This is a genomic window from Nostoc sp. (assembly GCF_036917555.1).
Lineage (GTDB): Bacteria > Cyanobacteriota > Cyanobacteriia > Cyanobacteriales > Nostocaceae > Nostoc.
Genome location: NZ_JBALDD010000012.1, coordinates 1 through 57,540, shown reverse-complemented (window position 1 = coordinate 57,540; position 57,540 = coordinate 1). Strand labels below are relative to the sequence as shown.

Annotated in this window: 57 protein-coding genes and 9 pseudogenes (1 of these 66 only partly in view); 44 read left to right on the top strand and 22 right to left on the bottom strand. The window is 40.2% G+C overall.

Annotated features, from left to right (window positions below; translation table 11 throughout):
- From V7K60_RS35100 to V7K60_RS04720, 3 genes and pseudogenes are all read right to left on the bottom strand, one after another.
- On the bottom strand, positions 1-84 hold the start of the coding sequence (locus V7K60_RS35100) for a hypothetical protein (RefSeq protein WP_442944337.1). It extends 96 nt beyond the left edge of the window; 84 of the gene's 180 nt are visible here — the first part of the coding sequence; its start codon is at positions 82-84; the stop codon falls past the left edge of the window.
- Between the two features lie 16 nt (positions 85-100).
- Positions 101-790, bottom strand: a complete 690-nt coding sequence (locus V7K60_RS04725) for a Uma2 family endonuclease (protein WP_334923356.1) — start codon at positions 788-790, stop codon at positions 101-103.
- A gap of 171 nt (positions 791-961) precedes the next feature.
- Positions 962-1,680 (bottom strand): annotated as a pseudogene (locus tag V7K60_RS04720) (Uma2 family endonuclease).
- A gap of 336 nt (positions 1,681-2,016) precedes the next feature.
- Between V7K60_RS04720 and V7K60_RS04715 the strand changes: the two are divergent.
- Positions 2,017-2,466 (top strand): orange carotenoid protein N-terminal domain-containing protein, encoded by a 450-nt coding sequence (locus V7K60_RS04715; protein WP_334923354.1) that lies wholly within the window; start codon positions 2,017-2,019, stop codon positions 2,464-2,466.
- Between the two features lie 185 nt (positions 2,467-2,651).
- On the opposite strand, the gene V7K60_RS04710 is transcribed toward V7K60_RS04715, so the two are convergent.
- The 5 genes and pseudogenes from V7K60_RS04710 to V7K60_RS04690 all read right to left on the bottom strand — a co-directional run bounded on the left by V7K60_RS04710 (position 2,652) and on the right by V7K60_RS04690 (position 9,434).
- Entirely contained in the window at positions 2,652-4,874 is a 2,223-nt protein-coding gene (locus tag V7K60_RS04710; protein WP_334923352.1) for an FdhF/YdeP family oxidoreductase, read from the bottom strand.
- Between the two features lie 316 nt (positions 4,875-5,190).
- Positions 5,191-6,049, bottom strand: a pseudogene (locus tag V7K60_RS04705) (IS5 family transposase).
- 567 nt (positions 6,050-6,616) lie between these two features.
- Entirely contained in the window at positions 6,617-6,922 is a 306-nt protein-coding gene (locus V7K60_RS04700; protein WP_334817280.1) for a hypothetical protein, read from the bottom strand.
- Between the two features lie 277 nt (positions 6,923-7,199).
- A pseudogene (locus V7K60_RS04695) lies at positions 7,200-8,093 on the bottom strand (adenylate/guanylate cyclase domain-containing protein); the annotation flags it as partial.
- 663 nt (positions 8,094-8,756) lie between these two features.
- Positions 8,757-9,434: a Mo-dependent nitrogenase C-terminal domain-containing protein gene (locus V7K60_RS04690; RefSeq protein WP_334923350.1), complete on the bottom strand. Its 678-nt coding sequence runs from the start codon at positions 9,432-9,434 to the stop codon at positions 8,757-8,759.
- Between the two features lie 233 nt (positions 9,435-9,667).
- Here V7K60_RS04690 and V7K60_RS04685 point away from each other — a divergent pair, with 233 nt between their 5' ends.
- From V7K60_RS04685 to V7K60_RS04655, 7 genes and pseudogenes are all read left to right on the top strand, one after another.
- On the top strand, positions 9,668-9,796 hold the full coding sequence (locus V7K60_RS04685; protein ID WP_334923348.1) for a hypothetical protein: 129 nt from the start codon (positions 9,668-9,670) through the stop codon (positions 9,794-9,796).
- Between the two features lie 24 nt (positions 9,797-9,820).
- Positions 9,821-10,921 carry a glutamate-cysteine ligase family protein gene (locus tag V7K60_RS04680; protein ID WP_334923346.1) on the top strand — a complete coding sequence of 367 codons (1,101 nt, stop codon included), beginning with the start codon at positions 9,821-9,823 and terminating at the stop codon, positions 10,919-10,921.
- 553 nt (positions 10,922-11,474) lie between these two features.
- Complete coding sequence (locus V7K60_RS04675; protein WP_334923344.1) at positions 11,475-11,831, top strand: hypothetical protein; 357 nt, start codon at positions 11,475-11,477, stop codon at positions 11,829-11,831.
- Between the two features lie 293 nt (positions 11,832-12,124).
- Positions 12,125-12,664 carry a Dps family protein gene (locus V7K60_RS04670; RefSeq protein ID WP_334923343.1) on the top strand — a complete coding sequence of 180 codons (540 nt, stop codon included), beginning with the start codon at positions 12,125-12,127 and terminating at the stop codon, positions 12,662-12,664.
- 329 nt (positions 12,665-12,993) lie between these two features.
- Positions 12,994-13,772, top strand: a pseudogene (locus V7K60_RS04665) (ChaB family protein).
- Positions 13,773-14,150: 378 nt separating this feature from the next.
- Positions 14,151-14,384: a hypothetical protein gene (locus V7K60_RS04660; RefSeq protein WP_334817293.1), complete on the top strand. Its 234-nt coding sequence runs from the start codon at positions 14,151-14,153 to the stop codon at positions 14,382-14,384.
- Positions 14,377-14,658 (top strand): hypothetical protein, encoded by a 282-nt coding sequence (locus tag V7K60_RS04655; protein ID WP_334923341.1) that lies wholly within the window; start codon positions 14,377-14,379, stop codon positions 14,656-14,658. Before V7K60_RS04660 ends, V7K60_RS04655 begins: the two co-directional genes overlap by 8 nt.
- A 204-nt stretch (positions 14,659-14,862) precedes the next feature.
- Here V7K60_RS04655 and V7K60_RS04650 read toward each other — a convergent pair whose 3' ends face one another.
- From V7K60_RS04650 to V7K60_RS04635, 4 genes are all read right to left on the bottom strand, one after another.
- A complete protein-coding gene (locus V7K60_RS04650) occupies positions 14,863-16,080 on the bottom strand; it encodes a glycosyltransferase family 4 protein (RefSeq protein WP_334923339.1) in 1,218 nt (405 codons plus the stop codon).
- Positions 16,081-16,493: 413 nt separating this feature from the next.
- The gene (locus V7K60_RS04645; RefSeq protein WP_334923337.1) at positions 16,494-16,907 is read right to left on the bottom strand and encodes a GlcG/HbpS family heme-binding protein; all 414 of its coding nucleotides are present in this window, start codon (positions 16,905-16,907) and stop codon (positions 16,494-16,496) included.
- A gap of 297 nt (positions 16,908-17,204) precedes the next feature.
- A complete protein-coding gene (locus tag V7K60_RS04640; RefSeq protein WP_334923335.1) occupies positions 17,205-17,837 on the bottom strand; it encodes a response regulator transcription factor in 633 nt (210 codons plus the stop codon).
- Positions 17,834-18,670, bottom strand: coding sequence for a S1C family serine protease (locus V7K60_RS04635; RefSeq protein ID WP_334923333.1), 837 nt, complete (start codon positions 18,668-18,670; stop codon positions 17,834-17,836). Before V7K60_RS04635 ends, V7K60_RS04640 begins: the two co-directional genes overlap by 4 nt.
- Before the next feature lie 77 nt (positions 18,671-18,747).
- Between V7K60_RS04635 and V7K60_RS04630 the strand changes: the two genes are divergently transcribed.
- On the top strand, positions 18,748-18,987 hold the full coding sequence (locus tag V7K60_RS04630; RefSeq protein ID WP_334923331.1) for a hypothetical protein: 240 nt from the start codon (positions 18,748-18,750) through the stop codon (positions 18,985-18,987).
- A gap of 55 nt (positions 18,988-19,042) precedes the next feature.
- On the opposite strand, the gene V7K60_RS04625 is transcribed toward V7K60_RS04630, so the two are convergent.
- A complete protein-coding gene (locus V7K60_RS04625; RefSeq protein ID WP_334923330.1) occupies positions 19,043-19,954 on the bottom strand; it encodes a S1C family serine protease in 912 nt (303 codons plus the stop codon).
- Positions 19,955-20,266: 312 nt separating this feature from the next.
- Here V7K60_RS04625 and V7K60_RS04620 point away from each other — a divergent pair, with 312 nt between their 5' ends.
- The 7 genes and pseudogenes from V7K60_RS04620 to V7K60_RS04590 all read left to right on the top strand — a co-directional run bounded on the left by V7K60_RS04620 (position 20,267) and on the right by V7K60_RS04590 (position 25,021).
- Positions 20,267-20,785 carry a pentapeptide repeat-containing protein gene (locus V7K60_RS04620; protein WP_334923328.1) on the top strand — a complete coding sequence of 173 codons (519 nt, stop codon included), beginning with the start codon at positions 20,267-20,269 and terminating at the stop codon, positions 20,783-20,785.
- A 195-nt stretch (positions 20,786-20,980) separates the two neighbouring features.
- The gene (locus V7K60_RS04615; protein ID WP_334923327.1) at positions 20,981-21,844 is read left to right on the top strand and encodes a uroporphyrinogen-III synthase; all 864 of its coding nucleotides are present in this window, start codon (positions 20,981-20,983) and stop codon (positions 21,842-21,844) included.
- A gap of 109 nt (positions 21,845-21,953) precedes the next feature.
- Positions 21,954-22,253: a 2Fe-2S iron-sulfur cluster-binding protein gene (locus V7K60_RS04610; RefSeq protein ID WP_334923325.1), complete on the top strand. Its 300-nt coding sequence runs from the start codon at positions 21,954-21,956 to the stop codon at positions 22,251-22,253.
- A 76-nt stretch (positions 22,254-22,329) separates the two neighbouring features.
- Positions 22,330-22,482, top strand: a complete 153-nt coding sequence (locus tag V7K60_RS04605) for a hypothetical protein (RefSeq protein ID WP_334923323.1) — start codon at positions 22,330-22,332, stop codon at positions 22,480-22,482.
- Positions 22,483-22,601: 119 nt separating this feature from the next.
- A pseudogene (locus V7K60_RS04600) lies at positions 22,602-23,117 on the top strand (endonuclease domain-containing protein).
- 357 nt (positions 23,118-23,474) lie between these two features.
- Positions 23,475-24,251, top strand: a complete 777-nt coding sequence (locus tag V7K60_RS04595) for a class I SAM-dependent methyltransferase (protein WP_334923321.1) — start codon at positions 23,475-23,477, stop codon at positions 24,249-24,251.
- 71 nt (positions 24,252-24,322) lie between these two features.
- Entirely contained in the window at positions 24,323-25,021 is a 699-nt protein-coding gene (locus tag V7K60_RS04590; protein ID WP_334923319.1) for a glutathione binding-like protein, read from the top strand.
- Positions 25,022-25,152: 131 nt separating this feature from the next.
- On the opposite strand, the gene V7K60_RS04585 is transcribed toward V7K60_RS04590, so the two are convergent.
- Positions 25,153-25,374, bottom strand: a complete 222-nt coding sequence (locus V7K60_RS04585) for a hypothetical protein (RefSeq protein ID WP_334923317.1) — start codon at positions 25,372-25,374, stop codon at positions 25,153-25,155.
- A 44-nt stretch (positions 25,375-25,418) separates the two neighbouring features.
- Between V7K60_RS04585 and V7K60_RS04580 the strand changes: the two genes are divergently transcribed.
- From V7K60_RS04580 to V7K60_RS04525, 12 genes are all read left to right on the top strand, one after another.
- Positions 25,419-26,723 carry an O-acetylhomoserine aminocarboxypropyltransferase/cysteine synthase family protein gene (locus V7K60_RS04580; RefSeq protein ID WP_334923315.1) on the top strand — a complete coding sequence of 435 codons (1,305 nt, stop codon included), beginning with the start codon at positions 25,419-25,421 and terminating at the stop codon, positions 26,721-26,723.
- Between the two features lie 214 nt (positions 26,724-26,937).
- Positions 26,938-28,017: a homoserine O-acetyltransferase MetX gene (gene metX / locus V7K60_RS04575; RefSeq protein ID WP_334923313.1), complete on the top strand. Its 1,080-nt coding sequence runs from the start codon at positions 26,938-26,940 to the stop codon at positions 28,015-28,017.
- Between the two features lie 117 nt (positions 28,018-28,134).
- Positions 28,135-28,290: a hypothetical protein gene (locus tag V7K60_RS04570; protein WP_334923311.1), complete on the top strand. Its 156-nt coding sequence runs from the start codon at positions 28,135-28,137 to the stop codon at positions 28,288-28,290.
- Between the two features lie 204 nt (positions 28,291-28,494).
- Positions 28,495-29,502 carry a hypothetical protein gene (locus tag V7K60_RS04565; protein ID WP_334923309.1) on the top strand — a complete coding sequence of 336 codons (1,008 nt, stop codon included), beginning with the start codon at positions 28,495-28,497 and terminating at the stop codon, positions 29,500-29,502.
- Between the two features lie 52 nt (positions 29,503-29,554).
- Entirely contained in the window at positions 29,555-30,676 is a 1,122-nt protein-coding gene (locus tag V7K60_RS04560; protein ID WP_334923307.1) for a tetratricopeptide repeat protein, read from the top strand.
- 404 nt (positions 30,677-31,080) lie between these two features.
- The gene (locus V7K60_RS04555; RefSeq protein ID WP_334923440.1) at positions 31,081-31,443 is read left to right on the top strand and encodes an Mpo1-like protein; all 363 of its coding nucleotides are present in this window, start codon (positions 31,081-31,083) and stop codon (positions 31,441-31,443) included.
- Positions 31,430-32,434: an aromatic ring-hydroxylating dioxygenase subunit alpha gene (locus tag V7K60_RS04550; protein ID WP_334923306.1), complete on the top strand. Its 1,005-nt coding sequence runs from the start codon at positions 31,430-31,432 to the stop codon at positions 32,432-32,434. The genes V7K60_RS04555 and V7K60_RS04550 overlap by 14 nt, the downstream gene beginning before the upstream one ends.
- Positions 32,435-32,697: 263 nt before the next feature.
- The gene (locus V7K60_RS04545) at positions 32,698-33,438 is read left to right on the top strand and encodes a hypothetical protein (RefSeq protein ID WP_334923305.1); all 741 of its coding nucleotides are present in this window, start codon (positions 32,698-32,700) and stop codon (positions 33,436-33,438) included.
- A 5-nt stretch (positions 33,439-33,443) separates the two neighbouring features.
- Positions 33,444-34,529: an aromatic ring-hydroxylating dioxygenase subunit alpha gene (locus V7K60_RS04540; protein ID WP_334923303.1), complete on the top strand. Its 1,086-nt coding sequence runs from the start codon at positions 33,444-33,446 to the stop codon at positions 34,527-34,529.
- Positions 34,513-35,418 (top strand): ferritin-like domain-containing protein, encoded by a 906-nt coding sequence (locus V7K60_RS04535; RefSeq protein WP_334923301.1) that lies wholly within the window; start codon positions 34,513-34,515, stop codon positions 35,416-35,418. The genes V7K60_RS04540 and V7K60_RS04535 overlap by 17 nt, the downstream gene beginning before the upstream one ends.
- Positions 35,419-35,457: 39 nt before the next feature.
- Complete coding sequence (locus V7K60_RS04530) at positions 35,458-36,663, top strand: P-aminobenzoate N-oxygenase AurF (RefSeq protein WP_334923299.1); 1,206 nt, start codon at positions 35,458-35,460, stop codon at positions 36,661-36,663.
- An 18-nt stretch (positions 36,664-36,681) separates the two neighbouring features.
- On the top strand, positions 36,682-36,972 hold the full coding sequence (locus tag V7K60_RS04525) for a 2Fe-2S iron-sulfur cluster binding domain-containing protein (RefSeq protein WP_334923298.1): 291 nt from the start codon (positions 36,682-36,684) through the stop codon (positions 36,970-36,972).
- A 56-nt stretch (positions 36,973-37,028) separates the two neighbouring features.
- Here the strand turns inward: V7K60_RS04525 and V7K60_RS04520 are convergent, their stop codons facing one another.
- The 3 genes from V7K60_RS04520 to V7K60_RS04510 are packed head-to-tail and all read right to left on the bottom strand — an operon-like array spanning position 37,029 to position 38,532.
- On the bottom strand, positions 37,029-37,106 hold the full coding sequence (locus V7K60_RS04520; protein ID WP_334923438.1) for a hypothetical protein: 78 nt from the start codon (positions 37,104-37,106) through the stop codon (positions 37,029-37,031).
- A gap of 50 nt (positions 37,107-37,156) precedes the next feature.
- On the bottom strand, positions 37,157-37,501 hold the full coding sequence (locus V7K60_RS04515) for a HEPN domain-containing protein (RefSeq protein ID WP_334923297.1): 345 nt from the start codon (positions 37,499-37,501) through the stop codon (positions 37,157-37,159).
- Positions 37,498-38,532 (bottom strand): DUF262 domain-containing protein, encoded by a 1,035-nt coding sequence (locus tag V7K60_RS04510; protein WP_334923295.1) that lies wholly within the window; start codon positions 38,530-38,532, stop codon positions 37,498-37,500. The genes V7K60_RS04515 and V7K60_RS04510 overlap by 4 nt, the downstream gene beginning before the upstream one ends.
- 213 nt (positions 38,533-38,745) lie before the next feature.
- On the opposite strand from V7K60_RS04510, the gene V7K60_RS04505 reads away from it, so the two are divergent.
- From V7K60_RS04505 to V7K60_RS04490, 4 genes are read left to right on the top strand one after another with little or no spacing between them, the layout of a single operon-like run.
- Entirely contained in the window at positions 38,746-39,768 is a 1,023-nt protein-coding gene (locus tag V7K60_RS04505) for an aromatic ring-hydroxylating dioxygenase subunit alpha (RefSeq protein WP_334923293.1), read from the top strand.
- 42 nt (positions 39,769-39,810) lie between these two features.
- Complete coding sequence (locus tag V7K60_RS04500; RefSeq protein ID WP_334923291.1) at positions 39,811-40,563, top strand: sterol desaturase family protein; 753 nt, start codon at positions 39,811-39,813, stop codon at positions 40,561-40,563.
- Positions 40,560-41,168 (top strand): DapH/DapD/GlmU-related protein, encoded by a 609-nt coding sequence (locus tag V7K60_RS04495; protein WP_334923289.1) that lies wholly within the window; start codon positions 40,560-40,562, stop codon positions 41,166-41,168. The genes V7K60_RS04500 and V7K60_RS04495 overlap by 4 nt, the downstream gene beginning before the upstream one ends.
- Positions 41,168-42,682 (top strand): GH3 family domain-containing protein, encoded by a 1,515-nt coding sequence (locus V7K60_RS04490; RefSeq protein ID WP_334923287.1) that lies wholly within the window; start codon positions 41,168-41,170, stop codon positions 42,680-42,682. The genes V7K60_RS04495 and V7K60_RS04490 overlap by 1 nt, the downstream gene beginning before the upstream one ends.
- Before the next feature lie 38 nt (positions 42,683-42,720).
- Here V7K60_RS04490 and V7K60_RS04485 read toward each other — a convergent pair whose 3' ends face one another.
- The 3 genes from V7K60_RS04485 to V7K60_RS04475 all read right to left on the bottom strand — a co-directional run bounded on the left by V7K60_RS04485 (position 42,721) and on the right by V7K60_RS04475 (position 45,294).
- A complete protein-coding gene (locus V7K60_RS04485) occupies positions 42,721-43,068 on the bottom strand; it encodes a hypothetical protein (RefSeq protein WP_334923285.1) in 348 nt (115 codons plus the stop codon).
- Positions 43,069-43,148: 80 nt separating this feature from the next.
- Positions 43,149-44,636: a CIA30 family protein gene (locus tag V7K60_RS04480; RefSeq protein ID WP_334923283.1), complete on the bottom strand. Its 1,488-nt coding sequence runs from the start codon at positions 44,634-44,636 to the stop codon at positions 43,149-43,151.
- Positions 44,637-44,799: 163 nt separating this feature from the next.
- Entirely contained in the window at positions 44,800-45,294 is a 495-nt protein-coding gene (locus V7K60_RS04475; RefSeq protein ID WP_334923281.1) for a GNAT family N-acetyltransferase, read from the bottom strand.
- A gap of 187 nt (positions 45,295-45,481) precedes the next feature.
- Between V7K60_RS04475 and V7K60_RS04470 the strand changes: the two genes are divergently transcribed.
- The 4 genes and pseudogenes from V7K60_RS04470 to V7K60_RS04455 all read left to right on the top strand — a co-directional run bounded on the left by V7K60_RS04470 (position 45,482) and on the right by V7K60_RS04455 (position 47,815).
- Positions 45,482-46,282, top strand: a complete 801-nt coding sequence (locus V7K60_RS04470; RefSeq protein WP_334923280.1) for an RMD1 family protein — start codon at positions 45,482-45,484, stop codon at positions 46,280-46,282.
- 16 nt (positions 46,283-46,298) lie between these two features.
- Positions 46,299-46,694, top strand: a pseudogene (locus V7K60_RS04465) (hypothetical protein); the annotation flags it as partial.
- A gap of 306 nt (positions 46,695-47,000) precedes the next feature.
- Positions 47,001-47,447, top strand: coding sequence for an aromatic amino acid lyase (locus V7K60_RS04460; protein WP_334923278.1), 447 nt, complete (start codon positions 47,001-47,003; stop codon positions 47,445-47,447).
- 98 nt (positions 47,448-47,545) lie between these two features.
- The gene (locus V7K60_RS04455) at positions 47,546-47,815 is read left to right on the top strand and encodes a hypothetical protein (RefSeq protein ID WP_334923276.1); all 270 of its coding nucleotides are present in this window, start codon (positions 47,546-47,548) and stop codon (positions 47,813-47,815) included.
- 219 nt (positions 47,816-48,034) lie between these two features.
- On the opposite strand, the gene V7K60_RS04450 is transcribed toward V7K60_RS04455, so the two are convergent.
- Entirely contained in the window at positions 48,035-49,657 is a 1,623-nt protein-coding gene (locus V7K60_RS04450; RefSeq protein WP_334923274.1) for a tetratricopeptide repeat protein, read from the bottom strand.
- Positions 49,658-49,969: 312 nt separating this feature from the next.
- Entirely contained in the window at positions 49,970-50,176 is a 207-nt protein-coding gene (locus V7K60_RS04445) for a hypothetical protein (protein WP_334923273.1), read from the bottom strand.
- Between the two features lie 2 nt (positions 50,177-50,178).
- Here V7K60_RS04445 and V7K60_RS04440 point away from each other — a divergent pair.
- From V7K60_RS04440 to V7K60_RS04410, 8 genes and pseudogenes are all read left to right on the top strand, one after another.
- Positions 50,179-50,631, top strand: a pseudogene (locus tag V7K60_RS04440) (DEAD/DEAH box helicase); the annotation flags it as partial.
- A 225-nt stretch (positions 50,632-50,856) separates the two neighbouring features.
- A complete protein-coding gene (locus V7K60_RS04435) occupies positions 50,857-52,506 on the top strand; it encodes an SDR family NAD(P)-dependent oxidoreductase (protein WP_334923271.1) in 1,650 nt (549 codons plus the stop codon).
- Positions 52,507-52,571: 65 nt separating this feature from the next.
- Positions 52,572-53,366, top strand: a pseudogene (locus V7K60_RS04430) (IS5 family transposase).
- A 367-nt stretch (positions 53,367-53,733) separates the two neighbouring features.
- Positions 53,734-54,939, top strand: coding sequence for a glutathione S-transferase family protein (locus tag V7K60_RS04425; RefSeq protein WP_334923269.1), 1,206 nt, complete (start codon positions 53,734-53,736; stop codon positions 54,937-54,939).
- A 178-nt stretch (positions 54,940-55,117) separates the two neighbouring features.
- Positions 55,118-55,738, top strand: coding sequence for a hypothetical protein (locus V7K60_RS04420; protein WP_334923267.1), 621 nt, complete (start codon positions 55,118-55,120; stop codon positions 55,736-55,738).
- 25 nt (positions 55,739-55,763) lie between these two features.
- Positions 55,764-55,955 (top strand): hypothetical protein, encoded by a 192-nt coding sequence (locus V7K60_RS04415; RefSeq protein WP_334923266.1) that lies wholly within the window; start codon positions 55,764-55,766, stop codon positions 55,953-55,955.
- Positions 55,956-56,331: 376 nt separating this feature from the next.
- Positions 56,332-56,574 (top strand): annotated as a pseudogene (locus tag V7K60_RS35095) (transposase family protein); the annotation flags it as partial.
- A gap of 411 nt (positions 56,575-56,985) precedes the next feature.
- The gene (locus V7K60_RS04410; protein ID WP_334923264.1) at positions 56,986-57,492 is read left to right on the top strand and encodes a hypothetical protein; all 507 of its coding nucleotides are present in this window, start codon (positions 56,986-56,988) and stop codon (positions 57,490-57,492) included.
- The last annotated feature ends 48 nt before the right edge of the window (positions 57,493-57,540 follow it).

Sequence of the window (57,540 nt, the reverse complement as noted above, 5' to 3'; positions counted from 1 at the left end):
TCCCAAAGAGTCAAACCACTCAAATAAAGGATTTATACCGTTATATGTTAAGTAATTCCTGATCTCTTTTGGTTGAACTTCCATGATTTTTAGAGTAAGCCTACATGGTATCTGGGTCAATGTTCAGTTCTCGCAATTTGGCTGCTAGGCGTTCAGCGCGTTGCTTTTCTTGTTCAGCACGTTGTCTTTCTTGTTCTGCGACTTCTTCCGGTGTAGGAACTAGATTCCCTTCCGCAGTGAAATAGCGCAATTTATGTTCATAAACACCTAAGTACAAATTTAACTGCTGACTCCACAGCCATCCTTGAGGATTAGGTTCTATCGGTTCATAACTACCGCCAATCAAGATAAAGCCAGCAAATTCTAAATTATTGGGATCGAACCAAAAATATTCTGGTGTGCGAAAGATATCTTGAAAAATTTGTTTTTTCAAACCCTTGTCAGTTGCGGCTGTAGAATTCGAGAGAAGCTCTACAATTATGTTGGGATATTTCCCATCTTCTTCCCAAACAACCCAACTTTTACGAACTTTGCGTTGACATCCCAGCACTACAAAAAAATCTGGCCCCCGGAATTCTTCTGACCTCTTCTGGCGTTGGCTGTAGTAAATTGTTAGATTCCCCGCAGCGTAAAAGTCATTGCGGTTTCGCCACCACAATTCCAAAGATTGCAATAGCAAAATTATTTGGCGTAGATGTAATTCGCTTTCCAAAGGTGGTTCGTCACTATCTAAATCCCCTAGAGGAAATATTACATCATTTGGGAATTCAAAATCTTTGGCGGCGGACATGGCTGCAAGTTTTAGGGTGATATGGGTGATAAAAACTTACCGTAGCAGTAGTTTGAGTTTTAACATCTAGCTTAACTTAACTGTTACTGCCAAATGCAACCCTAATACATCCAATAAAGCATTCAGGCAATAAAATTCTATTCTTCTTTCTCGGATAATATCTGTTCGACTTTAAATCGTATCTGGGTCAACACCCAATTCTCGCAGTTTTGCTGCTAGGCGTTCAGCACGTTGCTTTTCTTGTTGGGCGCGTTGTCTTTCTTGTTGGGCGTGTTCTGCTTCCCACTGGGCAATTTCTTCAGATGTGGGCATTAACTGTCCTTCCGCATTGAAATAGCGTAATTGATTTTCATGAACGCCCAAGTACAAACTTAGTTGCTGACTCCACAACAATCCTTGTGGGTTGGGTTCTATAGGTTGATACGTACCACCCACCAAAATAAACCCAGCAAATTCTAGATTCTTGGGGTTAAACCAGAAATATTCAGGAGTGCGAAAGATATCTTGATAAATTTGTTTTTTTAAGCCCTTGTCGGTCGCTGCGGTTGACTTTGAAAGCAGTTCTATAATCAAATTCGGATATTTGCCGTCTTCTTCCCAAACAACCCAACTATCATGGGGTTTGCGTTCAGTATTTAAAACGACAAAGAAATCTGGCCCCCAAAAGTCTTCGGATTTACGCTGGCGTGGACTGTAATGAATGCTAATATTCCCCGCAGCAAAGTAGTCATTAAAGCGATTGTGGTCTCGCCACCACCAATCAAGACATTTATCAATAGCAGCATTTGCTGCAAATGTAGGTATGTTTCTAATGGTGGTTCGTTACTTTCTAAATCCCCAGGTGGAAATATAACATCTTCTGGGGTTTCAAAATCTTTGGCGACAGACATGGCTGCAAGTTTTGGAGTGATGTTAACTTGAACGTCGCAGTCGGAAAGCGTTAATATTAGGTTTGCTTTTCTAAGCGTACTTTATGCATTATAATCAGGAACCCTTTCAGATCGCTTAGAGTCACAGACGTTACTTAGCTTCCATATACATCGAAGCAGGCATTTTTGTAACTAGCAACTTAAGTTATTTATATCTGTCTTATGTAGTGATCCTATCCCTACCCTAAGTAGGGTTATCCATTTCCATTTGTTCGTTAAGTTATATGAAGCTACTGAAAACAAATTTTCACAGTAACTAACAAAATCAGAATACCCTTAACTTAGTTGGAGTTTTTTATGACTTACACAGCTGAAGAAGCAACAAAACCGGCTTTAGAAAGTTTTAAACAGTTTGATGTAGATACTCAGCTAGCCCTACTTTGGTTCGGTTACTTGGATCTTAAAGAGCAGCTACAGCCTGCACCTCCTGAAAGGATAGAAGTTCCCGCCAAAGCAGTGTTTGACAAATTCCTGGACTTGTCTAAAGAAGAGCAACTGCAAGGGCAACGCGACATTATTAATGGTGCAGCTAACGAAATCAGCCAAGCCTATAATGCTCTAAGTGCCAATTCCAGATTAGACGTTTGGCTGCTGCTGGCAGAAGGAATGGAGAATGGAACCATCATTCAAGTACCGTCTGATTATCAACTGCCTGGTGAAACGGATGAATTTGTTGCATCGATCAAAAAGCTAGAGTTTGAGCAGCGGATTAATTTCCTGCTGACTGTGGTGCAAACCTTCGGTTAGTTAAGTCCCAGAACTCTCAATACTTTCTAGAATTGGGGATAACTGAAAGTAGCAAATTAAGCTAGACTTGGCTGTTTTTGCTCTACTTTAATAGTTGTTAACTTAGAACTACCGCAGAGATGCTCATCTTTGCGGTAGTCTTAATGCAAGTTAATTTTGTTAAAACTGGGAAAATGAGACTTGATTCAGATTTTTTCCAACCGCACGATCGCATTATAATCAGGTACACCTTCCAGCGATCGCTTACTTTTATCTAGTAGCACATTGCCTTCTGGCCAGTGTACTTGCAAGTTTCCTGACTGAATTGGCGCAATGTATACTTGACATAACAACTCGCCTAAATCATTCTTAAGAATGACGCGATCGCAATCTTTTAAACCCAACAATGCCGCATCAGCAGCATTCATTAGCACCGCCTCTCGCATCGCCCCAGTAATGGCATCCTTGCGTTCCTGCACCATACTATTAAATTGCTTGCCTCGGCGGGTTGCTAATAAGAAATAGCCTTCTGGTAATTCTCTTTGGCGTGGCAATAATACGCCAAAGTGTGCCTTCCCATCGGCTGTCGGGAAATTCCAACCAAAGCACAAATGTGAGCCACCATATTGAAACTGATCGCCAGCTTGCTGTAAGTGTTGAATACCAGCATATTGGGGGACAACTTGAGCAATTTCTTGACGGATAGCAGCGGTGTCAGCAAAAGCCAGCTTATCTGCCAAATCTGGTTTTACCCGCCTTGCCAATTCTAAAAACACTTCCCACTCTGGACGCGCTTCCCCAATGCGTGGCCCCGGAATTTCTGGACTGAAAATTACCCGGCGTTCGGTGTTAGTTTCTGTGACTCCTCCTGGTATTTCGTAACGAGTTGTCGCAGGTAACAGCACCACAGTATCAGCAGGTTCCACCAACATTTGACTAGAGAGAACAATATCTATATGTACCCGTAGCGGTATTTTCTTCAGCGCCGCTTCTACATAATCTGGTTCTGGCAGCACTTCTAAAAAATTCCCACCGACGGAAAACAACACTTCTATTTCCCCTTGATGTGCAGCGTGAATCATTTCTGGAGCAATTAAACCTTTACTTGCTGGCACTTCAAAGCCCCAATGTTGACTCAATTCGGCAGTATTTTCTGGGGTGATAGGTTTACCACCAGGAAATACTGTCGCGTAACATCCCATCTCTGCACCACCCTGCACCCCAGAGTGACCGCGAATTGGCATTAAACCGCAGCCTTCCCGACCGACAAAACCTTTGGTGAGAGCTAAGTTGATGATACTCCGCACATTATCTTCACCGCATTCATGCTGAGTAATGCCCATACTCCAAACAAATACGGCTTTATTAGCTTCTTTGACCATTTTGGCAAAAGCGTACATTTCCTCGCGGGATGTTCCAGAAAGCCGCTCTAATTCTTCCCAAGACTGGTTTTCTAAAGATGTTTTGAGTTCAGCAAAACCAACTGTATGTAAGTTAATAAATGACTGGTCTACCCAGTTGTTAGCAATTATATGTTTAATAATGCCATTTAAAAATGCTATATCCCCGCCCATATTGATTAAGAAGAAGTCTTCGGCAAACTTTGTACCGAAAACGGCACTTTCTACAATTGAGGGCACCCAGTAGCGCTCCATTCCTGGCTCACGGTAAGTGTTAATGACTACAATCTTAGTGCCAGCTTTCTTGGCATAATGGAGATACTTAACGGTAACAGGCTGATTATTGGCAACATTCGAGCCAATGAAGACTAATAAATCAGTGCCAATCCAGTCTTTATAAGAACAGGTGGTAGCCCCTGCACCCAAAGCAGCTTTCAATCCTGCTGTACTGGGAGAATGGCAAATGCGGGCAGCGTTATCAATATTATTGCTTCCCATTGCCCGCACAGCTTTTTGGGTAGCATAATAAGTTTCGTTGACAGTACCGCGACTGGTAACATAGAAACTGAGACGATCTGGTGTAGTTGTGCGGATGCGATCGCTAATTACCTCTAAAGCTTCATCCCAACTCACACGGCGAAAGCCTTTTTCACCTCGTTGACGAATCATCGGGTACGGGAGTCTTCCCAAGTCGCGCAATTGGGCACTTTTTTGCTTCTGCAACTGCGAAACATCCTCTAGTAGTACAGGGTCAAAAGCTGGCATTGTATTCATCCGCAACAGCCGCAACCGGACATTGCAAAGATGAATTCCATCTAAAGTCCAATCTTTCATCCCGGTTGTTCCGAGAGCGCAACCATCGCAGACACCTTTATCGAGAATATTCCACGTGTATGGTAGTTTGTCACGAGATAGCCAGATTGCCCGAAATACTTCCCAATAGTTGTTAGGGTACTGTTCGCCAATCCCGAAAGGCTTCCAACTTGCCCAATTTGAAGGTGTCCAGTGCTTTTTAGGTTTAGGTAACATGATGCAATGTATGTAAGTGGCTGGATTCTTCAAGGCTAGCGTTTTAAGTAGCATTTAAGTAGCAGGCGGTTAAAAATCTAGACATAGAAGGTAAAAACTGAGAAGATTAACTTCTTGTGTCTTAACGACAACTTAAATGTTTATAAGCACAACATCAGCCGTAGTAACAACAGCTTAAGCGTTACTTATAGCACTTGGAACGTTATTAACCACAGCTTCAGGATCGATAACAACAGCTTAAGCCTTACTTATTACACTAGGAACGTTATTAACTACAACTTCTTCTGTAGTTAAGAGCTGATTCGTAAACAAAATCTTAAGATGCCATTCGCTTAATTATCAGACGAATTAATGAGCCATAAATCATGGCTTCACTTAACTCTGTGTACAACTTATAATCCTTACTCAAACGGCGAAATCGATTGAGCCACCCAAATGTCCTTTCCACAATCCATCGTTTGGGCAATCGCTCAAATGTTTTCGATATCCGTTCAATCACCTCAACACGAACGTTTTCATTACAAACCTTCTTAACGGCTTGAGCAAAGTTTTCTCCCGAATCGCCCTGCTCTACCCAAACAACTTCCAATTTAGACAATTCCTCGGCCGCTTCATCCAGTACCACCACAGCACCTAGACGTTCTGAAGCATTTGCCTCAGTAACTAAAACACCAATCAACAACCCTTGAGAATCTACGACGATATGCCGCTTACGCCCTTTAACTTTCTTACCACCGTCAAAGCCGTAGACCTCCCACGCCAGTTGCTTCAAGTCGGCACAGCCGCCCAACACACTGGCTCCTTTTTTTCTGTTGTCTTCACCGACTGAGAATCAGCCATCGCTACAGTAGACTGTTCGGCACGCCCCAAATCCTGTCGCAATTGATGGCGCACTTGGTCGTGAATTTGTTGCCAAATACCTTTGCATTGCCATTTCTGAAAGTAGCCATACACCGTTGTGTAAGGAGGAAGATAATGAGGTAGCATTTCCCACTGACTCCAGTCCATTACACGTAGAAAATGGCATTCAAAATTTCTCGTAAATCTACTTCTACAGCATGCCCAAATCCTTTAGGTGTGGGTAGAAGGGGCTTGATAATTAACCATTCGCTATCGCTTAAATCACTTGGGTAGGGTTTGTGTTTTTGGTTCTCAATTACTGCTAGACGACTCATTGGCAACAATCTAACTGCATTCGATTTAGCCTATAACCTGAGTCAAGCTAGATTCATTTCTCTTTAGATTTTCTTTACGAATCAGCTCTCATACAGAAGAAGTTGTAGTTACTAAAGCTTTAATTTTTTAAGTTATAGCATTTTAGTGATATAGCGCTTCTTGTTTGCGTGAGGTACATCCGTAGGGGCACGGCAGTGCCCATTGGTGTCAACTTAAGCTGAAATATCCTGACTGCATGAGTTTTGCCCTCACCCCCAGCCCCTCTCCCAATCGGGAGAGGGGAGCAAATTCTCCAGTTCCCCTTCTCCTAACATGGGAGAAGGGGTTAGGGGATGAGGGCAACCCTAGAACTCTTGCTAAACCTAACTTTCACGTTAAGTTGACACCAATGGGCAGTGCCGTACCCCTACACCCCACGATATAATGTTGTAGCCCATCTGAATGGGAACTGCTATAACTGATGAGCCGTCAACAGAGAATATTTTCTAAATTTTTAAAGCAGTAGTTCCAATAAAAATCCCTGCCACAGATGACAGGGATAGTAATTTTTAGTCAAAACTTGTCTCTTAGCTAACAAAATCTTTGTGGGCCGCGACAAGCATTTGAGCCTGCCTTAAAACGTTTCCGAATAAATAAAAAGGAATCTGCCAAGCTGCAACGGTAACTTCTTTGACTATATCCTGTACACTAATTGCGATTAATTCATGCTCTGGCGGCTCTCCCTCAACAGTACCAGACCAAGTAAAAGCTAATAAGAAATCATCGTCTCCAGGCAAGGATGCAATCAAACATTCTTCTGGTGTTGGTTCGCAAATAATTCCATAATCATTTGCAAGTTCTACTAATTTCTGAAAGTTCTTTCCGTTTGTCATTTGCCTTTTGGGTGTAATTGAATCTCAGTTTTAGAAGAAATCATATTTTGAACTCCACAACTCAACTTAGTTGCTTCATACTATAAATTACGAATTACGAATTATTAAGGAGTTCTTGGAGCTAGATCGGGCTTAAGTCCAAAATATTACCGCGATCGCCTGGTTCTATCAGCAACAATTGTTACTGTTTTAAAAAAAGCTAGACTACCTACTTTTTCGGTTTACCCTATTTACAGACACCTCCCTTTGTTATCATTTCAATATTGATGCTCTAATCTCACCCAAGCTGATGCAGTGCATTAAGAATTGCGTAGATGCCTAGCGCCTTGTCGTCAGACATCGCTTTTGGGGGAACTGCTGTAAACCGAAGCAGAAAAAGATGCTCGTCAACATTAGACTGTTCGATCACCTTGGCATAGATATCTTCTTCTGTAGGCATTTCTGCTTCAATCAATAACTTGAGTTTGAGATTACTCAAGAGTTCTAAAGAATGTGGCGATTGCAGCTGCGCTCCTTTTTCTGAGAGGCTAATCAATTCCCCCATAAATACTGTTCCCACTACATGTTTTCCCTGCAAAATGATGTATTCCACAGGTACTATTGGAGTGAGAACGATTATTTTCTCATCATATTTAGGCAAGAATAAATTATATTTACTGCCAATGCCACGAATTTCACAAATTGTCACAGGGTGTTTTATACCCTTGGATTCTATTTGTAGTTCTCCAGCAATTTGTAGGTCAATATTGGCATCCTTACAGGTATTCTCGGAAATTAAAATCTGCCCTCCCACTGTATAAGATTCAATTCGAGCAGCCAAATTAACATGACTGCCAATAACTGTATATTGAGCGCGTTTTTGAGAACCAACATTTCCCGTTACAGCCTCACCTGTATTAATCGTGCCTTTATACTGGTTAATCCCATCTGTCATTATTCCCAGATAAAGATTCAAAATCTTTACTACTTCTTCAGGAGGCAATTGTTCAGAAATAGCCGAAAATCCTCTAAAATCAGATACGAGAACCGTAACTTTTCGGTGTTCTCCTCCTAGCTTTAACCCAGAAGGAGTTTCGAGGATATTGGCGACGATTTCATCAGTTAGATAGCGACCGAGAGTTTTTCGCATCCCAGTAGCACTTTGGGCAATATACTGAGTGAGTGCGATACCTTCTCTACGTTCGCGCAGCGTGTCGTAGACAGACGCTACGCGTAGCTTGCTTCCCCGTAGGGGTACGGTGAGCTTCTCTACAAGACGCTCACCGTACGCCAACACAGAACCTCCAAAAGCTAGCAATGAAGATATAACAGGAATCCACCAACCAGCCAAAAACGCCAGAAAATTGCCATGCTGTATTCCTCCTCGGTAGTTCAACAGCACTTGATAACTCCCAGCATCAGCTCGGGCGTAACCTCCATCATTAGCTTCAAAAATCGGAAAAACACCCCGCCATTGCCAGATTTGCGGTTTCAGCTTTGCCCACATAATATTTAGTGCTAAGTGCTGTTAGCAGTAACGGGGCTTTTAGCCCGTGCTGTTAAAGTAGAAAGCAAATACAAAGGTAAGGAAAAGGGTACAAAATATAGAGATGGTTTCATCCATTTCATATTGATAATGCCTGAGTTCTAGATTAGTCAGGTGAATAAATCAAGTATTCCTAAAAGCAGAGTCAGATTTTTTACTCAACTACTGAACTATTTATTGGGCATTGGGCATCCCTTCCCTGCGGGACGCTACGCGAACGCTCAGGGCAAGTAGGCATTGGGCAGAGGAGAAAGAGGTAATTTTTTATTCTCCCCCCTGCTCCCCTACTCCCCACTCCCCACTCCCTACTCAGATATATGGTGAAACATCTTCACCGCATTTATCTGCCAAATAGGAGAGTGCGCGGAAACGTAAGCCTACCAGTTGCTCATATAACGGGTTGATTTTACACATCGGTGGGATATGCACAATCTTGCGTCCAAATAGAATGACATCTCGTTCAAAAGGACACTGGGCGGGAATCATTTTACACAAAAAGCGAGCGACTCTTGGGTCTTGGATATCTAGCCCGTTGAGCCAGTCTTGCAGGGAGTGTAGGGCATTGATTTGACGCTTTGTTAGCCCAGTGCTGGCGATAGTGGGGGTAATTTGCTGTGGGTGTTCCAGAGTGTGGCGAAGGGCTTCCAGTAACTTCTCTGGCTGTTCCAAGGCTTGACAGAACTGTTGCAGAACCTCATCTTCGCTGGGAGAATAAGTACCATCTGCGATCGCTACCATCACCGCTGTCCTTAAGAAATTTTCCGCGGCTGGTGTACCTTTACCCAACGCTGCGGCTAATTCCTCTGGGGTAATTATCTCTAGTGAGTCGCATTTAATCTTAGGAGCTAATTCATTTTTGGTGATGCTGGCAATTAATTCCTGTTCTTGATCATCAAAATTACCATCAGCCCAAGCAATAGTAAGCAGTCCACGCAACCAAGCGCCAATCTGTTCGCTGCTGTAGGGGGATTGAACGGTACTTGTCATAAACTCACGTCTCAAGCTTTCCTCAGTCACTACTACGCTACTCTAACCAGTGACTATGAAGATAGTGGAAGCAGCACAGAAAAATAAATCAGAGAAGTTTTCAAATCGCAATAGTCGGTCTTAAGGTAAAATCCATTTGTACTGTTATTGAGAATTTTTCTACTTAAAGTTAATTCAATTGGAGTATCTCAAATATTCATCAGGTTCAAGACTGTAATTTACGCTACAGAGTGATGGAGTTTTCTAAGTATGCGAACCTGCCAGCTAAATATCGCCGACGCTTTTCTATAATGAATCGTTTACTGATGTTACTTCCTTCTCTATGGCATTGCGATCGCTTGGCATTGGTGAAATTAGGTTAACTCTAAAAAATTAAGGTATATATAATGTTTTTCTTTGGCATTGAACATGAAGTCGCGTTCTTAAACAATGAGGGAAAGTTTGCTGATTTTTCCCACATAAAGTTTGCTGATTTCAATCAAATTATTGAAAGGCTACCTACATACCCCAGTGACTATCCTCAACTCCGCGTCGGTGATGCGGGTATTAAGATGAAGAGATGGTACATTGAGGGATTTGAAAGATTTGCAGATTCCGATCAAGTGATAGACTGTCACGTTAAAGGTATTGAAATTAGAACAACTATCCATTCTAATATTCAAGGCGCTATTACTGAATTATCAGAAAGTTTTGACTTACTACGTGAGGTTGCCGCTGACTTTGGCTTATCACCAGTTTTGGTTAGTTTCAATCCCTACAATCCAGCTTTTGAGCCTCAACCCCCATTAAACAATTATGAAATCAAACAGTTAGAAGCTTATCCTGACGAACAAACTGCTAATATTCACATGGTATCTTATGGGCCAGATTTAAATATTTCACTGGCAGATTTCTCAACTGAAGCTGTGATTGATATTGGCAAAAAGTTAACTTATTACAGTCCCTATATCGTTCCTTTTAGTTATAGCTCTCCCTTTTATAATGGAGGTTTATGGGATGGACTATCGGTACGAACATTTATCAGAACTGGAAAAAGACCAGCTACTCTGGTTTTTGTTCAGAAAGAAGAACAACTGATTAATAGCATACCTGCCTTAACAAAAATTGCCCGCATTCCGGCTGAAGTGGGACGCATTGAATTTAAGGCTTGTGATAGTTGTGATGATTTTTTAATCTATGCGGCTTTGCTGATATTATTGAAAGGTTTGGTGTTAGATGAAACCTTATCGGGTAGAGCAACTGTACCCGATGCAGCATTACACCAACTTTCTGCAAAAGAAGCGTTTGAAAATGAAGAGATTTTTGAGAATGCGACAAAAGTCTTGCAAGCAGCCGAAGTTGCTTTAGGAGATGACCCAGATGTTCATTATTTAACGCCCTTAAAAGTAATGCTGGCAAAGCGAAAAACAAGATCCCATGAATTAATAGAAATGTTCCATCGGGTAAGTTCAATAGAAAAGGTAATAAGGCAGACTTATCAAGTTTAAAAAAAAGATTTATTTTTCTCCTTTTATGAAAGGGATTAAGGAGAATCTTTATATAAATCGATACTTTACAAATTTCCTCTCAAATGCATATTCCTGAAATTCCTTTGATTGGATAAAGTCGAGCTAACTGAACATAAATAGTGGAGCCATTAACTTGCCAAAACTAGATTAAGTCGATATACCTAGAGACTGATTTTATTGCAACTTAAGATGCAGTAAACTTCATTCTAGAGATTGATGCAGACCTTAGCTTTTTCAAAGTAAAAGTGTAAACAGGCAACCTGAAACGAAGAATTTCAATTATGAAATCTAATGATTTTGTGAAATCTAATGATTTTGCTAAAGAGTTAAGGTGATATTTGCTTATTATCCCTTACTAATCTAATCCAGAAAGAAAAAAGAAATTTATTCGTCAGGTTCGTTTTTCAAGAATTTTTAAATTGAAACGGAGCTTGCCAGTTTTATTATTGCTTAAAATTGTTAAGTAAAGGTATATGCTTCCCTCTTTCAGTGTAAAGTTGTGCGTTGTTAAAGCTGTTATCGAGGATTTCAAATGAAGACGATTGCTTCTGTTTTATCTATTTTCCGTCCAGTACGTTTTTTAGTAGTGGGTTTTACTTGTGCCCTAGTATTATTCTCTAATGCTTTTCCTGCTTTTGCGATCGATAGCTACCAAAGTAAGCCTACCGAAGCTACTACACAACTGCTTGACATTCAGCGCAAAACTGACGAAGCCGCCAAAGAACCACCACAAGGATTGAAACAGGTTCAAGAGGAGTCCAACCAAGGACTCAATGAGGTTCAGGGAGCGGCTGATATTGACAAGCAGAAGCGTCCAGAAAATTCAGGGGGTGCTACCTCTGTGGAAGAAAATATAAAGAATGTGTTGGATAAAGTTACAGGTAAGTAACAGAGTTAATACCTTGGTAATTTATCATTAGTAATGGGTGATTGCGTAAAAGCAATTACCCATTACTACTTATTATATTAATATCTCTATTTATTTTTTTAGCTGATAAAAAGCAAGGATATGTAGCTAAATTGATAAATTGTCTCTCGACTGAAGACCACTACCTATTAAGGCATAGGTATAACTATGTAATGTAAGAATTAATCTAAACTCATAATATTTCCTTTGGTTGATGTGGATTATGTGGAAAATTTGGCAAATTAATAAATAAGTTTGCTTAGGGATGGAAAACAATGCGTGCGATAAACATTGGTTTGACGGACGAACAACGTCAAGGTGTAATTAATCTGTTAAATCAAGATTTGGCAGATGCCTATTTACTGCTGGTGAAAACCAAAAAGTACCACTGGGATGTAGTTGGCCCTCAGTTCCGCTCTTTGCACCAGCTTTGGGAAGAACACTACCAAAAGCTGACTATAAATATTGATGCTTTGGCAGAGCGGGTTCGTGCTTTGGGCGGTTATCCAGTTGGTTCATTGGAGGGATTTCTCAAGATTGCTACCCTCAAGGAACATGCTGGGAGTGTGCCCACAGCAACAGGGATGGTAGCTAATTTAGTGGACGATCACGAGCAGGTTATTCGCAATTTGAGAGACCATCTGGATCAGTCTGGTGAAAAGTTTCACGATCAGGGAACAGCCGACTTTTTAACTGGACTACTTGAACAGCATGAAGAGATAGCTTGGATGCTGCGTTCATTTATTGAAGGCGAGGCAATAGACTCAGATGGTAGACAGCCAGCAGAAGGGGCTAAGACTCCCGTAGGTGTATAGCTCATAACATCTGAGTTAAGGATGGCTGCATATGACATCAGTTGAGGGAGGATTAATTCTTCCCTCAATTGATGTGAAAGAATTAATCTGCCTGCATCTACATCATTCACCCTGCCAGTTTTGGATTTTGGAATTAAAAATTGGCTCATGCGCCAACACCACTTGACGCCAGTCCTCTCAAGTCGGGAGATCGAACCACACGCCTGGCTTCTTTATGCCGGGAAATCCGTCTACCGCAGTGGCTCCCTCTGATGAGTGCAGTCAATCTAAAATCCAAAATTGATTGGTCATCTTCATTGCAAAAAGAACATAATACAAGGAGTTTTTAAGTGCCAGAAGTATATAAAGCAGAACGTACTATTTCTGCTGTGTTCAAAGAGCAAAAGCAAATTGATGATGTAATTTGACGTTTATTAGACAGGGGTGTGCCTAGAGATCATATTTCGGTCATGGGCAGAAATTTCCAGTTGGAAACCAGAATCGCTGGCTTTATTAGTAAAAAAGATATGATTCTCAAAGGTTTGAGAACAGGAGCAGTTTTTGGTTCCTTGTTTGGTTCCTTTCTCAGTCCTTTCTCAGCTTGCTTACGGGTGTAGGCGTATTGTTTATTCCCTTTGTCGACCCAATTGTGGCAGCAGGGCCTATTGGTGCAGTACTGTTGGGAGCTGCTAGCGAGCGATCGCAGGTAGTGCAAGCGCTGGTTTAGTATTGGTCTTAACCACTTTGGGGATGCCAGAAGATAAAGCAGCTATTTACCAAACTCGCTTACAAGCTGGCGAATTTTTCGTGATGGCAGAAGTTCCGAGCGATCGCACTGGCGAATTTCAATTGCTGCTTGAAAGTGCTGGTGGCGAAGAAATTCATCCGATTGAAAAAACATTTCGCTCATTCTTGTTCTGGACAGTGCAACAGTCCAGAAGACTTGTCTCCTGAAGTTTGCGCTCATCTTTTTGATGAAGCTCAGAGTACATTCATCGAGCGCTATAATGCTGTATTCAATGAAAGAAGTGACGAGTTCACAGCCGAACAAGCTGCTTGGGAGACTATTCACCAGCAATATGATGAAGATGAAAATGGTGTCTGGTCTAAAGCTAAGGTCAAAGCGTGAAGAAGGCAGGAGGCAGGAGGCAGAAGGGATGCAATCTGGTAGTGGCTTCTGTTAAACTACTGTGCAAGACTAAATATTAGAGATTTATAACAAATAAATTATCCAATATTGTGGGGTGGGCTTTGCGGCTTACCCCACAAAAAGTAAGTATATTGGCAATAATCTAGAAATATTTGTATAAGTTTATGCATACGAGTGCAAGTGATCGCACTTAGATAGAAATTGCCTAGCTTTGGGCCTAGTTGCATAACTTTGGGTACATTACCGCAAATGCGCTGATACTTTAATTTACTCTCTTCATAAATTCCGCAAAAACACCGTTACGCTATTTGTGCTTGTGATCAAAACTTAGAGCATCCAGTTTATTAGGGCGGATTTATGACCAACCCTGTAAAGACGGTTATCCAAGTCAATCTGGAGATGGCTCTAGAAGTAGCTCAACAATTGGAGCAAGCTCCATACACTCAACTCGGTGTTTATTGTTTGGAAATTTTACGAGAAATCGGATGTCCTGGTACTGAACTCCCTGTTAACTTACAAACTCGCGATCAGCAGCTAAACTTCATTACAGGCTTTGCATCTTATGCTTTTGGGGAGGTACAAAGTGTATAAAGCATTAATTGATGATATATTTTCTGATTCAGAAGGGGCAGAAGAAACTACTTTTCCTGCCACAGATGAAGATTTATTAATCTTAACAGAAAAATTTTTAGGGTTTGAAATTCCCTCAAAGGTTTTCTTGCAAGCTATAGCTATTGCTGATTACGACGGTGCAGCTGCTTTTCGCTACGTTGATAATTATTTGATTACTCTCAAAAATAAGAAGAAGCGTAAGCAGAAGAAATTACTTGTGTTAGGTTGTTCGACTAAATTTGACAATAATTGACGTGCTTATTCACCAGCTAACTAAAAACCAATACGATTTAGATAAGATAATTTGCACAAGCGATATAGAGACGTTGCATTGCAACGTCTCTACACATATTTGTCCCACAGAGACAAGAAAGAACAATTAAAAATTATCTAAAGTTAGTGATGGGATCTTGGTCAGAGCAAGCATTTTTATGTATGTGCTAATGACGAATTAGTATTACTCTCTCCCAAGACAAACTTGTTCATAGCTTTTACCAGCAATATCCCAAGTGAATTCTGTTTCTACCAGTTGTCTGCCATTGTGAGACAATTCTGAACGCAGATGTGGACGATCGAATAGTTGACTAATAGCGGTGACGTACTCTGCTGGTTTATTGGCTCGTAATGCCCGTAATGGATGACTAGCAGCATCTACAGCTAATCCTTCTAAGCCGCGATCGCTGGCTACTACAGGTATACCAGCTGCCATTGCTTCTAAAGTTTTATTTTTAATACCAAACCCAGTCCGCATCGGGACAACGCAGATGGTGGCTTGATGTAAATATTCTGCCATTGAAGGTACACGCCCAAGCACATTAATTCCTGGTTTTTTATCAAGTGCTAAAACTTCTGCCACTGGATGAGAACCGACAATATCAAAAGTTGTATCGGGATAGAATTTTTGGATTTCTGGCAAAACTTCGTTGCTGAAAAAGCAGACAGCATCAATATTTGCTAAATTATCCATTGCACCAATAAAAATTAGGCGATGTCCTCCTGGATCGATGGTACGGTTAGGGAAAGAAACTAAATCTACGCCATTGGGAATAACTGCAATTTCGCTATTGGGGTTAAATTCTTGTAGTTGAATTTTATCTTCTTCTGTTGTCGCAACAATTACCGAAAATTTAGCGCAGTAGTTTTGCTCATAACGCCACAAAAGTGGCAGATTAATTTTGTCTCTGAGTGAATTTTCTGAAATGCCTGTTGCTAGTTGGTTCCGACAGGTAGCATAAACAGAACTATGAACATTAACTATAGTTTTTAGCTGTTTCTGAAAATGTGGCTGCACATAAATTTCATTGACGCTATGTTCGCAAGTAATTACATCACATTTTCCCGCTTCCACCCAGTTATTAACCCATGTTTGCATCTCAACTGAGTAGCGGTTAAGTACACTTGGCGGTGTTCCCTGCTGCAAAAATCTCCCAAATCGCTGTATTTTCTGCAATATTCCGGTGGTTTGAGAATCTGGCGGGCGTTCAAAAATAGCTAGATGATCTACACAATCGCGTAATCCTGCTACTTCTGCGTCTGTAACATCACCCTCGCGTTGAGTCGCAAGGGTAACGGTATGACGTTGACTTAGGTATTTAAGTAAATTAAATGTCCTGACTTGGGTTCCTCCGCGCGTTGGTGGGTAGGGAAAGGTGGAAGATAGCATTAAAATGTTCATACAAGTAATGAATCAAATGTGATATATACACCATGCCCTCATTGGAGGCTGTATGTCACGTCACTTCTCTACCAGACGCGCAAAGGACGCTTTGAGAACAATTGCAAGTTTTTTTTGGCAATGTAGAGCATCTAGGCTTAAAACAATACCTTCGATATTTAATGCTGCAATCAAATTTTGAACTGTACTCTGATTTTCGCCTCTGATTCGGAACAAGTTTAGACAAAATAGCTAAAGTGCGAAGTTTTCCGGGATAAAAACTAACAAAAACACCAGGAGGAAACGCGCGTTTCCTCCTGGTGTTTGGTAGATAAATACAATAGTTAGGTGTGGTTACGATTTTTGGGTGGACTTGCTAATCTCACTGCTAAATGGGCGCTGCTTCTATTTTAAAGATGTTTAGTGTAATGGTATTAGAAAGCTGCGACAGCTGCCTCTGCTACAGCTTGATCCTGTTCACCGCTACCACCACTTACTCCGATCGCACCAACTATCTGCTCATCGCGTTGAAGTGGTATACCCCCGGCAAAGATCATGATTCGTCCTCCATTTGAGGCGTGAATACCATAAAATTGTTTTCCTGGTTGAGCATCCTCACCAAGGGATTTGGTAGAGAGATCAAACGCACGAGCAGTAAATGCTTTGTTAATTGAGATATCGATACTTCCGATCCACGCACCATCCATACGAATATGAGCAACAAGATTCCCGCCAGCATCAACAACCGCAAGATTCATTGGTTGTCTGATTGCACGAGCCTTCGCTTCTCCAGCCGCTATTATTCGTCGTGCGTCATCCAAGGATACAGAATGTTTGTCAGAAGTCATGGTAATTCTTTCAATCGTAGAAATGTGTGCGTTGAGGGCGTGTCATCAATAAAGGATATCACGAGCATAAATTCTCGGTGTACCCCTTTAAAACCGGGAAGACTTCAAGCACTCCTTAGGAACGTGGATTAAATAAAATGCAAAACTTCATCCTCTATCTTGCTTCCCTCTCCTTTATAAGGAGAGGGATTGAGGGTGAGGTAAGTCAGGGACATAAATTGTATGTTATTTAATTCTTATTCCTTAGACGGGATCTTAGCTCATGATCAATTGCATTCAACTGATAATAACTGGAGATCAAAGCATAATCAAACCGAGTCGCACACCCACAGCAACAGCCTCAGTGCGGCTGGAGACACCGAGCTTTTGAAAAATAGATGAGAGATGAAATTTGACGGTATGCTCTGAAATGTGCAAGCCTTTAGCGATCGCTTTATTTCCCAACCCTGACCCAAGCATTCCTAAAACCTCGATCTCCCGTGGTGTCAAGGTTTGTACAGGATTCGTGACGATTTTTTCGCGGATAGACAGTAATTCTACAGCATCCGGGTGCAGCACCAGTAAACCAAAAGCGATCGCCTCCACAGCCGCGACAATTTCTGACTCTGTACTAGTACTGGGCAATATCCCCCGGATACCAGAACGTAACGCCGTCTCTAAGTCGATGCTGTCGAGTTCTTCAACAATGACGATCATTCCTAATGGATATTGCTGTTCTTGAATAATCAGCAATTTTTCCCACACCGCTTGTTGAAAATTACCGCTCAAATCTACCAGCACCACATCTGGCTGTAATTGCCCAACTTCACTTGCCAATACATCCAAATCGGATGCACTCCCCACAACCGTCAACCGAGGATTGGTAGTCACTACAGTTGATAACCCTGCTCGTACCACAGGGGAAGTAGCAACCACCATCACCCGGATCATGTCGCCTCCACAGCAGTTTTATCAGACTGCACGGCAACATAAATTACGAATTGCTGTCTACCGCGTAGGAGTTGTAGCGGCACAGATCCTTTACTTTCATGGAGATATTTGGTTAAGTCATTCATGCTAGTGAATAATCGCCCCAAAACTCCAATTAAAACATCGCCGATTTGCACACCAGCAGTTTCCGCCGCACTATCAGGTAAAATTGACAATACCAATAAACCCAATCTACGCCTATCTAAAAGCACAGGTTGCAGTGTGACTCCCAGTTGCGGACGACTATTTCCCTGTAAAAAACGCTCAACGGTGTTGCTGGGAACTGCCACAGCCAAACCATTAGCAATCATCGTGTTAATTCCCACGACAAGGCCTTGACAATCGGCAAGTGGCCCCCCAGAATTACCAGGATACAGCCGCAAATCAGCCATAACTGCTCGTGGATTATTTGCATAGATAATTCCAGTTGTCACAGCACCACTGTCAGCAAAGGGATTACCCACCGCCAAGACTAATTCACCTACTCGTAGCGCCTCAGAATTGCCGATAGTTGCAGCAGTTAAATCAGTGGCGACAATTTTCAGAGCTGCTAAATCCTGCTGTGGATCAAATTGGGTACGCACTGCATCAAATACTCTTCCGTCTGCCAATTCCACAGTTGCGCGGTTGCTGGTTGCCACATGAGCATTAGTGATAATTAGTCCGTCAGGTTGCCAAATGACACCAGAACCGACTCCTAGAGAGCCGCTTTTTACTTTGACAGTGCGATCGCGTAGTTTAGCAGCTACCTCTGTCAATTCAGCAGCGATGTTAGTTAATGTTGTGTTTGCCATGTTATACAATTTTTGAGCATGTCAAAGTAGAATCAGTGAGCGTTCCGAGTTCAAAGCTTGAACGTTCGAGCAAAAAGGTGCAACTTCCGAGTTCAGAAGCTCAACGTTTGAGTAAAAAGGTGCAACTTCCAAGTTCAGAAGCTCAACGTTTGAGCAAAAAGGTGCAACTTCCGAGTTCAGAGGCTCAACCTTTCAGTAAAAAGGTGCAACTTCCGAGTTTAGAAGCTCAACGTTTGAGCGAAAAGGTCGAAGTTCCGAGTTCAGAGGCTCAACCTTCGAGCAAAAAGGTCGAAGTTCCGAGTTCAAAGCTTGAATGAATAGAAAATTTAGATAAATTTTGACAAAGCTAGTTAAACCGATCGCAAATTGGCATTATTCTTCCTTAGTAGGTCGTTCGCCAACTGCGATCGCTAACTCAACTAATACTCCACCCCGGACAACTTGCACGTTGACAGGTTTCCCAATGCGATCGCTATTATTAAGCAGCGCCAATACCTCACCTGTATCGCCAACAGTTACACCATCGAACGTTACCAAAACATCGCCAAGCAGCACACCTGCATTATCAGCAGGCCCCGAAGACTCAACATTAACGACAATTACCCCAGTTGCAGAACTTAAATTTAGAGATGTTTTCAGGTTCTTTGGTAAGCGTACAGGTTGCATTCCCACACCCAAGTAGCCTTTTGAAATACGTCCTTTTGCTACTAATTGGTCAACCACGCGATCGACTGTAGCAGTGGGAATAGTCAAAGCAGTACCACGCCGCCCCGATGTATTCATACCTACTACAAAACCACCAGCATCTACGAGCGGCCCACCTGCAAAGCCAGAGTAAAGGTTGATGTCTGGGCGGATGAATTGCTCAATATTTCCGCCACTCATACTTCGCCAAGCACCGCTAACCACACTTACCGCACCCATCGCCGCTCTTAAGTCACCTTCGCTACCTCTTGCCAGTCCTAGTACCAGATGACCGACTTTGAGCGTTTTGGCATCGCCAACTTTTGCCACAGGTATTTCGACATTTTCTAGTTTAAAAACAGCGATATCGGTGCTAGAGTCATGACCGACGAGTGTTACTGGTGCAGTGCTACCATTTGATAGAGTGATGGTGATGTCGTCATAGCGCTGGAGGGACTCATCAGAGGTAACAATGATCCCATTACGCCAGTGAATACCACTTGGGGAAACACGAGTACCCCCATTCACAGCAACCACAGCACTCCCAGCTTGTTCTACGGTGTCAGCTAAACTGTTGGACAAAGCCAGTAATGAAGACATAAGATTTTTCTGCAAACGTTCTTAGATATTCATATCGTGCCGTTTTATCAACACAGATGGCATCGGAAAAATGGGGAGAATTCACCCTAGAAAAATGGCTAGGTTTTATATAAGCTTTTGGCGTTGCTGAATCAAGATATAAATAATTGGCTTTATCGGCTCTTTTCTTGAACGTAATACTAGAAACTTGTTGCTTGACAGCTTTAGAAGCTTACAGTCAAAGCCTTTGATGACATTATTATCAAATAATGTCAGTGGCTCTACCAACCATAAAATAGGCAGAAGAACCCAACTCATTCCTACAAATGAATTATGGAGATTACTACTGAACAGTTGCTCAGAAGATATGTTGCTGGAGAAAGAAACTTTGCTGGTATTGACTTGAAGCCTGCTACTGATACGGCAGGGATAGAGTTGCTTAAAGGTGCTAATTTGAGAGGAATCAATCTGAGAGGGGCTAATTTGCACTCTGCTGATTTTAAGGGGGTGGATTTGAGTAGAGCTAATCTTACTGGCGCTAATTTGTGTAGTGCCAACTTGAGAGGTGCTAATTTGAGCGAGGCTATTCTGGTTGGTACTAACTTGAGAGGTGCTAGTCTTGGGAGTGCTAATCTTACTTGTGCTTGCTTGGAGAGCGCTAATCTCACTAGGGCAAGTTTGAGAGGTGCTAATTTGCTCAATGCTGATTTTAGTTGGGCAATTTTGATTGAGACAAACTTTGGTAGTGCCAGTAACTTGAAAATTAACTCCACTATGTTCTACGTCTTTTTCTGGAAAACCATCCTGCCTGATGGAACTATAGAAGTCGGCCCCAGATACAGTGAGCAGTGAGCAAGGTATTCGATTCTGGTTCAGCTATCACAAAATATCTTAGTATATCGAACTTTCCTCACAGTTCTTGTTCACAAAAAAGTTTTTACTTCTCAACGATAGTAGGGAAGGGGTTGGGGGTTAGGTCTCTATTGGACTCAACTGAAAACCGCTATAAATTGAGCAACGCTCATTCTAAGCTGGAATAGCGATGAAATGGTAGATAAACAAATGCACACTCAATCAAGAGAAATCAACCTACTCACTCCATCTAGAGAATTACCTCTATATGGCAAGAGAATTTTAGTTACAGCACCGAGAAATTATGCTTTTAGGCTGTCTGAACAAATCATCAAACAAGGTGGTCTACCTGTTCTCATGCCTACTATCGAAACCTGCTATTTATCAAACTACACTAAGTTAGATACTGCTCTAGGCCAGATAGACGAATTTGATTGGATTGTCTTCACCAGTAGAAATGGTATCACTGCATTTTTTGAGAGGATGAATGATTTAAATATTCCCGTATCTGTGGTACAAAAATGTCACTTATGTGCATTAGGAGAAGACGCAGAAAGCTTATCATCTTTTTGTGGCAAAGTAGATTTAATCCCCACAGAATCTAGCCCAGCCGGAATTGTCGCAGAACTAGCGAAACTTCCGCAAATTCACAATAAAAAAGTGCTGATCCCGGCTCCTGAAGTTGTTGGTTTGCCTGAGCCTGATGTTGTACCTAATTTAATTACGGATTTGCAGAAATTGGGTATGAAAGTAACTCGCGTACCCACCTATATTACACAGGGTTTAGATAAAAATATCTACAGTATTGAATTAAACCTGATACGTCAAGCAATAATCAATGTAATTGCCTTTAGTAGCACGGCGGAAGTAGAAAGCTTTTTGACAATGGTCAATTCCCAAAGCGATTATGAACGTTGCATTATTGCATGTTTCGGTCCTTATACAACTGCCAATGCCCAAAAGTTGGGTATGAATGTCTCTATCGTGTCCAAAGATTATAGTTCATTTGAGGGATTTGCTGAAGCGATCGCAGCATTTTTTACTCTTGCTTCCGGTTAAAACTAAGCGTCTCAAGATATAGAATAATCAACTAGATTTCACTCTAGACTAGCTGCACATAAACCCGTAGTATCGAAAATAGAGTTTATATTGAGTTAGGAATTTTTACATGGCAACTTACAACGTTACATTGCGTACCCCAGAAGGCGAAAAAGTAATTGAAGTCCCTGATGATGAGTACATCCTAGAGATCGCTAACGAGGAAAATGGACTAGACTTGCCCTATTCCTGTAACGCTGGTTCTTGCTCTACCTGCACTGGCAAGCTGATTTCAGGTACAGTTGACCAAGACGATCAGAACTTCTTAGACAACGATCAAATTGATGCGGGATGGGTTCTCACCTGCGTGGCCAAGCCCCTTTCTGATTGCGTTATCGAAACCAATCAAGAGGAAGCGCTTAACGCTTAAGAGCGGGTAAGGGTTGAGGGCATTGGTGTCATACTTAAGCCTAAACCCTTTTTAAATCTCGTTTCTCCGGCTGAAAATGCTGCTCATTGGGCTGCTGCCTCCGTTGCTGGCGGTAGTAGCCGTCCATTGTATACGTTACTTTAAAAAAGGTGTGGAAATTAAACTGCGATCGCAAGTGGTTATAAATGTACAGCAACGTTTGGATAATTTGCATTCTCTGAAGGATTAGCCAAAACTTACAACTGCTTCCACAATCCCACCACTGACATTCAACAATTGCGTACATGATAAACGCAAGAAAAAGGGGAAAGATAAGGGGAGAGATGAGTTTGTTTTAGGTACAAAATTATGGGATATAAGCCCTCACCCCAACCCTCTCCCAGAGGGAGAGGGAGTAAAGAAACAGAAGAAGAGAAGAAATATCAAGAAGATAAAAATAAAGATAAATCTTGTTCCCCTCTCCCAGAGGGAGAGGGGCTAGGGGTGAGGGCAGATATTACTAGATTAGCTGGTAGAAACCGACAAATTTCCAAAGTATTATTAGAACGCGCCCGTGAGTTAAGAAAACAACAAACACCCGCAGAAGAAATATTATGGGAATGTTTAAGGGATAGACGTTTGTTAAATACAAAATTTCGCAGACAACATAATATTGGTAGATATATCACTGATTTTTATTGTTACGAATAATTACTAATTATTGAGTTAGATGGTAGTATTCATGCAAATCAGCAAGCTCAAGATTTTATCAAAGAAAACTGGTTACAATCTAATCACTTCACTGTGATTCGCTTTAGTAATGAGCAAATATTTAATGATATCAAGTTAGTTTTACATACAATTGCTCAAGCCCTCATCCTCTAACCCCTTCTCCCCAAGAGGAAAACTAAAATCGCTCAAACTTATCTCAGCATTCTCCCCCAATATTGGTGTCAACTTAACGTGAAACCCGCTTGGTGAGAACGTTTTGCCCTCACCCCCAGCCTTTTTTCCATCCGTGAGAGGGGAGCAAGAGATTCAATTCCCCTTCTCCCAAGGGAGAAGGGGTTAGGGGATGAGGACGTGAGGTGATGTGTAAAACACCTACCCAATATAGCTTTCAGCTTAAGTTGACACGTATGCTCCGCCAACCCCGCAGTGCTTGGACTTATGAAGTAGAACTACGTCTGTGGGTAGAGAACTTCTAGCCTAGACAATTGTTACAAGAATAGTTTTGTAGGTATGAAAATTGATTTTGGTGCAACTGCTACTGATTATGCAAAACACCGCGCTGGTTTTCCCAGTTCATTATTTAACAAACTGTCTGAATATGGTATAGGTTTACCAGGGCAGAATATTGTTGACCTCGGCACAGGAACAGGAACACTAGCGCGGGGTTTTGCTGATAGAGGTGCTTATGTAATTGCCATAGATCCATCAGCCTCACTTTTAGAACAAGCCAGACTGTTAAGCGAATCTGTGCAACTTAAAGTAGATTATCGAGTCGCAACTGCCGAGAATACTGAGTTACCAGATGCCAGTGCGGATGTGGTGACAGCTGGACAGTGTTGGCATTGGTTTGACCGTCTGCGTGCTGTCGAGGAAATTACTCGTATATTGAGAGTAAATGGCTTGCTCGCGATCGCACATTTTGATTGGATACCCTTAAAAGGTAATGTAGTTGAAGCAACAGAACAACTAATCGAGGCTCATAATCCCGCATGGAATTTAGGCGGCGGTAATGGCTTGCATCCCCAGTGGTTACAAGACATTGGCGAAGGAGGATTTCGAGATATCCGCACATTTTCTTACGATGTATTTGTGTCTTATACACACGAAGATTGGCGGGGACGAATTCGTGCTAGTGCTGGCGTGGGAGCCAGCTTGACACCAGAAGAGGTAGAAGTATTTGACCAGGAATTGGCAACATTGCTCGAAACAAAATATTCTACACCAATTCTTCCGGTTCACCACAGAGTTTGGGCTGCGATCGCAAAATCACCACAATCTAATTCGTAATTCGTAATTAAGAGATGTCTGTAACGCACTATTAACCTACAAAACAATCGCACAATTTTAGGAAAATAACCATGATTGAACTTTACTATTGGGCAACTCCAAACGGTCATAAAATTACAATTTTCTTGGAAGAAGTTGGCTTACCATACACCATAATTCCTGTGAATATTGGGGCTGGGGATCAATTTAAGCCAGAATTTCTGAAGATTTCTCCTAACAATCGGATGCCTGCGATCGTTGACCACAAGCCAGCAGATGAAGGTGCGCCAATTTCGGTATTTGAGTCTGGTGCAATCTTGCTATATTTGGCAGAAAAAACCGGGAAATTAATCCCCCAAGATTTACGTAATCGCACTCAAGTTTTAGAATGGTTATTCTGGCAAATGGCAGGGCTGGGGCCGATGGCGGGACAAAATCATCACTTTAGTGCTTATGCTCCCGAAAAAATTGAATATGCCATTAACCGCTATGTGAATGAAACGGGACGCTTATATGCAGTACTAAATAAGCAACTAGCAGATAGAGAATTTGTGGCTGGCGATTATTCCATTGCCGATATTGCTGCTTATCCCTGGATTGTGCCCCATGAACTCCAAAGTCAAAACCTAGAGAATTTTCCTCACCTCAAGCGCTGGTTTGAGACAATTAAAGCGCGTCCAGCAACAATTCGCGCCTATGAAAAAGCAGAAGCATTCAAAACTGAAGCGCTCGATCCAGATAAGTTACGAGATTTGTTATTTAACCAGTCGGCGAAGACTATTCAGCCTTGAGCCTAATGAAATTGTCTTGTCACTGTGGCGATCGCAGCAATTTCTGCAAGGGACAAATTTTGGTCTAAGTTATCATTGATATAAGCGATCGCTTATATTAATTTATGTTTTGGTAATCCACCTGTGTATTCTCAAATAATAAATTTCTGCGTGGAGTAGCATTTCAACAAATGCACCGCCAGCAGATTTGCTGCTGACTCCATATACAGGTAACTATCAAATCCACTAGTTTCTATTTCTTGCTTGAGTGTCAGTCCAACTTGTTGTGCTAAAGATAAGGAATCCTGGGCACAACAAGTTAAAATACGGTAAGCCTTCCAAATTACGGTTGATTCATCCAAAACAAGGTTCAATTATTATTAATTATTTGTATAATTGGAAACTCAAATAACTGCTTATGTCAGAACAATATCGTTTTGAAACCCTGCAAGTTCATGCTGGACAAGAGCCGGCTCCTGGAACTAATGCTCGTGCTGTACCCATTTACCAAACGACTTCCTACGTTTTTGACGACACCGACCACGGAGCGCGGTTATTTGCTCTCCAGGAATTTGGCAACATTTACACCCGCATCATGAACCCAACGACGGATGTATTTGAAAAGCGGATTGCTGCCTTAGAAGGGGGTGTAGCAGCATTAGCAACCGCTAGCGGGCAAGCGGCACAATTCTTGGCAATCAGTACCATTGCTCAGGCTGGGGATAATATTGTTTCCACTAGTTTTTTGTATGGTGGAACATATAACCAGTTTAAAGTCTCTTTACCACGTTTAGGTATTAACGTCAAATTTGTTGCGGGAGATGACCCAGAAAGTTTTCGTCAAGCGATCGACGATCGCACGAAAGCGTTATACGTTGAAACCATTGGCAATCCCCAATTTAACATTCCCGACTTTGCCGCTTTAGCTCACATTGCCCACGAAAACGGCATACCTTTAATTGTGGATAATACTTTCGGTGCTGGTGGGTATTTAGCTCGGCCTATTGAACATGGTGCTGATATCGTAGTGGAATCTGCAACTAAATGGATTGGTGGACATGGTACTTCCATCGGTGGCGTAATTGTCGATTCGGGTAAATTTGACTGGGGTAATGGCAAATTTCCTCTATTTACGGAGCCAGCACCCGGCTATCATGGGCTAAATTTTCAAGAAGTATTTGGCCCTAGTGGTTCCTTTGGTAACATTGCCTTTATTATTCGTGCCAGAGTTGAAGGATTACGAGATTTTGGCCCGTGCTTAAGTCCATTTAACGCCTTTCTGTTACTGCAAGGATTAGAGACTCTCTCTTTACGTGTAGATCGTCATGTGAGCAATGCCCTAGAATTGGCTCGGTGGTTAGAGCAGCAAGAGCAAGTATCATGGGTTAATTATCCGGGGCTTCCTAATCACCCATATCATGAACGAGCCAAAAAATATCTTCGGCATGGCTTTGGGGGAGTTTTAAACTTTGGTATCAAAGGTGGACTAGAGGCGGGTAGAGCTTTTATTAATCAGGTGAAATTAGCGAGTCATTTAGCAAATGTTGGTGATGCGAAAACTCTTGTTATTCATCCCGCTTCCACAACACATCAACAGCTAAGTAATGACGAACAGCTTTCAGCAGGTGTGACACCCGATTTGGTGCGGGTATCAGTGGGAATTGAACATATCGACGACATCAAAGAGGATTTTGAGCAGGCATTCCGGCAAGTTAGGATTTAGTTTTTAATTGTGCATTGGGGAGCCACTGCGCTGGCCGGGCAATGCCCGACTTGTACTCCTACGGAGAAGCAAGCTACGCGTAGCGTCTCCGACAGGAGAAGCAAGTGGCGTCATGGGGCATGGGACATAGGGCACAAGAGGCAGAGGGGAAAGACTTACTGCAACTGCTCCTCTGCTCCCTTGCTCCTCTGCTCCCTCATCTCCCTACCTAGATATGATCTACTTAGACTTCATCTCACCACAAACCCAGTTTTACCAGATGACGATGCCATTTCAACTTGAAGGCGGCGAAAGATTAACTGCGGTTCAGGTTGCCTATCGCACCTGGGGACAGTTAAATGCTCAAGGCGATAATGGGGTACTGATTTGTCATGCCTTAACTGGTTCTGCTGACGCTGATGATTGGTGGGAACCTTTGTTTGGTTCAGGGAAAGCCTGCAATCCAGAACGCGACTATATTGTATGCAGCAACATTTTGGGAAGTTGTTACGGCACAACTGGGCCAACTACTATCAATCCCATAACGGGAAAGCCTTATGGTGTATCCTTCCCTAAGATTACAATCCGAGATATGGTTCACCTGCAAGCTGTACTACTAGAATACCTGGGTATTCAATCTCTGCGATTAGTAATTGGCGGATCGCTCGGTGGGATGCAAGTACTGGAGTGGGCATTATTATATCCAGAAAAGGTGAAAGAAATTGCACCCATTGCTGTTTCTGGCAGACATTCAGCTTGGTGTATTGGATTAAGTGAAGCCCAAAGACAAGCAATTTATGCCGATCCAAACTGGCAAGGAGGGAACTACACTCTGGATGCGCCCCCAAACCAAGGACTAGCAGTAGCGCGGATGATGGCGATGTCTACTTACCGTTCTTGGGATAGTTTTACAAGCCGCTTTGGACGGCAGTATGATGCATCTGAGCAGTTTACTATAGCTAGTTACTTACAGCATCAGGGTCAAAAGCTAACAGAACAATTTGATGCTAACACTTACATCACCCTTACCCACGCAATGGATCGCCACGATATTGCACGCGATCGCACTAGTCCTGATTTGTCAGATTATGAATCTATTCTCCAAAGCATCCAGCAACCAACTTTAGTTGTCGCAATTGATTCTGACATCCTCTATCCTCCAGTAGAACAACAAGAATTGGCAAATTTAATCCCTAATGCTCAACTGGCGTGGTTGAAGTCAACCCACGGACATGACGCATTTTTAATTGATATGGCTGCATTGAATGAACTGCTGATCTCTTTTCAGCAAAGTTTAGATTTCTCAGCCTCCTAACTCGATAATCTGGTTTTGTAGGGTGTGTTATCGCGTCAGCATAACGCACCGTCAGAAATTTTCGGTGCGTTAGGATAAAATTCGATAACGCACGCTACCAAATTTAAGCTTGTGTATATGGAAACAATTTATAGAGTGGCGACAGTCGCGGGAGTTGAGATTTTGCGACAGCGCCAACTAAAAGATAGTGTACCAGATTTGCGGTGGATATCTGAGCGCATTGAGGAACGCGTATTTTTGTTAACCCAACTGATGGCTATTGGTAACGGGTAAGCTTGGGTATCTGCGGAAGGATTTCTTTATCCTAGAAGGGGCGGGTGAGATCGCTTCTAGGTGGACTATTTAAGATATTTTGCAATCAGTTAAAATTTATTAATATTTAAACTTCAGTAAATCTAGCAATCGTAAAAACACTTAAAATGAATTGTAGTCTCTCCATCCATAAGAGGACAAATCATATATACAAGAGAATATTAAATGTTACAAAAAATAAATTTTATATTTGTTTTTGTTATATTTAGTGTGTTTAATAGCTTCACACTATACGGCTGTAAAAGCATATCTAGAATAGGAACAGCCAAACTTATTAAAGAAACAGTTGAAATAGAAATAGAAAAAACTGCGATCAAAGGATCTGAAGATACATTAGAATCAGGGACAAATATTCGTACATTAAATCATTATCTTTCGCTAAATAAAGCAGTTTCAAATAAAAACTTAATAAAAAAATATAAAGTTAAATTCTCAGTAGAATCTCAACCAGTAACTTTAAATCAAGAAGAATTTATAGAATTTAGGGAAAGAGCGCAAAACTTTAATAATTTAACTGGTCAATCTTATATCAGATACAAACAAGAACTTACAGATAAAGTAATCAAAGAAAGCGAAAAGTTACCTTTTGAATCTCAGGAAGCGTATAAATATTTAACTGAAAGAATTGATATAGATTTACCTCAAAGTTTAAGATTTGAAGGTGATAAAATACTAAATCAAACACTGTATAACGAATTTGAAAAATATTATTCTCATAAATTATCTACCAAAATTTATCAAGAACTTAACGATAAACTATCTAGAAAAATCGGCGATAAAGCCCCCAAAGCACTAATAAATGCTTCTTTACAATTAGTAGCAGATGAAGTCTTAGATGAATTCATAATTGCTAGTTTTATTTCAAATAGCCTAGATGTAAGAATTAAAAAATTAATTAATGAAAATGAGAGGTTGCCAAGTTCAAATGATTTTTTGATAAAAGATGAAGCACTAGCAGTAAACAAGTCAATTTCTTCATTTATTAATAAGGAAATAAGTGATGATTTAGCTAAACATCTTAATAAGAAACTAATCGAAAAATCAGAATTATGGGCAAATAGAGGATACAAAATTAAGCGAAGCATTTTAATTGTAGTAGGTACAACAGTAGCTGTTAAAGTTGTCCATTCTGTTACTCATGATTCTAAAAAAGACAATTTTAATGAAAAATAATGATTAGTTAATATTTGCTTATCTTATATTGTACAGTTCCGTTACATATATCATGGATGAAGTAAAAGATGTAATTAAAGAATATCGTACAGAAGTTGAGCACTTGGTATATAAATATTATGAAATCGTTGACGGACAATTAACCGATAATGCTCGTTATCAATTAACAGAATCTCAAAAATATCTTGGCATATCTTTAGAACAAGCAACATTGATTGAATTTGAAATTCTTAAGAATTGTCAAAATTATGAGCAAAAAATACATAGCTACAAGCAGTTGTTAAATCACAACATTCAGATAGATGGGCGTATTAGCCCTAAAGGTCATCAGTTTTTAGAGAACTTGCAGCAGAGATTAGAACTTAATAATGAGGGTGTTGCAGTAGTATACGCTAGTTTAGGAAATGATTTTAAAAAAGCAGGTAAATTTGAAGCTGCTCTCATACGTTTTCAGGAAGCAATTGATTTAGACTGTAACTGTGCAGTAGCTTATACAGGACAAGGATATATTTTTTATGAGCAAGGTAAATGGAACAAAGCAAGAACAAGTTTTCAAAAAGCAAGGGAATTATTTGAATTTCAAGACATGCCTCAAGAAGTAGAACAAATTCAGATAATTTTATCCGAATTTCACAAAAATCATGATTTTTGGAATAATATTTTATTAATCATCAAAAACTTATGTCTGCCAAATCGTCAAAAAAGTATTTTGACATTATCACACCAAAACATATCAAATAATGATGTGTACAAAGAACAAAACTTGTTTATTCAAAATTTCACTATAGAGGATAAATCTGTGTCAGAAACCTTTAATACTCACATGAATGAAGTTAAAATTGCTAACTTTGCTAATAAGATTCAGGATAGTGGTCACCAGCAAGCTAACCAATATATATATGAGTCCCAACAAAAGCAAAATCTTGCTGAAGCAGCAGCAGATATTCATCAACTCCTGAAGCAACTGGAAGCAACGAACTCCACTACAAACGAAGTGGAAAAACTGATAGTTGTAGCTAAAGCGGCTGAGGAAATCAAAAAGAACCTTACACTGAAAGCACGGGTCATTAATGCGCTCAAGATAGGAGGAACCGAGGCATTCAAAGAGGCAGTCGATCATCCACTGGTTAACATTCTGCTGGCAACTATTGAGGGTTGGCAGGAAGCTGAGTAGTCAATATAGAGTTTTCTAAGCAACTGAGGTACACAGAGTAAGCTCATTTAATTTGGTATAAAGATAATTTGACAAATTAAAGAGGATAAGCATAAACGACCGTGTAAAAAATGGACTTGATGACTGAGCAAGATCAATGAGACAAATCCAATGCTGTCGTTGAAAATTGCCAGGAGTTAAGTTGATGTCAGAAGGCTTTGAAACTAAATCTGCTGATGCTAGTAAAAATTCTTTTAATCAGCGCCAGCCAACAAAAGTGACAGAATGTGGGTGGTAACATTAAAAAAATTATCGGTAAGCAATAGTATAAATTAAGGGGATAGTTTGGATTAAAGGGAATCATAAGTTGCCGTGAAGGAAAGCATCTACATTGAAACCAGGATCTTAGGTCACTTGACCATCAAATTATAGATCATCCTTTTAAAGACTATTGGGATATTTTTATTCTTAAACATCAGCATCCGATTAATATTACTCTACATATTCTGGGAATATTATTTTTTTACGGCTTACTCTTTTATACTTGGAATTTACAAAATATTTGGTTACTCTTAGACTTACCGTTAACTCAATTATTGGGATTAACCGGACATTTTTTATTTGAGCGTAGCCATATTGATTTACAAGATGCTGTATTTTCTTGGCGGGCTTCTTATTGTTTGGGTAAAATGTTATTTAGGATTTTGATGGGTAAATATCAAGATGATATTCGCCAACGACAAGAAATATTAAATAATTATCTATCAAACAATTATGCAAATATTTAATAACTGGAATGTAATTGCTAAAGGTTGGTATATTGCCTGTCCTAGTCATGAAATACCTAAAAAAACAGCAAAATCTGTAGAAGTATGTGGTCAAAAAATTGCCATTTTTAGAGGTGAAGATGGGCAAGTGCGGGCTTTGGATGCTTACTGCCCTCATTTGGGGACAGATTTAGGAATTGGGAAGGTTGATGGTAATTGGATTCGTTGTACATTTCATCATTGGGCATTTGATGAAACAGGACTTTGTCAAAATATTCCCTGTCAATCAGAAATTCCTACTCAAGCTAAATTACAAGCTTATGCAACGGAGGAAAAGTATGGATTTATCTGGATTTATCCAGATGCTAAAGCACCAGAGGTAGTAGCTGATTTTGATGAATTAAAAGGTAAAGAAATTGTTGCACAAGCTGATATTCCATTTGAAAGAAGTTGCCATCACCATATCTGTATGATGAATGGGATTGATGCTCAACATTTAAAAACAATTCATCATTTAGATATCAAAATGGATCTGTCGCTACATTGCAGCGAGTTAAATACACAAATTGACTTTACAATGCGAGGACAATTCCCTCAAACTACTTGGAGAGAAAAGTTAGGTCAAATATTTCTTGGTTCTACATATCAATATTCAATGCGTTATGCTCATGGTTGCATTGGTTTGTTAACAATGATGAAGGATGTTAGGCTTTTTCCGCCACTGTATATGATATATGCTTATAGTCCAATTGCATCTGGAAGAACAATAATTCAACCAATTTATGTAACTGAAAAACGTCAAGGTATTGTGGGATATCTGCAAAGTCAGTTTTTGCTATTCTGTACTCGATTAGCTTACTATATGCTCAGAGATGAGGATGGCAAAATTTACGACAATATTCGTTTTAATCCGAAGTTGCTCCTTAGTATTGATCAGCCATTAGCTCAATATATGGAGTATGTAAATCAGTTAAAACCGTCTCGATGGTCAAAAAACAGAGGTGTAGAATAGTAGGTTAGGTTAGTAGCAGCGTAACCCAAAAAAAACTTTGGTAATCTTGGGTTTTGTTTCTCAACCTAACCAACATCTGAATTATTTTGTAGAGTGGACAATGCCCACCAAACCTGATTGAGAAGGTGCAAGATGTGAATACATAATTGTAACGTAAATAACCATTTTTGAATCTGTCACATTACACTGTAAATTTAGTAAGGTAGTCGATAAAGTGTTAATTACAAACATATTACAAATCGATTTTAGGTAATTTCCGAATAATGAAGAGTTTGCTGATTCCTGTTCAAAATTTGCAATCAAGCGAGCGCATCGCCATGTATGCGCTGCTGCAAAATCACTTTCAAGGTATAACCTGGGATGGGTTTCAAATTGATCTAGAGCGCAAAAACTGGGTTGTGTTGTTAAGAGATGAAACATCCAATGCACTCAAAGGATTTTCAACTCTGATGTTATGTCAAAAGACTTTTTTGGGAGAAAAAATTAGTGTCGTATATTCCGGCGACACTATTGTTGATCCTAGTGCTTGGTCGAGTACAACACTACCACGTAGTTGGATTGCCGCCATCAATTTTCTGCATCAACACTATGCAGAAAATAAACTTTACTGGTTGCTAATTTGTTCTGGTTTTCGCACTTATCGTTTTCTCCCTACTTTTTGGCAAAATTTCTATCCACGTTATGATGTCACAACACCTGCCGATGTTGCAAATCTGATGGTGAGTTTAGCACGCGAATACTATGGTAGTTTATACCAAGAAGCAACTGGTATCGTCCATTTCCACCATCCCCAAATTCTCCGCGAGGGGTTGATTGAAATCCCCACAGGAAGACAGACTAATCCCCATATTCAGTTTTTTGAGGAAAAAAATCCTAGCTACCGATTAGGAGATGAATTGGTTTGTTTAACTGAAATTAACTATGAGAATCTCACTCGTGCTGGAAAACGGATGTGGGAGTCAGAATCATCGTTAAATTTTGTGCAAGATTGTGCTCTCATTTAAATTTTATGGTATATACAAACCCACAATCAAACTTTAACAATCCAACTCAATTTATAGAGGGATGGTACTGGACATTACCATCCAAAAAATTAAAAATTGCCAAAGTAAAAGCTATAACATTGCTAGGTAGAAATCTGGCAATTTATCGGGGAGTCAGTGGGAAAGTAGTGGTGGTGGATGCTTATTGCCCTCACATGGGCGCTCATTTAGCAGAAGGTAAGGTAGAAGGTGATGGAATTCGCTGCTTTTTTCATAATTGGAAGTATGACAATCACGGAATTTGTGTAGATGTTCCTTCTCTCGGAAAACCGCTACCTGTGTGTATTAAAACTTGGCATACGGCGGAAAAGTACGGCATAATTTGGGTTTGGGTGGGAGAAGAAAAGCCAAGTTCGCTGCCCTTTGTACCAGAGTTAGAACAGGCAGATTGTGATTATATATTGGGGACTCAGTTTGTCAAAAACTGCCATCCCAATGTCTTACTAATTAATGCGATTGATGCTCACCACTTCAATACAGTACACAATCTACCCTTAGAGATTGTATTTGATTCTCAAAACCTCAACCCCAACGCTATTACCTTCAGCAACACTACACGGGGAGGGGATGATTCTTGGTTAATCCGCCTGATTCGTCCTTTATACCGCAATGAAGTTACTTATAGTATGTGTTACTGGTATGGCAGCACCGGCACTGTAACCCTAGGCCCGGATTTTCTGCACTTCTACATTATATTTACAGTGCGAATGATAGAAGGTGGTAAAACTGAAGGGCAAACAATTCTTGTGACTCCTAAGCGTCCGGGATTTTGGGGATGGGTTTTAAATCGTGGTTTGTTATGGTTAACTCAGCAAGTTGGTAATTACTTTGCAAAAGGAGATACACAGGTATTTCAAACAATTCAGTTTGATTTAAAGACTCCTACTAAAGCAGATCAATCTATTCTGCAATTTATTCAGCACGTTAATCACCAGAAAGCCTTAACCTGGGAAAAGTGGGAAACTGTTAATTATCCAGATATTCAAACTTTATTAACATCTAACCCTGACTTCAGATTAATTGAACAGGAAAAAAATGGATTTAAAATATAACATTGCCGGTTTTGATCTACCACACACAGATTCTCATAACTGTTTACGACGGATATTAACAGCAGCATTACCCAATCAGAATAATTATGCTAATGATCCACAAATAAATTATTGGGATGCGGAATTTTTCAATTTACATCAAGTCAAAATTTTTCAACAATCTAATCTTACTGAACAATCTGCTATTCTGGAACTTACTAATCGCAGTCTGTTAGAAGAATCATATTTCATAGAAAAAGCAGGCGTTGGCTACATGGCAAAAATGGTACTGTTAGCAGAAACAGTTGAAGAACGAATGCTCTATGGACTGTTTACGGCTGATGAAGCTACCCACCTTCATCAAATTAGCCATTTTTTACCAGAAACGGAAGTAACTAACACGGACGATCCGTTTTTGCGCTTACTATCAGAAGTGGTTGAAAGTGCAGATAAAACAGTTTTGTTGTTTGTGCTGCAAGTAGTTTTAGAAGGATGGGGTTTAAGCCATTATCGACGTTTAGCAAAGGAATGCCGCTATCCAATTTTAGCAGAACTTTTTTCCAGTTTTTTACAATCTGAATCCCGTCATCACGCCACAGGAACCACCTTGTTTAATCAAATTACTATTTCAGCATTCAGTCAAACAACAATTCTTGATGTATTGGCACAGTTTTTATTTATGGTACAGGTGGGGCCACAAAGCTTACTTGCAGCAGTCGAACAAGTGAAAGGACATCTGACGCGATCGCAAAAAATCCAAATCTTAGAAGAACTAGATACAGAGACTCACAGCGGAACCCGATTACAAATATTGCGATCGCTAATGGGAGGAAAATCAGCCCAGTTTATCCTGCAAAATCTAGATGAACGCGGAGCCTTTGAACCCCTCCCCGCCCATCAATGTGTGTAATAAATATCAATCTTATCTCTGCGTTAAATAAAAATGGATATGGAAAAAACTATTTATCGCAAATTACAAATTAACCACACCCGCAACAAACAGCAAGATCATACTGCTTTAATGGATGAAGCAGTTACCAATTTTCGCTATGAAGATTGTCAAAATGAGTATTGGAACCCAGAGGAATTTTCCCTGCTATATGGTACACCTTTATGGGAACAGTCCAGCCAACATCAGCGTATAATTTTAAATCAACTTTACTGGGTAGCTTACTACTCACAAATTGTTTCTGCTGAAATTGCAACTATCTTTTTCAATCAAACCAGTGCAGCCGGACTTTACGCTCAAGAAGATTTTCGCTTAATCTGCGATACATTAGATTTGGAATCCGCCCAAGAGCGATCGCACATTAACGCCTTCCGCACAATTGCTAAACAGGTTGAACAAGCGTTGTTTGGGGAACTTATCTTTACCTACCCCATGCGCGGCCCGTTTACGGAAACGATGGTTTATGCTGACACCAATGCCTTAAAAACTTGGTGGAAAAAAATTCAACTTCAATACTTTGGGCTGATTTCTGCGAATAATACTTTTTTGGCTTGTCAGTATTTCACGGTACGGGGGGTGCGGACACTAAACGGCAAGTTAGTACAGCACAAACTCAGCAATTATTATCAAAAACATCCTCATCCTGAAGCTGCTCCCATTCCTGCTAAAGTCTCTTATTATCACTTCATGGATGAGAGTTTTCACTTTAATAGTTCGACAATTATATCTCACGATGTTATCACCTGCCTTAAGCCACCAACTGCTTTTGAGCGACTGGTTGCTAATTTAGGATTGCTAGGATGTCAGCATGATCATTTTCATTTTTCTGCTGCCATAAACGGTATTTTCTGGTACGATCCGGCGCTGTATGGCAAGATTTATCGGGTGTTGCGATCGCCCATTTTTGAGATGAGTGACAGGGATGCTAAAGGAATGATGCGCCGTTGTTTTACAGAGGAGTCGGAAGGATTGCAGCGCAGTTTTTTAACTCATCAGGAGGCGATGAAATCTTATCAGCTGTATATTGAAAAGCTCGATTATCTTTGGCAACGTAATCGAGAAATGTCACTGATGGCTAATAATTCAATTTCTCGATATTTGGCGACTCAACAAAAGGCTTTTCAAGGTTTTGAACACCAAGAGGATTTGTTTTTAGTTTACGCAGAGACGCAGAGGCACAGAGAAGAATGGAAGAGCGTTATTTAGGTAAAATTGTTTTGTATTATGGCTGACTTATGTAAGATATCGTTTCCAGGAAGTGATTTTGTTCCTATCACTCTGAAATGTCATCAAAGTTTGTCTGAACATCTCACGGTTCAGAATTCACCTGTTTTGTTTGGTTGTCGGACTGGTATTTGTGGCACTTGTTTGGTTGAGGTGATTGGTGATATTCCTCCTCCTCAACCTGATGAACAGGAAATGCTGGAGACATTAGCAGCTAATCATCCTCATGCGCGGTTAGCTTGTCAGGTTAATGTTACAGAGAATGTTGAAATTCGGAAGATTGAAGGATGAATTAGTTAAACTCAGTTTAGAGACTTAGTTTAATAAAATCATGGAAACTGTAAAAGTTACTTTATTATTTCTTCCAAAATTTCTACAGCTTTTTTGACATTCTTATACCAAGTCGATACATTATTGTAGCTCATACCGACACTTTTACCATGAGCTATTTTGTGACGATTAATAACCACACTATCTATAGAGTTTTTATTTCATCAACAATTTTACTCTCAGCTTGAATTTTGTTAGTGAATTCGCTTTCCCAAATAGGGCTAAATTTGCCTAATATTTCTGTAATTCTACTTGTTTTACAGTTTGTTATATCTTGTATCTGTTTTGTAACAAATTTTTGAATGTTTGGTGAAGCTTTGTTTTCACAATATTTTTCTAATAAAACTCTCAAAGATTCTTCAATGAATCCTGATATCAAGATACATAGATACTTTGACCATTCACTTTGAATCTCTGGTTCTGTGAAAGAAGCAAATTTTTTAAAGAGATTATCTATTTTCTGACGATGAGCTAATATAGATTGATTCATAACTGCGTATTTCTATAAAGCTCTTTAACATACTCCAGCCTCGTAATTAGATTTTTTCTACTTGTGGTAGAGGGTTGAGCAAATGACCAGAAATGCTTGTCATTAATCAGCAATTCGTAAAACTTTTTAAATTTTGAACATTCCAAACCTTTATCCAACTCTTGAGCAGTTATAACCATCACACTATCAAAAAGAATTTGGAATTTTTTTCTCTCATAAAAAACTTTAGAGCCTATACAATTTTTAAGAAAATATATTGTATTTAAAAATATATTTTTTATCTCAGTTTCGGTAATTATATCCAAATCTTTGTTTTTTAACATAAATTGATTGAGAAAATTGGTCATATTGCCTGAATAATTTTCTCCATCGAAATATAGAGATAAAAATCTTAATATATGCTCTTGTTCATCAGCCCGAATATCATCCTTTCTATAAAGCTCTTTCCAGGTTTCATTTTTTGATAAATCTTGAAGCAATTCACTAAAAGAACCATGATAGAGAGCATTCCGAATCTCCTGTGGTTTTAAGGCAGTTCCAGTAGTATTAAGTCGTTCAAATAGATAAAAGATTCCACGTGGATCATAATTTTCAGATATAATTATGCAGTGGATTATTGCATTATTAAGCTCACGACGCTCCGATAGTGGTAATGTGGAATAAGTTAAGCCTTCTAACTGTGGGACGACACCTTTAAGCTTAAATATTTTCCCATTTGGAAAAGATTCTTGAAAGAAATACTGCAAAGTTTTCAGCCGTTGCTGTCCATCTATAACAAGATATTTTTTGGAAAACTTATCTTTAGCGAGAAAGAGTGCAGGGCTAGGAAGGCCAAGTAGCAAGGTTTCAATAAAGCGTGATGCTTCTTCTTCTTCCCAAACATACTTTCTCTGAAACCCTGGAATAATAAATTCTTCTTCTTCCACTCGTTTCACTAATGTATCCACAGGAAAGTCAGCACCGTAATACTCTACTTCAAGCCTTGGACTTTCGGTTGTTTCTATATCGTAGTTCATAAGTTCTTTATACATTTATGCTAAGTAGATTAGTGCCTTGGTTGCACATACTCTTAGATCGTAGCCTACCTGCCAGTTTATAAGCTGTTTTCATTTAAGATTCCCTGGACATCATACTACAAGGTAAAACCATCTAACTTGACCTAAAACAAGTTTTCAGCAACCAACAAAGAATGAGCTTTTGCTTAAGATATAGCCATAATTTAAATACGATCGCTCTCACCCACCATGCAATTTGCAGATTTCTGGTACATTGTCGCACTCAGCGAACAATTACAATCTAACAAGGTATTACCACGCACCGTTTTAGGAGAATGGTTAGCGATATTTCGCGGTGAAGATGGACAACCCGTAGCTTTGCGCGATCGCTGTTTACACCGCAATAGCCGTCTATCAGCAGGTAAAGTTTGTGACGGTGCTTTACAATGTCCCTATCATGGTTGGGTATATGACGGAGTTGGGAACGTTATTGCTGTTCCAGCCGAAGGAGATGATTTCAAACCTTCCCCACAGCGTCGAGCCAAGTGTTACGCTACCAAAGAACAAGATGGCTATGTTTATGTGCAGTTAGCCGATACCCCAAGCGTTGATCTTGAACCCTTTTCTATGCCTCACTACGAACAAACAGGATGGGAGACGGTGCGGGTAATTAACCGTTTTGCTAACAATGTTACTAATTGTGCGGAGAACTTTATCGATATTCCCCATACGGCTTTTGTTCATCCTGGTGTTTTCCGTACTTCCCGCCAACAAAAGTTAGAGATGACTGTAGAACGGTGGAATGGTTCGGTTTTGGTGGAGTATCGCAACGAAAACAGTAATTTGGGATGGTACAGCCGTTTTCTGAATTTGCAGGGTGCAGAGATTAAACATAGCGATCACTTTTATATGCCAAATATTACCTCTGTGGAATATAAAATGGCACACAATCGCCATTTGTTCATTACCAGTCAATCTATTCCAGAAACCGATAATTCAACTCTGGTTTATACGGATGTCACCTACAACTATGGTATTTGGAATAAGTTAGCACGTCCCTTTGTGCAGTGGACTGCTCAACACATTATCCGCCAAGACGTGGAAATTTTGGGTATTCAGGGGGAAGCGATCGCTAAATACGGTACACAATTTTATAATACGCCTGCGGACACAATTCATATATTTGTAGAGTCAATTATAGCAGCTATATCTCGTGGAGAAGATCCGCGTTTATTGCCAAATCAATCGTTAAAAGTTACATTTTGGGTTTAAGAATAATTCGTAATTCATCAATATCAGTGTGAGTAATCAGAAGTGGGAATACAAAACTTTTCACAACTACTAATTTTTGGTTCTTTTATCGGATTAGTTGGCTGGACTATTACAAATCAGGTTGGACGAACTCAACTTCAAGTTAAAAGTCGTGAAGATTGGTTGCTAGATGGTATAGGATTAACAATTCAAGGAATTTTCATTCCCTTACTACAAGCGACTTTAGTTTATTGGCTTTATCAACATTTATTACCTACTCAACAAGGATATTTAAAAGTATCGTTAGTTACGGCTTTTATTATCAGTTTTGTCATGGTTGATTATTTATATTATTGGAATCATCGTTTATTACATACTAAATTATTGTGGAAAGTTCATCAAGTCCATCATACTGTTACTCAGATGGATGTATTAGGAACTTCTCGGAATACACTCTGGACAAGTTTGTTAATTATTTATTTATGGATACACACTTTGTTTTTGTATCTGTTAGCTGATCCAACAGGTTATTTACTTGGAGTAAGTCTAACTTCTGCTTTAGATTTATGGCGACATAGCGAATTGATAATTCCTGAAAGTAGCTGGCTTTATCAATTTTTATCTTCTTGGTTAATCTTACCACAGGATCATGCTTGGCATCATTGCCGCGAAGTCCACAATTATAACTATGGGGCTAATATGAAAATTTGGGATAAGTTACATGGAACATATTATGAAAGCAAAAAAATGCCATCTCTCATCGGAATTTCTAGCTCATTAAATTTGTTCCAAAAACTTTTATTCCCATTTTCATGACAGTTATAAGTACAATTCTTTTGTTTTTTCCTACCCTTGTATTAATGATAATTGGGACAGCAATAGTCTACCTTGCCTATTCACCCAACATCTTCAGCATTCTGGTGGTGTTCCTTTCTATTTATGGGCTACCAGTGCTAGTTTACCGCTTGCATGAATGGGTTTATCCTGTGCGGGAGGGTATTAGTTATCTACAAAGTAAAGAATATAGTCCCTGGTGGGGTAGTCATCAAATCCAGGTAATTTATATTACTATTTCCGCCTTGGAAGGAGTGCTGCGGTTGATTCCGGGGGTATTTTCCTGTTGGTTGCGATTATGGGGTGCTAAAGTGGGGCGAGATGTTTACTGGACACCAAGTTTGGAAATTGCCGATCGCAGTTTATTAGAAATTGGCGATCGTGTCGTTATCGGGCATCGTGTCGGTATCTATTCTCACATCATTAAACCCCGCAAGCAAAATTTAATGTTGTATGTCAAAAAAGTCAAGATTGGCAGCAATGTTTTTGTGGGAGCCGGATCTAATCTTGCTCCCGGTGTAGTCATTGGTGATGGTTCTTACTTACCAGCAGCCAGTAATCTTTATCCTAATCAAAAGGTGCAATAATGCGTCCAATTATTCAGCTTTTTGGGCAAATCCTCGCACCAACGGCGAGGCGATTTCATCAAGCTTTGGATAACCCAGAGTTAATGCAGACATCTGTAAAAAGGGAGATTTGCGATCGCCTAATCAACAGTGAGTATGGTAAAACTTTGGGGATTCATTCTCTAGACGATTGGTACGCACTGCCAATCGTAGATTATGATGCACTCGAACCCTACTTAAATCAAAAACAGCAGCAAATTTCCCTTACTCCTGAACCTATTTTGTTCTATGAAAAAACCTCTGGTAGTAGTGGGGCGGTAAAATGGATTCCTTATACTCAATCTTTGCGACGATCGTTTAATCAAATGTTCTGTATCTGGGCGCATGATTTGATTGTACACGGACCGAAATTTTCCACAGGGAAGATTTATGCTTGTATCTCGCCGCAATTAGATGTAGCAGATAGCCAAACTTTACAGAACGATCTAGATTACTTAGATGGCTGGTTGCGTTGGTTTTTACGTCCTTGGTTAGTGATGCCAAATAAACTGAATCGGTTGGATGATGCGAACTTGTTTAAACATCAACTGGCTTTGGCATTATTAGAGGCTGAAAAACTAGAAATTATTTCTATTTGGAGTCCTAGTTTTCTGCAAGTACATTTAAAATATATTCAAGAAAATCAAAATTTATTGCGAAAAGAATTACACAACCGGATTTCACATAAGCGCCTGCAACTTCTCAGTGAAAGTAATATTTCCTGGATGCAACTCTGGCCAAATTTGAAGCTGATTTCTTGCTGGGATAGTGCCAATGCAGCAGATCAAGCTCAGGGATTGCAAGCGCAATTTCCAGGTATATTCATTCAAGGTAAAGGACTACTAGCAACCGAAGCCCCAATGACGATTCCGTTGATTGTCGCTGGAGGATATGTGCCGATTCTCAATGAAGTGTTTTTCGAGTTCGAGGATGAGACTGGTTCCCTGTATGGTTTACATCAACTCAGTATTGGCAAGGAATACACAATTATTTTATCGCAGAAAGGAGGTTTGTATCGTTATCGAATTGGCGATCGCATCCGGGTAACTAATTACTATCGCCACACTCCCTGTTTAGAGTTTCTCGGACGACATAAAGCCATTAGCGATTTGGTGGGCGAAAAGTTACAAGAAACTTTTGTCAATAATGCTCTGACTCTGTTGAACTTGCAAGAAGCTAATTTTAAAAGCTTGATACCGATTGCCGATCCTCCACACTATATTCTATTACTAGATTCGGCAAAACAAACCCCAGAAATTATTGCTCACAAACTGGATCAGGCTCTATCAGAATCATATCATTACAAGAGAGCGCGAACCATCGGTCAACTCGCACCACCACAGGTTTTAATCTCTAGTCAAATTCTTGAAATATTAGTTTCCCATCGTATTCGCACCGGAAGTATCTGGGGAGGTATTAAACATCCAATTCTGGCAAAATCACCCATTAGCACTGAACTTTTACAAGAATTGAAGTTGGAAATTACCCAGAAATAGTTTACTAAGTACTAGCTTTTTTAAATTTGATTAAATATTTAACGTGATTCTAATTTAGCAACTCGCTCCTCTAATTTATTAACTTGTTGCTTCAATTCAATCACCAAAGTTGCAAGCCGATCAAACATCGGATCTTGCTGTGATAAGTTCCCTCTGGAACCACTTGACTGTCGTGGGGTAAGTCTTGTTCTTGAGGATGGAGACTGACGGGTTCTACCTAGCTGAGACTCTAGCTGATTTAACCGCGACTCAACACGATTCAAGTCTGCTTCTAAGTTATTGATGCGGGACTCTACTTGCTGGGATGAGGCAGTTTTGGAAAAAAAACTGCCCCAGATAATTGTTACTAAAATCCCGGCGATTACTAACACCTTGATTTTTTTCATATCAAATAGCTGACTTGTTATAACAGCCTATGTAACCAGACTTTGTTGGGATAATTACAGACTAAAAATCTGTAGATATTTCATCTCTTATCCGGTTGTAAGTTAGAAAATAAACTCTGCCAATCGATAGAGTTGACAGTATTTTCTCCCTGTTTCACCTCAAATGTGACGTTAGACGCTTTTCCTAGTTTTAGCGCTTGCACACAAAGTTCTGCCACATCCTCACGGCAGATTTTGCCTCTAATATTGTCACCTTGCTCAAATATTAATTCCTTACCCCCTGCGTCTTCAGTTAAAGCACAAGGTCTAATAATTGTATAAGGAATTCCGCTTTCTCTTAAACTATCTTCCCCCTTCAACTTCCAAGTTAGAATTCCTCCCAATTGGTCATTTAATTTTACTGCTGGGGGTTCTTCATCTAAATTAATGCCAGGGCGGCCGGGACGAGTGACACCTGCTGAACTGACGAGGATAAATTGTGGTAAAGTTGCCCCCCCATAAGCTTTAATTGATTCCAACTGGAAAGTAAAACCACCTGGGGAAAACTTGGGATTTAAAGCGCCATCATGTTCAAATTTGCTCAACATCAGTTGGAATGAACAAATTCTACTTTCTTCAAGTGGCGGTGCATCTTTGACAACTTTTGCTCGAAATACAGGAATCAAATCTGCAAAGGGGATGTGAATATCTATCCAGGTATTAGCTACGGTATCAAAAGAATAGCTGTAGCCAATACCATCCCATTTTGTATCTGTCCGTAGAAATATTTTATAACGTTGACCATCACCTTTGACACGCAATTTCACACCTTCGTAATCAGATAGGTTGAAGGGTGGATCAAAATTCTTCGTTCTGACAGAAGCAAATCCGCCAGAGTTAGCGGTGGAGACATTACCAGCAAATAAAGCTGTATTTTCTACTAATTGGATATTACTCGCACTCACGCCACCCATGACGACATCATCCAACGCTCCCCAGTTATCCTTTAATTCTGCTGATGGCTTGGTGAAATCAAATATTAGTTTTTCCTTTGGTTGGGGCAAATATTTTGCTGCCGCTTGGACTAAGTTTTTGACTCCTTGATATTCTACATTTTCAGGAGTGTCACCAACAATTTCTGGCTGGTAAAATTTAACACCTTGATAGTATTTAGCTCTATCTGCTGTGTCTCCCTCAGCTGGTTGTACACGCACTGCTGTGCAACAAATTACAGCTTGGATATCAACCATAACTAAAGGAGTTAAAGTTTCTGGCTGTGTGATATCCGCAACTAATAAATCGATATCATTACCAAGAATTAACCGGGCTTTGTCAATATCTCGAACTAGGGCGCAAACTTTATAACCTTGTTGGAGCGATCGCTGCACGACTCGTTTACCGACACCACCTGTTGCACCTGCTACTAATATTACACCCACATTTCTTCCTCCATTGGGTCTATATTGATTATCCTTAGGACGACCTTGGATTAATTGCTGTACCCAGTTAAGGAAAGGAATTACCTCAAAGTAAGCCAGGGTTTCGATAAACCTGCCTAAGTCCCATTGAGAACGATTTTTGTCAGTCATATTTGCGTCCTCATAACTCTCTTCACTCTAACAATTTTAGGGGGAGTGGCGAGTAGTGTAGTTCAATTACTTGAAAAGCGCTGTCATTTTTTTAGAGCGCAAGAGTATCATCAGCAATATCTAAAGAAGCATGGACGCGCCTCTTACAGGATAGGCTAATCTTTCACTCGATTGAGGGAATATATAAGCGCTCAGTTGGAATTTCATACTTCATAAATAGTACAAAAGCTTTTGTTAACCTCTTTCGTAATTGAGATAGTCCAAACTTGGACTTGAGGGATGGTGGTAAGTCTTGAAAATTAACGGATACAAAACCTCTTTGAATGTAAAAATTCACCAATTGATGTTTTAAGCATTTTAAATAAAGCGGTTGACTAGCTTGAGTAATTAAATGCTGCACTAGAACAGTCCCTAAACCACGGTTTCGCCAAGCTGCTGCAACAAATAAACTACCTAGCTCTTGTGCTAAGTGAAAGTTTCGGAGCTGCCCGAAGGCCACTAAATGCCCATCAGATTTAATCACCCAAAATTGCTGCCATTTTAGTTGACTAGGGTCTAGCTTTGCTCTAAACACAAAAAATACTATTAACCACATATCAAAAGGCTTGGCTTTACGAAGAACATATTCAGGTGGCAACGAGACATTAGACTGTATCATCTATCCAGCCATAATTAGACAATCCCAATTTACCTTGACTGGTTGAATTTTTTTGACCAAAACAGGGTGTGGGCTGTAGGGGAAACACGAAATGGTAAGCTGAGATTGTAGTTATCTCCGACAACAAGCATCAATTACTATCGTTACCAGAGCAGTAAAGCAGGCAGAATATAGCTTCCGGGCAATAATGCAAAAACTTCTTTTTAATGACAAAGATAGATTTAGAGCGCAGGCCCTATTCCTTGGTAAAGGTATTAACTTACAGACACTGGATAATTACGTTTCCTTAACGAGTATGCCATTAATGATTAAAGTTGGTGAAGAAGGCTACGCAGTATTGCTGGTCTATGGTGCAGTTGTCCTGTTTAACCTTGAGCCTGTAGAAAAGGTAGCCTTTTTGACCAAACTATCCTCTCAAATTAGCGGCCCTTTTGCCGACCCGGAAACAGAAGAGGTTGAAGTTCATCTCAGTATTAGTGAGAGTGAACGAGCTAAGGAAGGAAAAATTTTACTGCATGAATTGAGTATAGAACGCTTGCAGATAGTGGCTGATATTCTCGCCAAGAGTGTCGTTTTGTCTCACTATGAAACCAGCCTAGCGGCTGTATTCGATCAAATTGAACCGTTTGCAGCTAGTCTCCAGCGTGAAAACAGGAGTAGACAACAAAGCCGGGAATTACTGCGTCAACTTGGGACTACCCTATTAGTTCAACATAAGATTGTGGGTCAAGTAGAGATTATTGATAAGCCAGAGTTGCTCTGGGAATCTCCACAGCTAGAAAACTTATATCTGCGCTTGGAGGATGAATACGAAATTCGTGAGCGTCACCATGCTCTGGAACGTAAACTAGAGCTAATTTCCCAAACCGCTCAAACGGTGCTGGAGTTCATGCAGCATAGCAGTAGTCAGCGAGTAGAGTGGTATGTGGTGATTCTGATTGTGGTAGAGATTCTGCTGTCACTTTATGACATCCTTTTCAAAGGCTAATGCTAAATTTGGGGTTGTGATTTCATGTGAACGGGGGATTAAGACTTTTGACAAAGAGTATACACGCAATACTTTAGATATATCTGCAATTCCTGTTTTGCATAGTCTGACTCACTTGCCAATTGCTGTTGATCCTAGTCACGGTACTGGGAAATCGGAATTGGTGACACCAATGGCAATGGCTGCTAAAGCAGCTGGTTGTGATTCGCTAATGGTTGAGGTTCACCCTAATCCTCAAAAAGCCCTTTCAGATGGGCCTCAGTCGCTCAATTTTGCCAGCTTTGAAGAATTTATGAGAGAAATGGCTCCCTTGGGCAAATTCTTTGGTCGCTGGCAAGAACAGAAATACACAAAAAGTGTTGAAACTAATTCTCTACTCCCCTTAACAAATTGGAAGATTGGGGTTCTTTAACAACAGAGGCAGAGGGTAGGAGGCAGGAGGAATACTGTCTGACGCTCTCTACGTTCGCGCAGCGTGTCGCAGACAGACGCTCTTGCTAACTTGCTTCTCTGCAAGAGTACGCAAACTCGCTACCGCTGCGCTATCTCCTGTGGCGACCTTTCATGGAGCTTGCGGGTTTAAGTCCCTCACCAAAATCTCCGATTTGGTGGATTGGAATTAGATGGGGTTGAAGCCTTGCCTCATCTAAATTCCAACCTCCTGCCTTCTTCACTAATTGTCATAGGTTGAAAACTTTAGTCATAAACTCTCAAAAGCATGGATACACTTCGTTTAAGCAAAAAAACTGCCAACAAAATTGCCTTTTTTTTTGTGCATAGTTCTGATGAGGCTGTAATTGTAGGCGATCGCAATCTCACTGTTGAAGAAGTAACTAGTGTAGCGCGTTATGGAACACGGGTACGTTTAACTGACGATCTAGAAAAATTGGCTAATATCCAAGCATCCTGTGATTTTATTCGCCATGCAGTTGAATCTGGCGAACCTATTTATGGGGTGACAACTGGTTTTGGTGGTATGGCAAATGTAGTAATTTCTCCTGAATCTGCGGCGTTACTACAAAATAATTTGATGTGGTATCACAAAGTAGGTGCAGGAAAAAAATTACCTTTGGCTGATGTTCGGGCTGCAATGCTTCTACGTGCAAACTCCCACATTAGTGGTGCATCAGGGACGATTCAGCCACAAATAGTTATGAAATTATAGATATTACTGGCACAAGAAATGGCAACCTAATAGAGTCTTTATTATCTCCGGGATCGTTTCTTGACAATGACAATCTCTTATTAGCTGAAACTCTGGCATTGGATGAATTTGGATTTGCTTACACCGTAGGAGGAGCATCATATAATGTGTTTTACACTTATGACTACTTAGAAATAGGCGATCGAGGTTATTATAGAGGTTATCCCCTCAATTCTTTTTCTATAACACCTATCCCTGAGTCTTCGTTAATGTTAGGTATACTAAGTATAACTGTTTTAGTAGCTATCAAAAAAAGAAACGGTAAATTAGCTCATTTGAAAAAGTCAATAATCCCAATTTGGGCGTTGCTGATTAAGGTCAAATGGTAGAGACAATTTATTAGTAACAGCATTACCTAAATCGACTAAAATCAGCCAGATGATAAACACACTTTGGAGGTTATACCAATTCTATATGAAGATGCACTAAATCATATTAGGACTGAAGTATAAGAAAGAAAAACGAACCGCAAAGGGCGCAAAGGACACAAAGAAAGAAAATTTGGCGCACCCTCACAAAGAAATGATATTACTTTCTATAGTATTTATCTAAAAGTTTAAAATATCTAATGATTGTTCTATCTCTAAATCTAATATTATTTCTCGTGTATTTTTGAGTGCTTCTAGTTTACCTTCTTGACGATAGATGTCTGCTGCTTTCTGAAAATCTTCAATTGCTTGCTGTCTATCTGCAATTTCTAAACGAATATTACCACGCTTATAATAAGCATCAGCATAACTAGGATTAATCTGAATTGCCTGAGTATAATCTTCAATTGCACCCTCAAAGTCTCCTAAATCTGAACGAGTATTACCACGGTTATAATAAGCATCAGCATAACTAGGATTAATCTGGATTGCCTGAGTATAATCTTCAATTGCACCCTCAAAGTCTCCTAAATCTGAACGAGTATTACCACGGTTATAATAAGCTATGGCATCTTGAGGATTAATCTTGATTGCTTGAGGAAATCCTGGCTGAGAGCCTAACAAATAACGAGCAATCCCACGGTTTTTATAAGCATCAGCATAATGAGGATTAATTTTAATAGCCTGGGTATAATCCTCAATTGCTCCTTGGTTATCTCCAACATGAGAACGAGCTTCAGCCCGATTTTTATAGGTTACGGCAACATTAGGATTAATTCTAATAGCTTGAGTATAATCATTAATTGCTTCCTCTAATCGCCCCAATTGATAGAGAGTTAAACCTCGTTTATTGTAAGATTTAGCATCATGAAGATTCATCTGGATTGCCTGAGAATAATCTGCGATCGCAGCTTCATAATCTCCTATTTTATAGTGAGCTAAACCTCGTTTATAATATAAAAAATCAACATTGTCCTGCTTAACTTGTAAAGCTTGATTATAGTTAGTAATTGCATTTGTATATTCTCCCTTTTGAAAGCATTCATCACCCAGCTTTACATAAAATATATTTAAATCTTCATTATGATATTCAGGCTGAAAAGAAGATTTGAGTACCTGATGAATAGTTGGCTTAGATAGAATTTCCTGTTTTGGAAGATATTTATAAATAGGTGGTTGTTGCCGAGAAGAATTATTTATAGAAGATTGTAACTGTTCTAGATAGCACCATAAACCACCACCATATAGTAATTGTTCTATTCCAAAAGAAATTTTACCAGTCTTCAATTTAATCATCTGGGTTGGGAGAAAACCAGCCACAAAAAGGTGATACTCAGATTGTGCTTCACTCACATCTTCTTGAATCAAAATGCAAACTACAACTGCATTTTTTTCAACTTCTTCAGAACTAATTGACCATCTTACTCTGTCAATTCGACCATGACGAGATTTTACCTCAATACCAATAGATGGGTCAGAAGTCAAGGTAAAATCTATATTACCATCGCCGCCGAATCGTTTTTCATAATCGACTTCGGTAATAAAATCAGCTAAACGTTCTTTGACAACTTCTTCACCCAACTTACCTTTGAGATAGCTAATAAAAACATCACGGACTGGTAAAACACGCTTATATTTTTCAGCCATCTGCCAACAAAATTCCCGTAGTGCCTTTAACCTCTCTCCAGAAATTATAGTTAATTCACTATATTGACCTTCTGTTTCACAATGAAGCAGACAACCAGATGCTAACCTTTGAATAAAATCAGACTGTAGCGATCGCAGTAGTGTAATCCAGTCCATTTATGTTTCTGCGAATCTTTTGATGAGATTATTCTATTAAAATATCCATTCGGCGTAAACCTTTTAATTAGCTTGGGTGATATTTCCAAAAATTGTTTACTATTTTGTAATAATTCTTAATTTAACTTATCACTTTTGAAAGTAGATCTCTATAGCTTCTTTCCACAGACTGTCATATTCATCGTTAGACATTGGCAGAATTTACATCAGTTTTGAAATTGCGCCCATGTCTTGATTATGCCAGAGTTTTGAGGAGTTAACAAAAGAGTGCGATCGCTGGAAATAATACCTGAAATATTAATTAGCTAACCACTAAGATCGCAAATGACCGAAAATCACAACCCCAACCCAAAGCCTCTCACCAACTCCAGTCCCCCCTCCCCACTCTTCGGGAGGCAGGGTGGTTTCATACAACCAGAGAAAAATGACAATACTTATGGGAGGCGATCGCTTTCTTGACAAGAGGGAAACATGAATAATCTGATCGAACAGTTGCAGCAAGTGCCGGACTATCGGCATAAGCGTTAGTGTTTAGTCAGTTTGTTGACCATTTGCACATTATCAGAGATTATCTGGAGCAGCAAGGAATTAATTATCAATATCTAGATGGCAGCACTTCAGTGGCAGAGCGCAAAAAACGGGTGGATGCTTTCCAAGCTGGTTCAGAGGATGTATTTCTGATTAGTCTCAAGGCGGGGGGTACAGGACTGAATCTGACTGCTGCTGATTATCTGATTCATACAGATCCTTGGTGGAATCCCGCAGTGGAAGACCAAGCCTCAGACCGCGCTCATCGCATTGAGCAACAACGCCCTGTTACCATTTATTGTCTAGTAACAAAGGATACTATAGAAGAAAAGATTGTGCAATTGCATCAGCACAAGCGAGACTTGGCTTCGAGCCTATTGTCAGGTGCTGATATTAGTGGCAAGATATCAACGGAAGTCTTGTTACAGTTGATTAGTGAAGGTTAAGGCATTTACCAAGGCTTTTTTGACAATAATCGCTCATTCAGTCAGTTGCTTTTATCTCCCTTGAGCGATCGCAAAACTTGTTGCGCCATAATTATTACCTTGAAATAATGTTTTGGCACGGTGATGGCTAACCGCCCAATTCAAATTGTAGAAGGATTTAATCATGATGCAAGATGATGAAATACTTGACGTTATATTAATACTAGCTATATTTCTGGCAATTAGTTGGAAATAAATACTAAGAGAGCGGAAATTATGCAAGTGTGTCTGGTTACAGGTGGTAATTCGGGTGTAGGTTTAATGACAGCCATAGGTTTAGCCAAATTAGGCAATCATGTATTTATTGCCTGTCGTTCGGCAAATAAAGCCGCAAAAGCTATAGACTACATCTGCCAAACCACCGGAAATGAAAATGTGAAATTTTTACCTCTTGATCTAGCTTCTTTAGATTCAGTTCGGAAGTGTGTAAAACTATTTAATGGCTACAATTTGCCATTACATATATTAGTCAACAATGCAGGGATATTCAACAACAGAGGTACAACCAAAGAAGGTTTTGAACTGATTTGGGGAACAAACTATTTAGGTCATTTTTTGCTGACTTATTTATTACTAGAAAATTTGCAAAACTCTGCTCCTAGCCGGATTATTATGTTAGCATCAGATTTGGCATTATCTTCAAGTGGTATTGACTGGAATTTATTAGTTAAAAGAACACCTTTAAATTTCCTAAAATTATATACCGTTTCAAAACTCTCTTTATTGCTTTTAACAACAGAACTTTCTCAGCGATTAAATAATCATCAAGTCACTGTTAACGCCATACATCCAGGCTTTGTACAATCAAATATTACTATATGGCATCGTCTCAGTAAATATTTAGGTTTAGGTATTTCTTCGGAAGCCGGAGCATATAGTACCCTTGTTTGTGCTACTTCCCCAGATTATCAAAATATTAGTGGAAAATTTTTAGATAATCACACTCAAGAAATTTTATTACCCGAAATAGCACAAAATCAAGAATTATCACAGCAATTATGGGAACGGAGCTTATTATGGGCTGGTTGCAACCAACAGCAGAATACAAAGAAAATTAATTATGATGGTACTGATGAAATTTGGGGACCAAATTCTCTGATTTTAAGCAGTGATGAAATAGCTAATATTACCCAATACATTTTTGATAATATTATCCGAAAAATCCCAATAAATATATTATTAAAACAGGTATTTAAATCATTTCTCAGATTTGATATTGGTTCGTTATTCATTATATTAGTTCAAGTTTATACCAGATGTTTTTACATGGAAAGACATTTAGATTCACCTGTAATTTGGCAATTATGTCAAGATAAAAACTTATTAGAAAGGCTTAATGCTCATTTAGGGGATAATTTAGTATTATGGCGGTCAGAAATATGGGTAAATTATCCCGCCCAGCAATTAATTCCTTTTTGGCATCAAGACTCTTATTCTAAACTGCTGAAAGGAGATGGTAAAACTATCAATGCTTATATAGCTTTGACAGAAGTTAATGAATATAATGGATTTGAGTATATACCTAATATTTACTTAAAAAATTGCCAAATAAAAGGAACCGATCCTTTTAGTGGTAATCACTTTTTTGAAATCACTGATGAAGTTGGAAAAAAAGTTATTCCTGTAGTGTTGCGTCCTGGTGAGTTTGTACTATTTACTAATACACTATTACATCGTTCAGTACGTAATAATAGTGGTAAAGTCAGACTTTCTTTAACGCTAAGGTTGACTCAGCCAGAGGTAAAAGTTTTACCAGGTTATACTTCTAATTACCAGAAGCCTATAATTTTGCAATCACAAAATAGCGCTGATCCTAAGAAAATGTCTGAAAAGTAAGGGAGCTAACGTCACGGTATTCTGTCATTAGAAAAAATACTTAAGTAGACAGCGTGACAAAAGCAATGAATCCATTTTACCCAAATAACCTGACACTAGAACAATGGGAAGTATTATCACGACTGATTCCTGAGTCAAAATCAGGTGGTCGTAAACGAAGCGTTGATATGCAGGCGATCGTTAACGCAATCATGTATATTTTGTGTGCAGGTTGTGCGTGGCGAATGCTTCCAAACGATTTTCCCAAATGGAAAACTGTGTATCATTACTTCTGACAATGGCGCATTGATGGAACATGGTTAAAAATTCACGAACGATTACGTTTGTGGGTACGTGTGAGTCAAAACTGAGAACCATCTCTTTCAGAAGCAATTATGGACAGCCAAACTGTTGAAGCAGCAACAATGGTTTCCCAAGAAGTTGGTTACGACTCTGGAAAAAAAAATTAAGGGACGCAAACGCCATATACTCGTAGACACTTTGGGTTTACTGTTAGTTGTGGTGATCACTGCTGCTAATACAAGCGAACTTTTTAGGTGCAAAACAAGTACTTTCAAAGCTGAATGCAGTACGCGATCGCTTCCGGCGGTTAATCACTATTTGGGTTGATGGCGGCTATCGCAGCAAGGATTTTCAGCATTGGGTGATGGATATCTACCGATGGAAAATGAAGTGTTGTTAGCCGTCATGAGGAACACAAAGGTTTTGTTGTACTCCCTAAACGTTGGTTAATTGAGCGAACTTTTGGTTGGTTTAACTGGTGCCGACGATTGAGCAAGGATTATGAAATTTTACTTCAGACCACTGAAGCATTTATTTATGTTGCCATGATCCGATTGATGCTCAAACAACTTGCGTGATTAAAATCACCTATTTAAAATTTCTCAGACATCCTCTTAGCAGCAACTTTTCCTTTAGCAAGCTGAAACCATGATAAATTTTGTGGTAATTCAAGGTCTAGCAGAAACTGGATCTGAACAAAGTGACAACCAATGGATGATCGCTGGTAAATCATCAACTCACTCTGAAGTTGTATTTGTATTATTTAACTGCTTCATAACCGCCTCTGTGATTCGTCCATGCCTTTGCAGACTAAACTTTCAGGCTGCTATTTGTCCAATATCTTTTCTTTAGGGGCGAACCTATCGGTTAAATTAAGCCTTGGTGTAATTGAAAATATTGTAAAGTATAGAATTGTCCTAAGTATTGCCCTACGCAACTCCCCCTATGACTACCGCACCCTTAAGCTGGGAAGAACTACAAACCCTCACGGATTATCAAATAGATACCGTCAATGGTCTTACCAACGCTAGAGCCAGGTTGCGCTTGTTTGGTCAGCCGGAATCTGATGTGCGGGTAACGCTGTACCGCGATAACCACGCCTGGTGTCCTTACTGTCAAAAAGTTTGGTTATGGCTAGAGGAAAAACAGATCCCCTATCGAATCGAAAAAGTGACAATGTTCTGCTACGGGGAGAAAGAAAGTTGGTACAAACGTAAGGTACCATCAGGAATGCTCCCCGCAATCGAGCTAGATGGACGGATTATTAAGGAAAGCGATGACATTTTGATCGCTTTGGAAAAGGTTTTTGCCCCATTGAGCCAAGGGATGGAAGACCAGACGGTGCTGACTCTACGTCAATTAGAACGACTTTTATTTAGAGCCTGGTGCGCTTGGCTATGCTCTAGAGCAGGTTCGTCTCAACAAGAACAACGCAACCGAGAACAATTTATCGGAGTGGTGGCTAGTGTTGAGTCGGCTCTGGGTCGCACCCCAAGCCCTTACTTTCTGGATAGCTTCGGCATCGTCGATGTGATTTTTACGCCATATCTCGAACGGATGAATGCGAGCCTTTACTACTACAAAGGCTACTCCCTGCGTTCGGAAAACCCTCGCTTGAACGCATGGTTTGCGGCAATGGAAAGCCGACCGACCTACTGCGGTACCCAGAGTGACTTTCACACCCACGTACATGATTTGCCGCCCCAGATGGGGGGCTGTTGGGAAAACGGCGAAACCCAGATGCTTCTCAATAAAGCGCAGGTGGATAATGGTCCCTGGTTTGGGCTACCAGATGTTACTTATCCAGAACCGGAAAACTCCCGCATGGAAGCTCTTCAACGAACTATCAAGCACCGCATTAATATTATCCGAGTCAACCCCAAAGATGATAAATTGTTTGATCAAGCCCTACGTTGTGCTTTAACACATATGATGACTGGTGAAGACTGTGTACCGACATCGGGATCTGATGTCGCTCTCCGATATTTGCGCGATCGCATTAATGTACCGCGAGATATGTCCATTTACGCAGCCAAGCGATTGAGGGAATCCCTGGAGAAAACCGCAGCCCTTGTGGGTGATGGGCAGCCAGACTCCATTCCTACTAAACATCGACGAGATCAAGACCCGTCTAACTTTGTCATCAAGTAGGATTACCCCACCCATCCTAGGAGATCGCGCGACTCTAACAGTGAACAGTTATCTTGGTATGAACTACCTCTAGCTGAAGCGAAGCTAGCTAGAGGTTTCTACATCCTCTAGTTCATTGACAGCAAAGTTACTTTGAGATTTTTGTCTGCATCAAAGACCTTGGCAGCCGCCCGCTGATTTGAGACGTTATGCAGATGTTGCAAGAGGTATATGTATGGACAAAGATCAACTAAAGCGAGTTTTGACAGAGCGGATGGCAATCGGCCCTGGTCAACCGTGGTTTGAGTCCTTAGTAGACCCCATCGACTGGTTCGTTCCTCCTGACTTCACGTTGAGCCAGATTTTCTTTACACAACAAACTGCTTCTGCACTCGTGTGCGCGCTGGATGTATATGCGAATCCCTGTTGCCTTTGTACGCCTCGGCTTGCAGCCGAATGGTATCGACGAGGGCGCTGGGTGACGCTTCTAGACATCGATCCGAAGTTTGCCGAATTTGCGGAGTTTCTCCCTTATGATTTGCGGGAGCCACAGCCGATTAACCAGGAATTTGATGTGATTATTGTTGATCCCCCGTTCTTCATCCCTGAGCCAGTGTATCAGGCGATCAATGTTCTGACTGGGGATCGGCGACCGGATCTGTTCTTGGTGTTTGCCGTCGAACACGAAGCCAAACTGCTGCGGCTTTTTGCTGAGTATCGACTGCAACCAACAGATTTCAATCTGCGGCATAACAATGTAAAAGCCAGTCACCAGCCCTTGTTTCGGTTGTACGCTACTCAGCCCAATTTGGTCTATTGATGACAACGAAAATTGACCGACTTAGGTGAAAGTCCTGACAATGCGATCGCTTCTCAACCCAACAATTCAACCCATCCGTTCAGTAGACCTCTTGCAAAACTCCCAAATACATGGGACAAGTAGGTTAGAGTTGGGTAGCATTGATGACCTACGAATAAGTAAAAAGCTTAAAGCCAGAAGACTTTACAGCAATGTGTGGTGTACGACCAGAGACTAATAACTGCGATGCTAGAGGTAGTGCGATGTCTACGACGGGCTGCGCCTACGCCTAGTCAATCCAAACAGAAAATAGGACGACCAAGTAAACCACCTCAGAAGACCAATTGTTGATGACATTGGAATACTGGAGTAAAGCCGGAGACGCTCCGCCTCCGGAGAGTACCGTACCTACTTCCATATAGGTCAATAAGCAGGGAGTGAACGAGTCTACAGCTTACCGAATTATCCGAAAAATAGAAGATACACTTACCTATTTCTAGGGCGTTCACACTTCCAGGGAAGAAAAAATTGGCTACTTCTAATTATCAGTTAGAAGTAGTAGTGGTTGATGTTACAAAAAGCCCCATTGAACGTCCTAAAAAAAACAAAAAAAGTTTTACAGTGGAAAAAATAAACAGTATACACTTAAGTCACAAGTAGTAGTAGACCAAGCAAATAGTAAAATCATCTGCACCGCTCATGGTAAGGGTAGAAAGCATGATTTTCGGATATTTAAAAATAGTCAAGTTAGGTTGAGAGAAGATATAGAGTGCTTCGGCAATAAAGGTTATCAAGGTATTCAAAAACTGCATAACAATAGTCGGATTCCCAAGAAAAAACCTAGAGGAGGTAAATGAAGTTATGAGGATAAAAAGAGTAATCAAGAATTAGCCATAATTATAGTTTTAGGTGAGCATGTAAATCGAAAGTTGAAGGTATTTAAAATTTTGTCTCTTACTTATAGAAATCGCCGAAAAAGATTTAGTTTAAAGTTTCATCTGATTGCTGCTCTCTACAATTATGAGCTTTGTCTCCCCAAAATGAAATCTTCCTGAGCGACTTTTGCAAGAGGTCTAGTCCACTGTGGGGCATCTGACACCAATTGAGCAAACTTATCTTTCTTAAGCATTCTCGAACTCCAGCATCACGCCCCAACGCTGATCGCTTGTTAGTGTACTGAGTAATTCTCTCACCTGTTCCACGGATTGTTCTATCCGTTCAATAACTAGTCGAGCGTAATACTTTAACTAGGCCTGAATTACTCGGCGATGAATATCACCAGTACAAAACAGGAACGCTTTGAACAGTACTCTCATCAAGTCTATCGTGATGCAGTGGACGTAAATGACGACAGCCACTTTGCGGTGATTCCACCAGGAGTAGATTTCTCAACCTTCGATACTAACAGACGTTCCCAAAATGAAGAAGAGATATATCAACTGATTCAGGAGCGATTAGCACGGGATATCGCTGAGTTGCGTCGAGATTTGCCCGTTATCTTAGCATCTAGTAGATTAGAGGCTAAAAAAAACCTATTAGGGCTAGTGCAAGCTTTTGCAATCAGTCAAACACTTCAGGAACGAGCTAACTTAGTTCTGCTGACAGGGGGGCTAGACGATCCGCTACGCCAGAGGGCTAGCGATGACATGAGCGAAGAGGTATTAGCACCCATCCGGGAGGTGATTGAATCAAACGACTTGTGGAGCAAGATCAGTGCTTTTAGTTTATTAACCCTCTTTTGTTACCTTCGGGGAAGAAAAATAGGAGAAGATTAGCTAGCTATAGAGAAATGAATCGGAGAAGCTCGAAAACCATTCATCAAT

Excerpts from the sequence above, each read along its gene's own strand:
- V7K60_RS04725 (WP_334923356.1), bottom strand. The coding sequence starts at position 790 with ATGTCCGCCGCCAAAGATTTTGAATTCCCAAATGATGTAATATTTCCT.
- V7K60_RS04715 (WP_334923354.1), top strand. The coding sequence starts at position 2,017 with ATGACTTACACAGCTGAAGAAGCAACAAAACCGGCTTTAGAAAGTTTT.
- V7K60_RS04710 (WP_334923352.1), bottom strand. The coding sequence starts at position 4,874 with ATGTTACCTAAACCTAAAAAGCACTGGACACCTTCAAATTGGGCAAGT.
- V7K60_RS04700 (WP_334817280.1), bottom strand. The coding sequence starts at position 6,922 with ATGACAAACGGAAAGAACTTTCAGAAATTAGTAGAACTTGCAAATGAT.
- V7K60_RS04690 (WP_334923350.1), bottom strand. The coding sequence starts at position 9,434 with ATGACAAGTACCGTTCAATCCCCCTACAGCAGCGAACAGATTGGCGCT.
- V7K60_RS04685 (WP_334923348.1), top strand. The coding sequence starts at position 9,668 with ATGGAGTTTTCTAAGTATGCGAACCTGCCAGCTAAATATCGCCGACGC.
- V7K60_RS04680 (WP_334923346.1), top strand. The coding sequence starts at position 9,821 with ATGTTTTTCTTTGGCATTGAACATGAAGTCGCGTTCTTAAACAATGAG.
- V7K60_RS04675 (WP_334923344.1), top strand. The coding sequence starts at position 11,475 with ATGAAGACGATTGCTTCTGTTTTATCTATTTTCCGTCCAGTACGTTTT.
- V7K60_RS04670 (WP_334923343.1), top strand. The coding sequence starts at position 12,125 with ATGCGTGCGATAAACATTGGTTTGACGGACGAACAACGTCAAGGTGTA.
- V7K60_RS04660 (WP_334817293.1), top strand. The coding sequence starts at position 14,151 with ATGACCAACCCTGTAAAGACGGTTATCCAAGTCAATCTGGAGATGGCT.
- V7K60_RS04650 (WP_334923339.1), bottom strand. The coding sequence starts at position 16,080 with ATGAACATTTTAATGCTATCTTCCACCTTTCCCTACCCACCAACGCGC.
- V7K60_RS04645 (WP_334923337.1), bottom strand. The coding sequence starts at position 16,907 with ATGACTTCTGACAAACATTCTGTATCCTTGGATGACGCACGACGAATA.
- V7K60_RS04640 (WP_334923335.1), bottom strand. The coding sequence starts at position 17,837 with ATGATCCGGGTGATGGTGGTTGCTACTTCCCCTGTGGTACGAGCAGGG.
- V7K60_RS04635 (WP_334923333.1), bottom strand. The coding sequence starts at position 18,670 with ATGGCAAACACAACATTAACTAACATCGCTGCTGAATTGACAGAGGTA.
- V7K60_RS04625 (WP_334923330.1), bottom strand. The coding sequence starts at position 19,954 with ATGTCTTCATTACTGGCTTTGTCCAACAGTTTAGCTGACACCGTAGAA.
- V7K60_RS04620 (WP_334923328.1), top strand. The coding sequence starts at position 20,267 with ATGGAGATTACTACTGAACAGTTGCTCAGAAGATATGTTGCTGGAGAA.
- V7K60_RS04615 (WP_334923327.1), top strand. The coding sequence starts at position 20,981 with ATGGTAGATAAACAAATGCACACTCAATCAAGAGAAATCAACCTACTC.
- V7K60_RS04610 (WP_334923325.1), top strand. The coding sequence starts at position 21,954 with ATGGCAACTTACAACGTTACATTGCGTACCCCAGAAGGCGAAAAAGTA.
- V7K60_RS04605 (WP_334923323.1), top strand. The coding sequence starts at position 22,330 with ATGCTGCTCATTGGGCTGCTGCCTCCGTTGCTGGCGGTAGTAGCCGTC.
- V7K60_RS04595 (WP_334923321.1), top strand. The coding sequence starts at position 23,475 with ATGAAAATTGATTTTGGTGCAACTGCTACTGATTATGCAAAACACCGC.
- V7K60_RS04590 (WP_334923319.1), top strand. The coding sequence starts at position 24,323 with ATGATTGAACTTTACTATTGGGCAACTCCAAACGGTCATAAAATTACA.
- V7K60_RS04580 (WP_334923315.1), top strand. The coding sequence starts at position 25,419 with ATGTCAGAACAATATCGTTTTGAAACCCTGCAAGTTCATGCTGGACAA.
- metX (WP_334923313.1), top strand. The coding sequence starts at position 26,938 with ATGATCTACTTAGACTTCATCTCACCACAAACCCAGTTTTACCAGATG.
- V7K60_RS04570 (WP_334923311.1), top strand. The coding sequence starts at position 28,135 with ATGGAAACAATTTATAGAGTGGCGACAGTCGCGGGAGTTGAGATTTTG.
- V7K60_RS04565 (WP_334923309.1), top strand. The coding sequence starts at position 28,495 with ATGTTACAAAAAATAAATTTTATATTTGTTTTTGTTATATTTAGTGTG.
- V7K60_RS04560 (WP_334923307.1), top strand. The coding sequence starts at position 29,555 with ATGGATGAAGTAAAAGATGTAATTAAAGAATATCGTACAGAAGTTGAG.
- V7K60_RS04550 (WP_334923306.1), top strand. The coding sequence starts at position 31,430 with ATGCAAATATTTAATAACTGGAATGTAATTGCTAAAGGTTGGTATATT.
- V7K60_RS04545 (WP_334923305.1), top strand. The coding sequence starts at position 32,698 with ATGAAGAGTTTGCTGATTCCTGTTCAAAATTTGCAATCAAGCGAGCGC.
- V7K60_RS04540 (WP_334923303.1), top strand. The coding sequence starts at position 33,444 with ATGGTATATACAAACCCACAATCAAACTTTAACAATCCAACTCAATTT.
- V7K60_RS04535 (WP_334923301.1), top strand. The coding sequence starts at position 34,513 with ATGGATTTAAAATATAACATTGCCGGTTTTGATCTACCACACACAGAT.
- V7K60_RS04530 (WP_334923299.1), top strand. The coding sequence starts at position 35,458 with ATGGAAAAAACTATTTATCGCAAATTACAAATTAACCACACCCGCAAC.
- V7K60_RS04525 (WP_334923298.1), top strand. The coding sequence starts at position 36,682 with ATGGCTGACTTATGTAAGATATCGTTTCCAGGAAGTGATTTTGTTCCT.
- V7K60_RS04520 (WP_334923438.1), bottom strand. The coding sequence starts at position 37,106 with ATGAGCTACAATAATGTATCGACTTGGTATAAGAATGTCAAAAAAGCT.
- V7K60_RS04515 (WP_334923297.1), bottom strand. The coding sequence starts at position 37,501 with ATGAATCAATCTATATTAGCTCATCGTCAGAAAATAGATAATCTCTTT.
- V7K60_RS04510 (WP_334923295.1), bottom strand. The coding sequence starts at position 38,532 with ATGTATAAAGAACTTATGAACTACGATATAGAAACAACCGAAAGTCCA.
- V7K60_RS04505 (WP_334923293.1), top strand. The coding sequence starts at position 38,746 with ATGCAATTTGCAGATTTCTGGTACATTGTCGCACTCAGCGAACAATTA.
- V7K60_RS04495 (WP_334923289.1), top strand. The coding sequence starts at position 40,560 with ATGACAGTTATAAGTACAATTCTTTTGTTTTTTCCTACCCTTGTATTA.
- V7K60_RS04490 (WP_334923287.1), top strand. The coding sequence starts at position 41,168 with ATGCGTCCAATTATTCAGCTTTTTGGGCAAATCCTCGCACCAACGGCG.
- V7K60_RS04485 (WP_334923285.1), bottom strand. The coding sequence starts at position 43,068 with ATGAAAAAAATCAAGGTGTTAGTAATCGCCGGGATTTTAGTAACAATT.
- V7K60_RS04480 (WP_334923283.1), bottom strand. The coding sequence starts at position 44,636 with ATGACTGACAAAAATCGTTCTCAATGGGACTTAGGCAGGTTTATCGAA.
- V7K60_RS04475 (WP_334923281.1), bottom strand. The coding sequence starts at position 45,294 with ATGATACAGTCTAATGTCTCGTTGCCACCTGAATATGTTCTTCGTAAA.
- V7K60_RS04470 (WP_334923280.1), top strand. The coding sequence starts at position 45,482 with ATGCAAAAACTTCTTTTTAATGACAAAGATAGATTTAGAGCGCAGGCC.
- V7K60_RS04460 (WP_334923278.1), top strand. The coding sequence starts at position 47,001 with ATGGATACACTTCGTTTAAGCAAAAAAACTGCCAACAAAATTGCCTTT.
- V7K60_RS04450 (WP_334923274.1), bottom strand. The coding sequence starts at position 49,657 with ATGGACTGGATTACACTACTGCGATCGCTACAGTCTGATTTTATTCAA.
- V7K60_RS04445 (WP_334923273.1), bottom strand. The coding sequence starts at position 50,176 with ATGCCGATAGTCCGGCACTTGCTGCAACTGTTCGATCAGATTATTCAT.
- V7K60_RS04425 (WP_334923269.1), top strand. The coding sequence starts at position 53,734 with ATGACTACCGCACCCTTAAGCTGGGAAGAACTACAAACCCTCACGGAT.
- V7K60_RS04410 (WP_334923264.1), top strand. The coding sequence starts at position 56,986 with ATGAATATCACCAGTACAAAACAGGAACGCTTTGAACAGTACTCTCAT.